Source organism: Polaribacter cellanae, from assembly GCF_017569185.1.
Classification (GTDB): Bacteria; Bacteroidota; Bacteroidia; order Flavobacteriales; family Flavobacteriaceae; genus Polaribacter; species Polaribacter cellanae.
In genome coordinates this window covers 1153428-1211098 of sequence record NZ_CP071869.1, presented here as the reverse complement: position 1 = coordinate 1211098, position 57671 = coordinate 1153428, and the positions used below count along the sequence as shown (strand labels likewise).

Here is a 57671-nt window from a genome sequence, read left to right as displayed (position 1 = left end):
AAAGGAGGTTTGCCAACAAAAGTTTTAGCAGACGGAAGAATATCTCAATTAACAATTGTTCCTTTTTATGATAGAACAGAATTAATTAAAGAAACAATAGGCACATTAAATGAAGCGTTAACCTTAGAGATTCTCATTACAATTTTGGTAATTGTTGTAATGGTTTTTAATCTTCGAGCTTCCATTTTAATCTCTGGTTTATTACCTGTTGCAGTATTAATGGTTTTTATTACGATGAAACTATTTAATGTAGATGCAAATATTGTAGCACTTTCAGGAATTGCAATTGCAATTGGAACCATGGTAGATGTTGGTGTAATTCTCGCCGAAAATATGATTCGTCATTTAAATGATAAAAAACTACAAAATCGTAAAGATGGAACAAAGTTTACTACAGACGAAATAATTTATAATGCAACTGCAGAAGTTTCTAGTGCAATTTTAACAGCAGTGTTAACTACAATTATTAGTTTTGTACCAGTATTTACAATGATTGGTGCAGAAGGAAAATTATTTAGACCTTTGGCTTTTACCAAAACAATGGCATTATCTGCATCTTTGGTAATTGCCTTGTTTTTAATTCCGCCTTTTGCAGCCTATTTATTTAGAAAAACAGCACTTAAAAACTCGTTTAAATATGTTATAAATATCGCCTTAATCGTTGCAGGAATTGTAACTATAATTAGTGGTTTTTGGTTAGGAAGTATTCTAATTGCTTTTGGAATTATTAATATTCAAAGATTTACTAATTTTCTTCCCTTTGGAAAAATGCCAAAGGCAGATGGTATAATTGCTTGTGCTGCTATAATATTCTTACTTGCAGAATATTGGCGACCATTAGGTTTTAACAGAGGTATTTTTATTAATTTAATTTTTGTAGCTATTATTTGCTTCGGAATTTTAGGAATATTCTCCGTTTTTAGAAGGTATTATGCACAAATTTTAAAGTGGGCTTTAGCCAATAAAATTTTATTTTTAATAATACCTACTGTTGTTCTTATTTCTGGAGGCTGGATTTTAAACAACACAGGTAAAGAATTTATGCCTTCTTTAAATGAAGGTTCTTTCTTATTAATGCCAACTTCATTGCCACATTCTGGTGTCGAAGAAAACAAACGTGTTTTACAACAATTAGACATGGCAGTTGCAACTATTCCAGAAATTGAAACCGTGGTTGGTAAAGCAGGTAGAACAGAATCGGCTTTAGACCCTGCACCTTTATCGATGTACGAAAATATAATTTTGTATAAACCTGAATATATGCGAAATTCAGAAGGAAAAAGACAGCGTTACAAAGTAAATAAAGAGGGTGCTTTTAAATTGAAAAACGGACAATTTATTAAAAACCCAAACAATTCAGAAAATGCAAGTTTTACAAAACTAGAACACAACCAACTTATCGAAGATAACAATGGCGAATTCTATAGAAACTGGCGACCAGAAATTAATTCTCCTAACGATATTTGGAATGAAATTGTAAAAGTTACCAAATTGCCAGGTGTTACATCTGCACCAAAATTGCAACCGATAGAAACAAGATTGGTAATGTTACAAACAGGAATGCGTGCACCAATGGGAATAAAAGTAAAAGGGCAAGATTTAAAACAAATTGAAGCTTTTGGGTTGCAATTAGAAAGTCTTTTAAAACAAGCAGAAGGTATTAAAGTTGAAGCCGTTTTTGCAGATAGAATTGTAGGAAAACCCTATTTATTAATCGATATCGATAGAGAAAAAATAGCTCGTTATGGAATTTCTATTGAAGATGTACAAAGTGTTTTAAAAGTAGCAGTTGGTGGAATGCAATTAACGCAAACTGTGGAAGGAAGAGAACGTTATGGAATTAGAGTACGTTATCCAAGAGAATTGCGTAGCAACCCAGAATCTATAAACGACATTTATATTCCTGTTGAAAAAGGAAATCCTGTTCCTTTGGGCGAATTAGCAACAATTAGATACGAGCAAGGCCCACAAGTTATAAAAAGTGAAGATACTTTTTTAGTAGGTTATGTTCTGTTCGATAAATTAGATGGTTTTGCAGAAGTCGATGTTATAGAAAATGCACAAAAATTATTTCAACAAAAAATAGATGCTGGAGAATTAACGGTTCCTAAAGGAGTTAGTTACAAATTTACAGGAACCTATGAAAATCAAATTAGAGCAGAAAAAACACTGTCTATCGTAGTTCCTTTAGCATTGGCAATTATTTTCTTGATTTTATATTTTCAATTCAAATCGGTTTCTACTTCGTTAATGGTGTTTACAGGAATTGCTGTAGCTTTTGCAGGTGGTTTTATTATGGTTTGGTTGTATGGACAAGATTGGTTTTTCAATTTTAGCTTTTTTGGAGAAAATATGAGAGGTTTATTCAACATGAAAACCATTAATTTAAGTGTAGCAGTTTGGGTAGGTTTTATAGCTTTATTTGGTATTGCAACAGACGATGGTGTTGTAATGGCAACCTATTTAACACAAACATTTAATCGCGAAAAACCTGCCGATAAAAAAAGTATAAGAATTTACGCTTTACAAGCTGCAGAAAAACGTATTCGCCCTTGTTTAATGACAACAGTAACTACAATTTTAGCATTATTACCAGTTTTAACTTCCACAGGAAAAGGAAGCGATATTATGATTCCGATGGCAATTCCAATTTTTGGAGGAATGGTTATAGACATTACTTCTTATTTTATTGTGCCAGTTCTATATAGTTGGAGAGAAGAGTTAAAATTGAAAAAAAAGAATAGAAAAGATAGAGAAGAACCAAGACAAATTATTAATTAATATGAAAAATTTAGATATAAAATTTCAGATAATCTTTACTTTTTGTTGTTTTTTCTTTGTGCTTAACCTTCAAAGTCAGCAATTGCAAAGCTATTTAGAGCAGGCAGTGGCGAACAATCCAACAATTAAAAAATTCGAATTGCAATACAAAAGAGCTTCCGAAAAAGTAAACGAAGTAAACACAATTCCAAACACCCAATTTGGTGCAGGATATTTTGTGAGTGAACCAGAAACTAGAACAGGAGCACAACGTTTTAAGATTTCAGTAAAACAAATGTTGCCTTGGTTTGGTACAATTACTTCGAGAGAAAATTATGTTTTATCTATGGCAGATGCCAAATATGAAGATATTGTAATTACAAAACGAAAATTAATTACCTCTGTTTCGCAATCTTATTATAATTTATATGAAAACAAAGCAAAACAGAAAGTATTAGAAGAAAATATAAAATTACTTAAAACTTATGAAACTTTAGCGTTAACTTCTGTAGAAGTTGGTAAAGCATCTGCTGTAGATGTTTTACGATTGCAAATGCGAGAAAATGAAATGGCGGAATTGTTAGATGTTTTAAATCAACAATTTTTAGCGGAACAAACGAAGTTTAACAAGCTTTTAAATCGAGATAAAACAATTACTGTTAATGTTTTAAATACATTGGATATTCCTTCAGCAAATTTCGAAATAAATGTAAAAAAAATAGCAGTGCATCCAGAATTGTTAAAGTACGATAAAATTTATAAATCTATCGAAAAATCAGAATTATTAAACCAAAAAGAAAATAATCCAATGCTTGGTTTCGGTTTAGATTATGTAAATGTTGCAAAACGTCCAAATATGAACTTTAGTGATAATGGTAAAGATATTTTAATGCCTATGGTTTCTATTTCTATACCTATTTTTAACAACAGTTACACATCGAAAACCAAACAAAATAAATTACAACAGCAAGAAATTTTAGAACAAAAACAAGATCGAAAAAACAAATTAGAAACACTTTTAGACCAAGCAATAAATAACCGTATTTCTGCAAGAATAAGTTACAAAACACAAACTAAAAACCTAAAACAAGCGAAAAATGCTGAAGATATTCTAATGAAAAGTTACGAAACAGGAACGATTGATTTTAATGATGTTTTAGATATTCAAGAATTGCAATTAAAGTTTCAAATGAATCAAATAGAGTCTATTAAATCTTATTTCATTCAAACCACAATTATTAATTATTTAACGAATTAAAATGATGCAAACATTAAATATAAAAAATATGGTTTGTAAGCGTTGTAAAACAGTTGTTAGTCAAATATTCAATAATGAAGGCTTTCAGATTTTATCAATAGAGCTAGGTAAAGTGGTAGTTGAAGAAAATATAAACAACAATTTTATCAAACTCGAAGAAGCCTTAAAAAAAGAAGGTTTTAGACTTGTAAAAGAGACTTCCATAAAACTGATTGAGAAAATTAAAATTGCACTTATTAAGCATATAGATAAAAATGAAACAGATTATATACTTTCTGAATTAGCAAATGAATTGGGGAAAACCTATTCTTTTTTAAGTAAATCTTTCAGTAAATCTGAAGGCATAACACTCGAAAAATACTTTATAAGTCTGAAGATTGAAAAAGTAAAAGAATACATACAATTGAATCAATTAAACTTCTCTGAAATAGCATACAGTTTAAACTATAAAAATAGTAGTCATTTGGCAAAACAATTTAAAAATAGTACAGGAATTACAATGACAGATTATAAAAAATTTCAAACTTGGAATAGAAAATCTTTAGACCAAATTGTATAAATATGAACCATAATTAGAATAAAATATCTTTTTGTTCTGTAGTAACTTTGATTACTTCTAAAATGAATAATAGAATGAAAACTAAAATAATTTTTATATTTCTTATTGCCTTAACTACCATAGTTTTTGCACAAGAGAAAAAAGTAACAGAAGGAAATATAAATAATCTTCCAGTAAAAGAATACACCATAACTTTGCGTAAAGCAACTGTAAATAAAGCAGGAAAAGACGTTATGGGAATGACCGTTAACGGAACAATTCCTGGGCCAACTTTAGAGTTTACAGAAGGTGAATATGCAGTTATCTATGTAAAAAATAAAATGAGTGTAGAAACCTCTGTACATTGGCACGGACTTTTATTACCAAATTTTTATGATGGTGTTCCCTACTTAAATACACCACCTATAAAACCTGGGCATACACAGAAATACGAATTTCCATTAAAACAATCTGGTACTTATTGGTATCATTCTCACACGATGTTGCAAGAACAAAGCGGTGTTTATGGTTCCATTGTTATTCAACCTAAAGAAAAAGTGTTAGAATATGATAAAGAATTGGTGCTAATGCTATCTGATTGGACAAACGAAAAACCAATGAGTGTTCTTAAAAATTTAAAAAGAGGTAACGAATGGTATGGCATTAAAAAAGGAACATCAACTCCGCTTAATAAAGTAATTGCTCGTGGCGCATTTGGAGCACAACTCAATTTTTGGAAACAGCGTATGGAAGGTGCAGATATTGCAGATGTTTATTATTCTGCATTTTTAATTAATGGAGAAGAAAGCATTGAGTATCCAGAATTTAAACCAGGAGAAAAAGTACGATTACGCATTATAGATGGAGGAGCTTCTACTTCTTTTTGGATGACTTTTGGTGGTAAAGACCCTCTATTGGTTTCTGCAGATGGATTAGATGTTGTACCTGTAAAAAAGAACAAAACATTTATAGCCATTGCAGAAACTTACGATTTTATTGTAACCATTCCAAAAGAAGGAAAAATAGAATTCAAAATTACTTCACAAGATGGTTCTGGAACAGCATCTGCATTTTTGGGAAATGGGAAAGTTTTAAAAGCACAAGAAATCCCGAAACCAGATAAAATTGGAATGATGATGAAAATGGCTAAGATGGATATGAAAATGGGTGCGCATGCATTAAAATATCGTCCAAGTAAAGACGAACGTTTTAAAATAAAAGATAAATATGGGATGCAGATGGATAAAATGAAAGGAATGAAAATGGATGGTGGTATGAAGAATAGTGATATGAAAACGGACAAAATGAATCATTCTAATATGGCAAGAACGGATATGAAGAAAAAGAATACTATGCCAGCAATGAAAATGCATAGAATGGATTTATTTGCTGAATATAATTACGATTACTTAAAGTCGCCAGAGAAAACCAACTATGATAAAAATGTTCCTGTAAAAGAAATCCTACTAAACCTTACAGGTAATATGAATCGTTATACTTGGAGTATGAATGGTGTGCCATTATCTGAAGCTGATAATATAAAAATAAATAATAAAGAGGTAACAAGAATTACATTTAATAACCTAACAATGATGCACCACCCAATGCATTTACATGGTCATTTCTTTAGAGTGTTGAATGAAAATGGAGACTATTCACCATTAAAGCATACAGTAAATGTGCCACCAATGCAAAAAGTAACTTTAGAGTTTTATGGAAACAATGGCGATGAAGCTGGCAACTGGTTTTTCCACTGCCATATTCTGTATCATATGATGGGTGGTATGGCAAGAGTAATGTCTTATAACACACCAAGAGACCCAAGAATGGATGAATTTTCAGCTTCAAAAATTATCGCAGAAACAGATAAATGGTATTCTTGGGGATTGGCAGACATTGCTTCAAATAACACAGCAATTAATTTAACAACTTCTAATTTAAGAAATCAATTTAATGCATCTTTCGAATACGGATGGAACAAAAATTTGGAGGGAGAATTTACTTATGAACGCTATTTACATGATTATTTAAGAGTATTTGGTGGAGTAAATGTAGAGAATGAAACACATGGTAGTTTAGATAAATTAAATACTACAGCAGTTGTTGGTCTTCGATATTTAACACCTTACTTATTCAATTTAGATGTTAGAGTCGATAATAAATTAAGACCAAGGATTGGATTAGGACGCAGTATAATGGTTTTTCCTAAACTGTTTGTTTTCGGTTATTACGAATACCAAATAGATTTAGGTTTTGTTAATACTTTACCAGTAAATAAAGATTTCATTTCAGAAACAGTTTGGAGCGCAGGAGCAGAATATATGCTATCAAGAAATTTCTCTTTAATGGCGAGTTACGACAATCGTTTTGGCAGTGGTGGTGGATTATCAGTAAGATTTTAAGAATAAATAGTAGTAAATCAAATATAAATTTAAAAACAATTAAAATGAAAAATTTAAAAATTAGTTTGGTAGCAATACTATTTTTAGTGATTTCTTCTACCAATGCACAGAAAAAAGAAAAAATAAACCACAGAAATTTAAAAAAAGATGCCAAAGTAGAAGCAATTCTTTCTGGTTATTTTATGTTAAAAGATGCATTGATTTCTAATGACGAAGCAAAAGCAAAAGAATTGGCTGCTTCATTAGAAAAAAGTTTAAAAAATTTAGATGTTTCTAAATATACTGATGGTCAAAAATTAGAACTAAAGGATATTATTGTTGATGCCAAAGAACACGCAGAGCATATATCCAAAAGCCCAATAGCATATCAAAGAGAACACTTTAAAGTTTTAAGTAAGAATATGATTGATATGGTTGCTATAACTGGTGCTTTTAATAAATTATATGAGCAATATTGCCCAATGTATAAAAAAGGAAGTGCTTGGTTAAGTATGAGTAAAGAAGTGCGTAACCCTTATTATGGTAGTAAAATGTTGAAGTGTGGTAAAGTGCAAAGAGAAATTAACTAAATGAAAACAGTTAAAATCATATTGTTGGTTTTATTGGTTGCTTTTGTGGGAATACAATTCATTTCCACAGAACTCAACCAAAATATTATTGTTCCAGTAACCGATTTTATGTTGGTAAATAATGCGACAAATAACGTAAAAAACAAGTTGCAAATATCTTGTTATGATTGTCATAGCAATAACGCACAATACCCATGGTACAATAAAATATAACCTGTTAGTTAGTAACATCAATATTGCAAAAAATACTCGAAAAATGGAAGATAATTCATTCTTACACCTTATTTAAAAAACTAAAAATCTAATTGATTATGAAAAACATTTTAGTTCCTACAGATTTTTCAGAAACTTGCGATAAAGCAGCTCATTTAGCAATTGAAATGGCCACACTTTTTAATGCTGAAATTCATTTTTTACATCAAATACATACACCAGTAGACTGGGTAAAGTTAAATAAAACAGACGAACATAAATATCCTGATACTCAAAAAGCGATTGGCATTGCCAAAAGCAAGTTAAAAAGCCTTGATAAAGAAGCTGAAGACAAAGGTTTAAAATCCAGAACTTTCTTGGAATATATTTCAGATGTAAAAGCAATTTCTGTACATTCACATAATTTTCATCACGACTTTTTGATAACAGGTAGTAAAGGCACACAAAAAGATTTTTCAAAACAATTTTTTGGTAGTAATATTCAAAAAATTATTAGAGATATACACGTTCCTATTTTAGTGGTTAAAGAAGATGCTATACGATTTCCTTTTAAAAATATTGTTTTTGTTTCTGATTTTAAGGAAGATATATCTAACGCTTTTAAACAAGTTATTAAAATAGCAGAGAAATGCAAATCAAAAATTCATTTATTAAATATCAATACAAATAAAGATTTTAATAATATTAAAAATGGCATAGAGCCAATTAGAGAATTTTTAACAAACTTTTCAGAATTAGAAAATTATGAAATGTACGTTTATAACGAACCTACCATCTTAAAAGGTATAGAAACGTTTCAAAAAGATAATGATGTAGATTTAGTAGCAATGTACACACATAATAGAAGTGGTTTATCTAACATTTTCTCTAAAAGTATTGCCGAAAACATTACAAATAACTCGAAAAAACCTGTGATGACAATTCATTTATAAATAAATTAAAGTAATGAAAAGCTACGACACTCTTTCTGAAGCAATAAGCACTTTACAAGCAAACGGATACACGTATAACTTAAACCTATGCCCAAAACATATAGAATGTAACTCCTTAAATCTAAAATTACATCCAGAAGATTTTGATGTAGATGAGATGCATCGTTTTGAAGGAATGAGCAGTACAGATGATAATAGCGTTCTTTACGCCATTTCATCAAAAAACGGAATTAAAGGATTATTGGTAGATGCTTATGGTGTTTATGCAGAAAATATTTCTGAAGCAATGCGTACAAAATTAAAATAAAATGAAAATGCTAAAAACAACCAACCAAAAACTCTCATTATTAGGCTCTGTTTCTTTGGGTACAGGTGTAATGATTGGTGCAGGTATTTTTGTACTAATGGGGCAAATTGCAGAGTTAGTAGGCGATTTGTTTCCAATTGTATTTATAGCAGGCGCAATTGTAGTTGGTTTTAGTTCGTATTCTTACGTTAAATTTTCAAATGCGTATCCTTCTTCTGGTGGTATAGTAAAATTTTTAACAAAAGCTTTCGGTCCTGGAACAGCAGCAGGATCTTTCTCTCTGCTAATGTACATCTCAATGGTAGTTGCAGAAAGTTTGGTTGCTGGTACTTTTGGAGCTTATACTTTACGCTTATTTCCAGAAGAATATTCAGGATATGCATCCATATTAGGTGTAGTTCTTATTGGAGTAGCCTATATTATAAATATTTCTGGTAATAAAATTATTGAAGCAACTGCTACCTTTACAGCAATTATTAAAGTAGCAGGTATTGCATTGTTGGCAATTTCTGGGTTAATAATTTCAGGTTTGCCAACTATAATAGGTAATTATGTAGCAACTAATAATAAAGCTTTACCTGAAGGATTTGGATTTGTAGCAGCTTTGGCATTGTCTATTCTTGCTTTTAAAGGGTTTACTACGATTACAAATCAAGGTGATGATATTAAAAATCCACATAAAAATGTAGGACGATCCATTATTATTTCAATTGCAGTTTGTACAATTATCTATGTTATTTTAGCATTGTCGGTTGCTGGTAGTTTAAGTGTTGAAGAAATTATAGTAGCAAAAGATTATGCTTTAGCAGCATCAGCAAAACCACTGTTTGGCAAATGGGGGGCAATTTTAACAATTTTACTGGCTATTGTAGCAACAGTTTCTGGTGTAATTGCCAGCGTATATTCTGCCTCAAGAATATTAAGAATGTTGAGTAATATAAAGCAAGTGCCTGATATAAACAAAATGAAGAAACTTAAAAATCCTTCGTTAATTTTTACTGTTTCTTTAGCAATACTATTAACTATTCTGTTCGATTTAACTCGTATAGCTTCCATTGGAGCCATTTTTTATTTGATTATGGATATTGCGATTCATTGGGGACTTTTCAGATACCTTAAAAAAGAAGTGAAATTTAATCCAGTTATTCCAATAATAGCAATAGTGATGGATATTGTTATTTTATCAGCATTTATTTATATAAAATATGTTAACGACCCTTTTGTACTTGTAGTAGCAGTTATAGGAATAGCTCTTGTTTTCCTGTTTCAATTTCTTTTCATGAAATCACACACAGATAAAGATGGAAATATGAAAATGGGAATGGAAATGGATGAAGAAGAAATGATGAAAATGTAAAACTTAAAAATTATGAAATACACATATAAAATAACAGGAATGACTAGCAATGGTTGTAGAAGTCACGTAGAAAAAAATCTTTCAAAAGTTAAAGGTGTTACAAAAGCATCTGTAGATTTAGAAAAAGCAGAAGCAACCATAGAAATGGAATCTCATATTAAATTAGAAGCTTTTCAAGAAGCTTTAGAAAATGATGGTCACAGATATAGTATTTTTATTCTAAATAATGATAAAATGAAACACACATATCATATTCACGGAATGACTTGTAATGGTTGTAGAGGTCACGTAGAAAAAATACTTTCACAAGTTACAGGTGTTTCGAAAGCAACAGTCGATTTAGAGAAAGCAGCAGCAACCATAGAAATGGAATCTCATATTAAATTAGAAGCTTTTCAAGAAGCTTTAAAAAAAGATGGTGGGCGATATAGTATTCACAAACATGGAGATCATCAACACATAAAAGAAGTAAAAAGAGCCCCCAAAAAAGGAACAGGAACAGGTACTTTTTATTGCCCAATGCATTGTGAAGGCGAAAAGACGTATAACAAGCCTGGAGATTGTCCAGTTTGTGGAATGGATTTAGTTGAAGAAGTTAATCTGTCAATTACAAATTCAGAGCAATGGACGTGCCCAATGCATCCAGAAGTTGTAAAAGATGAAGAAGGCTCTTGCCCTATTTGTGGTATGGATTTAGTACCACTGGAAGCAGATATTTCTGCAGAAGAAAAAACATATAAAAAACTCTCTAAAAAGTTTTGGATTGCTGTTGCTTTTACGCTCCCTATTTTCTTAATAGCAATGAGTGAAATGCTAAGTAATAATCCGTTATATGATATTTTAGAACAAAAAAACTGGAATTGGGTTCAATTTGTATTATCAATTCCTGTAGTATTTTATGCGACTTGGATGTTTTTCGAACGTGCCTATAAAAGTATAAAAACTTGGAATTTAAATATGTTTACACTTATAGGTATAGGTGCAGGGGTATCTTGGGTTTTTAGTGTTTTTGGAATGCTTTTTCCCGATGTTTTTCCAGATCAATTTAAAACAGAATTTGGTGCTGTACACGTTTATTTTGAAGCGGCAACTGTAATATTAACACTTGTTTTAATGGGGCAATTATTAGAAGCACGTGCACATAGTAAAACAAATTCCGCAGTAAAAGAACTCTTAAAATTAGCCCCTAATAAAGCAACAAAAATTGTTAACGGAGAAGAAGTTGAAGTATCTATAGATAAAATAGAATTAGATGATATCTTAAAAGTAAAACCAGGAGATAAAATTCCTGTTGATGGAAAAATAACAGAAGGTAGCACTACTGTTGATGAGTCTATGATTACTGGAGAACCAATTCCTGTAAACAAAGCAGAAGGAGATAAAGTAAGTAGTGGAACCATAAATGGGAATCAATCTTTTTTAATGAAAGCCCAAAAAGTAGGTAGCGATACCTTACTATCTCAAATTATTCACATGGTAAACGATGCAAGCAGAAGTCGTGCACCTATTCAGAAATTAGCAGATACTGTTTCTGGCTACTTTGTTCCAGTGGTGGTTTTAATTTCTCTAATTACCTTTATTATTTGGGCAGTTTGGGGGCCAGAACCAGCATACGTTTATGCTTTAGTAAATGCTATTGCAGTTTTAATTATTGCTTGTCCCTGTGCTTTAGGACTGGCAACACCAATGTCTGTAATGGTTGGTGTTGGTAAAGGCGCACAAAATGGAGTGCTCATTAAAAATGCGGAAGCCTTAGAGAAAATGAATAAAGTAAACACCTTAATTGTAGATAAAACAGGAACTATAACAGAAGGAAAACCAACAGTAGAAAAAATAGGTTCTTTTACCAGCAATTATACCGAAAAAGAAGTTTTAAATTACATTATTTCTTTAAATACAAATAGCGAACACCCTTTAGCAGAAGCTACTGTAAAGTATGGAAAAGAACAAAATGCTAATATTTTAAAATCGACCTCTTTTTCTGCTGTTACAGGTAAAGGTGTCGAGGCTATTATAAATGATAAAAAAATATCGTTAGGCAACCCAAAAATGATGGAATATGCAAAAGCTAAAATTTCATCAAAAATGGAAGAAAAAGCAGTTTCATTCCAAAAGCAAGGAAAAACAGTTTCTTATTTATCAATAGACAAAAATGTAGTTGGTTATGTTGTTATTGGAGATAAAATTAAAGAAACCAGTGCAAAATCAATTAAAGAATTACAGAAAATGGGAATTGCTGTAATTATGTTAACAGGAGATAACTACAATACAGCAAAAGCAGTTGCAACAGAATTAAATCTTGAAGATTTTAAAGCAAGTATGTTGCCAAAAGATAAACTCAAAGCCGTAGAAGAATTACAAGAAAAAGGACAGGTTGTTGCAATGGCAGGAGATGGAATTAACGATGCACCAGCCTTAGCAAAAAGTAATGTTGGTATTGCTATGGGAACTGGAACAGATGTTGCTATTGAAAGCGCAATGATTACTTTGGTAAAAGGCGATTTACACGGAATTGTAAAAGCACGAAACTTAAGTAATGGTGTTATGAAAAACATTAAACAGAATTTATTTTTTGCACTTATTTACAACACTTTAGGTGTGCCAATTGCAGCAGGGGTTTTATTTCCTTTTTTCGGAATATTATTATCACCAATGATTGCAGCATTAGCAATGAGTTTTAGTTCTGTGTCTGTAATCGCGAATGCATTAAGATTAAGAACTACTAAAATTTAACGATAAAACTAAAAATTATGAAAAATCCAAATCAATATTTAAAAACAGAAACGAAAGTAATGGTAAAACGATTAGAAAATGAAAAATAAAAATATAGTAATCTATTTAGGAATTCTTGCTTTTGGTTTATTATTAGGATATTTCTTCTTCGGAAGTTCTTCTAATAATTCGACAACAACTCACAATCATGAGAAATCCTCTAAAGCGGATCAAATGTGGACCTGCTCCATGCATCCACAAATTATGCAACCAGAACCTGGCGATTGCCCTATTTGTGGAATGGATTTAATTCCTGCAGAAAGTAGTGCAGACGGTTTAATGGCAGACCAATTTAAGCTCACAGAAAATGCGATGGCTTTAGCTAACATTAAAACGTCTATTGTTGGAGGAGGTAAAATAGAAAATAATGCTATTAAATTATCTGGTAAAATTGTAGAAAATGAAAACTTAAATACAGTTCAAGTGTCTCATTTTGCAGGTAGAATAGAAAAATTATTGGTTGCTTCAACTGGAGAGAAAATTAGAAAAGGGCAATTATTGGCAACTATTTATTCTCCAGAATTATTTGCTTCTCAACAAGAGTTAATTACAGCATCATCTATAAAAGAATCGCAACTAGAATTATATAAAGCAGTTCGAAGAAAGCTAAAAATTAAAAAACTAACAGATGCACAAATAAATTTAATAGAAAACTCTGGTAAACCAATTCAAAACTTTCCAATTTATGCAACACAAACAGGAACAGTTACAGAAAAAATGGTAGAAGAAGGAGACCATGTTGCATTAGGAGAAGCATTATTTAAAGTTTCGAATCTTTCTGTTCTTTGGGCAAATTTCGATGTTTATGAGAATCAAATTCATCTATTTAAAAAAGGACAAGAAATTTCTATAACCACAAATACCAATAAAAAAATTACGGCAAAAGTAGATTTTATAGATCCTGTTTTAGATACGAAAACAAGAACTGTAAAATTAAGAGTTGTGCTTAATAATAGAAATAACGAATTGAAGCCAGGAATGTTTGTCGAAGGAAAAACTAAAGGAATTAATTCTAATAACGAAGAAACAGTAACTGTTCCATCATCTGCAGTTTTGTGGACAGGAAAACGTTCTGTAGTTTATAAAAAAACAAGTGCGAATGAATCTGTTTTTGAAATGCAAGAAGTTACATTAGGCAATAGAATTGGAGAGTTTTACGAAGTTTTAGAAGGCCTAAAAAATGGTGATGAAATTGTAACAAATGGAACCTTTACTGTAGATGCAGCTGCTCAATTGCAAGGAAAAAAATCCATGATGAATAAAAAAGATGGAAAAGTTACGGCTGGTCACGAAAATCATAATGGAATGGCAAACAACTTCACTAAAAAAGAAAGAGTAAAAGTATCTAAAGAATTTCAAAATCAATTGAAAAATGTTTTTAATGAATATATAAAGCTAAAAGATGCTTTGGTTCAGGAAGATACTAATAAAGCTATATCTGCATCAAAAATAATATTGGAAAATATAGCTAAAGTTGATATGAAACAGCTTAAACAAAACAAAACTCATAATAATTGGATGTCTTTAGAAAAAGAAATAAAAGAAGCTACAACTTTAATTTCTAAAACCTCAAAAATTAAAGAACAAAGAAACCATTTTAAAGATCTTTCAATAAAATTAATTAATACTATTCAAATATTCGGCATCGACGAAAAAGTATATGTAGAATTTTGCCCTATGGCAAATAACAATAGAGGCGCTTATTGGTTAAGTAAAGAAGAAAAAATAATTAACCCTTATTATGGAGATAAAATGTTAACCTGTGGAGAAGTAAAACAAGTAATAGAATAATAAATAAATTAAATTTTAAACAAATGAAAAAAGTAATTTTAAGTTTAGTAATAGTTACAGCAATGGTATTTACAAGCTGTAAAAACGAAGGTAAAAAAGAAACAAATACTAATAAAACGGAAGTTTCTAAAGAATTGGCAACAACAAATATTTCTTTTGGTGTTAGAGGAAATTGTGGTATGTGTAAAAAAACGATTGAAAAAGCTGCAAAAAATGTTGAAGGTGTAGCAACAGCAAGTTGGAATGTGGATAGAAAGAAAATCGATATTTCTTTCGACAATAGCAAAACAAATGCAATGGAAATTCATAAAGCAATTGCTGCTTCTGGTTACGATACCGAAAAAGCAAAAGGCGACTTAGATGCTTATAATAATTTACCTGGTTGTTGTAAATATGACCATAGTATGAAAATGAATCAGTAATAATATGTATTTATAAAAAAGAAGCTGTCTTAAAAGTATTAGAATTTACCATTTCCAACTTTAATGGAAAAATCTTATTTCGTTGATTTTTAAAATCTTATATTTTTCGACTTTGCTCAAAATAACGGCTAAATTTACTTTTGAGATGGTCTCTTTTTGCTTTAGAATTAAGTTTTAGAATTAAAACCTAAACTTTAAAATATCATCATTTACAGAAATGTCGCTTTTACTTTGCCAAGTATTGGTATCTGGTTCTCCCACTTTAACTGTATAAATCGCATTCTTATCAAACACTTTTGGAGTAAATGAGGCTGTATTTAAACGCAAAGAATATTCAGTTTCTTTGTTTTTTTGATTGATAATTTTAACAACAGGTTTCTTTAAATTTTTTACTGTAATTTTTGGTAAGTAAGCAACCGCTTTTCTACCATAATTTTCTTGTTGATTAATTGTAATTGGCCATCCAGGATATTGTGTATTCTCTTCTGTAGGATCTACAAAACGTGGCCAACATGCTGTTTTAATATCCCTTGTTTTTTTATTAAAAGTAACCAAACCAAAACCTACAGCTCTTGTATGCAAAATTTTTGGTTTTTTGTTCGAGTTTTGCGGATTTGCAACGGCTTTTACAGTCATTTTATTTCCAAAACCATCTAAATGGTTGCCAACATAAGCAGGGTTTTCTATAGTATGATTTGCGCTATCTACATCTGGCCAAAAACGACGAGGCCATAAATTATTTAAAGCAGGACCAGCAAATGCGTGTCCAGAATCTCCATGTTCTTTTAAACCATATTGTATGTAAGATGCCAAATGTTGGTCGCCAGCAATATGAAATGCAAAACCTTTACGAATTATAGAAATTGCCAAATCTCTTTTTGCTGCTGGCCAGCCATTAGAATCCATATCTACAGTAGGTTTGTCGCCTTTAATATATTCTCCAGTACTAGGAATTTTTAAAGAGGGTATTACATCTCCGGTTTTAGAACCTTTTGGAAGCGTTGCAACAGTTGCGAAATTTGTTTGAGATAAAACAACTTTTAATTCAGAAGTATTAGACCAATCGTTTACCCATTCTTCTAAAAATGCTTCTTGTCTTTTCCCTAATAACTCGCCACCTAAATGTTTGTATTTCTTTATGTCGAAATTTTCATTTAAAATCCAACCATTGTAAATATTGGCTTCTTTTGGTAACACGTTTTTTGGTGCCGATTTAAATTTACGATCTTCCAAAATAGCAAAGCTAATTCCACCATAATTCCAATTCGAATAATACACAGCAATATTTTGTTTTAATGGAGTTGCATCATAAGGATCTGGTAGATGGCTGGTTTGTGTAAATTGTACCATATTTACCCAATCTGCAGTCATTTTATAGCCACCACTGTCTTGAGCATAAGCACCTAACCCACGAGAAGTGTCTGCCTTTTTACCAGATTCTCCCCAAACATTTCCATGATAAACGTCATGATCGTCTGGAATAATAGCACAAGGTATATGTCTAAAAATTTCGCGATAAGACCAGCCAAACATATACCATTTTCTTAGATAATCTAAACAAGTTTTATCGAAATCGCCTGTATATTGTGCTCCAAAACCACCTGTTCCTTCATAAAATTGGTCTCCTAAAAACAGCGCCAAGTCTGGTGTTAATTTAGAGACCGATTTATACACATCTGCATCAGGAAAACCATAATGTGCATTGCAACTAAAAACAGCAGCTTTAACATTATTTTTATATATGGGTTCTGCAGCAATTGTTCCTTTAAAATTGTAAGTCTCTACCATATTTTTTAAAGGAATTTTTAATAAAACTCTATAGGGAATTGCTGTTGTATGTTGCCAGTTTTCTATAGCAAAATTAACAGCTCTACCTGAGCTTTCTATTTTTTTTGTGGCAAGTGTTTCCCAATTTTTATTTATTTTAAATTGAAGCAATACTCTATGTCCCTTAATTTCTTCGACAGGAGAAAATTGTGCAGTTAATTTTAATTTGTTTTTGTTAAGTGTGTATTGGGCAAAATTTATAGGACCAAAAAAATGATTCTTTTCGAACTTTAATTCTTCTGAAGTAATAGACCAATTAGAAAATTTTGCAGATGGTTTAGCGGCTTTATCTTTACTTACTTTTCCAGGAACATCTGCAATTAAAGAGAAGTTTCCTATCAATTTTTTATCTTCTAAAGTAACTTTTTCTTCTTTTAAAATAAACTGATTGTTATTTGGGTTAATTGCAGAAATTTTTAAAAGATAATTGGTTTGTTGTGGAATGGCTTCAACAATTAAATGAAAAGAATTCGGGATCTCTGTTAATAAAGTTTCAATAACTTGTTTGCCTACTTTTAAATCTCCTTTTCCATTGAAACCGATATCTAAACCTTTGCCAAATACAGCTGCAGACCTGTAATCGTTATAAGGTCCTTTTGCACCTAAACGTAAACCAATACAAGCTTTCGGGTTTGTTTTAATGGCATCATTTAAAATTTCTACCTTAACATTTGTTGTAAAACCAATTAAGCCCTTTGGTTTTTGAAGCGGTAACAAATGTAAATTTCTGTTTTTTCCTGTAATATCACATACTACAGCCTTGTCTTGTAAGATCCAATCTTGTAGGCGATTTCCCCAATATTCTGGACCAACCCATTTCATATTGTTCCAATTATGCCAATTAGATTTAAAGTTTACTCCTTTTTTATAAGGCCAAATTGAAAAAGATTCTTTAGCTAAAATGGAAGGAGCCATAAAAGGAATAATGCTTCCTAATGTAATTGTTTTTAAATATTTTCTTCTATCCATTATGTATTAAAATTTATTATTTAACTAATAATCCTTTTTCAATTAAAGGAATTCTAAAATTATTTGAATGCGCATCTGTATGTTCTCTTTTAAAAATTTTTGCTGCCTTTTGCAAAATTTCAGGATTTTCATCAGCTACATTATTAGATTCAGTAGGGTCTTTTGCAAGATTATACAATTCTAATGTTGGTTCTTTTTTATCTTTTAAATGCTGTCTTACCACTTTCCAATCTCCCATTCTTATGGCAACTTGCCCACCATATTCTGGGAATTCCCAATATAAAAACTCGTGTTCTTTTTGTTTATTTTCTCCCAATAGAGTAGGTAAGAAGCTAATTCCATCGTTTTTTGGTGGTTCGAAACCAGTAATATCCGATAATGTTGCTAAAATATCGTACTGAGAAGATATAAGTTTTGTTTTTGTATTTGGTTTTATTTTATTTGGCCAGCTTACAATCATAGGTACTCGAATACCACCTTCGTAAACAAAACCTTTTCCTTTTCCGTATTTTTCGCCAAATTGCCCAGAACTATTAAAAAATTCTCCATCTGTTCCTCCAGAATAAGTTACTCCATTGTCTGAAGAAAACATAATTAAAGTATTTTCGTAAATTCCTTGATCTTTTAAATATTGAATTAATTTCCCAACATTCTCATCTAAATAGGAAATCATAGCAGCGTAACCAGCTCTTGGGTTTTGGTGAGGATAATAACCTCTTTGCCCTAAATAAGGTTTCTCTTTTCCAAACTTTTTAACATAATAATCGACCCATCTTTTTGGAGCTTGAATTGGATTATGAGGTATTGGAGTAGCCCAGTAAAAAAAGAAAGGGTTTTGTTTATTGTTAGAAATAAAATGTATCATTTTATCGTACATCAAATCTGGTGTGTACTCATTTAAAGTATAATCTTTATAACTTTCTGAATTGTTAATAGCTGCTCCTTTTGCTAATTTTTTACCTGGTGCTATTGTATCATTTTTTAAATGATATTTGTGTTCGTTTTCATATAAATGAACAGGGTAATAAGTATGTGCTTGTCTTTGGCAATTGTACCCAAAGAAATAATCGAACCCCATTTTTGTTGGAATTGCATCTGTTTGAGGAGCACCTAAACCCCACTTACCAATTATTCCTGTTTTATACCCTTGTTTTTTTAATAATTTAGGAAATAAAATTGTTGTGTTTGGTATGGGTCTTTGCCCTTCTAAAGTAGAGTCTTTTACTACTTTTTTATAGTTCCAAACATCTCCTCGTTCGTTCCACTCGTCATTTCCTCTTATGTAAGAATGCCCTGCATGTTGTCCTGTTAGCAACATATATCTAGCAGGAGCACAAACAGGTGCTCCAGAATAATGCTGGGTAAATAACATTCCGTTTTTTGCAAGTGCATCTATATTGGGAGTTTCAATTTTTTCTTGACCATAAATCCCTAACTCACCATACCCTAAATCATCTGCAAGAATGTATATAATATTAGGCTTTGTTTTACTATTATTTGAAGAATCGTTTGTAGTTGTTTTACAAGAAGATGTAATTATTAGAGTTGCTAGTATAAATATTTTTCTTAGTGATAAAAACATTTGGAAATGTATTAGGTTTTTAATTTTAAAAAGATTGTTTTACCTACAAAATACAAAGTACCTATTTTCATATATAAAATAATAGAATAGGTACTTTTTTAGTTTATAAAGGGTCGAAAATATAATTTTTAACCTTAAAACATACCTTTTTAATAGGTATCTTTAATCCATTTATAAGGTTTTCTTTTTACCCAATTACCTCTAGTAAAATCTGGGAAGTCTTGTGGTTCTCCATTATTTTCTATAGATAATTCAGATAAAGGTGTAATTGAACTCCAGGCAGCAGCATCATAAGCATCTAGTGGAGGAGCAATATTTTGTTTGGCAGATTCTACGAAAGAATTAATTACAAAAAAGTCCATTCCTCCATGACCAGCACCCATTGCTTTTTCTCCATATTTTTTCCATAATGGATGGTCGTATTTTTTTAACCAATCAGAAGCATCATCCCATCTGTGAGGTTTAGATTCTCCTTCGATATACATTCTATTTCCATCTACTTCCCACAAACCATTTGCACCTTGCACTCTAAAACCTAAAGAATAAGGTCTTGGCAAATTACAATCGTGTGTAACTATAATTGTTTCTCCCAAAGCAGTTTCTATGGTCGAAGTAATAACGTCTCCTTGTTTGAATTTTAGTTTTGCATTTGGGTGGTCTTTACCTCCATTTTTAACGATATAATTATGCAAACCGATTCCTTTTGATGCATTTGAAGAAATAGAGGTAAACCTGTTTCCTCTATTAATATCTATCATTGTAGCAATAGGACCAACTCCATGGGTAGGGTACACATCTGCATTTCTTAATAACGAATGTTGTGTTCTCCATGCAGATTCCGAGATTCCTTTTTCTCCAAATTCTACACCTTTTCCATAAGCCGATTTTCCATCATTTAGTTTTACGAAACGTAAATCGTGCTGGTAGCCACATCTAAAATGAACCATTTCTCCAAAAACGTTTTGTTTTACCATATTTAATACGGCTAAAACGTCTCTTCTATAGTTTACGTTTTCTAAAATCATTAAATGAGAACCAGTTTCTTCATGTACATTTACCAAGTCCCAACATTCTTCCATAGTATTTGCAGCAGAAACCTCTAAACCTGTATATTTACCAGCTTTCATACTATCTTTTGCCATGCGTGCGTGCCAAAGCCAAGGAGTTGCAATAATAACAGCGGAAACATCTTTAGAGTCTAAAAGGTTTTTATAATCGTATTCTCCTTTTCCAAAAACTTTTGGTTTTTTCTTACCAAATTTCTCAAATCTTTTAAGTGCGATAGAAATTCTATTTGGGTCGATATCGCAAATTGTTGTAACTTCTACATCGTTTCTATGTAATAGGTTGTTTAAGTGATTTGTACCTCTTAAACCAACTCCTATTAAACCTACTTTAAGTTTTTCTTGTTTATTTACATTGTTATTTCCAAAACTTAAGTTTGGAACCATTGCTATCCCTGCACCAGCAACAACAGATTTTTTAATAAAGTTTCTTCTTGAACTCATATTTTGTGTTTTTTAATTTGTAATGATTATAGTTTGCCTTTATAAATTTAATAATGGTTAGTACTAATTTGAGAGTTTCTTGCTAAGTTAAGTTATATTTTTTCAATTTTAAAATGATTTTTTTTTCGTCTATAAGATGCGATTAGTTTTAGTAGTTTTTTTAAAATAATAAATAAAAAAAATTTTAAAAAGGTGCCTAATATAATAATAGACACCTTAATTTGCTACAAATTAAATTAATTCAAATAATTATTGTTGCTAATGGTTTAATTTATTTTTTAATTTTGGTATAAGGTATTTTCATTTTAATTTCCCAAGTACCAGAGTCATTAATTTTAATTCCCCATCTAATATATGCTCTGTTTCTTATTTCTCCAGTATTAGCATCTATATATTTTGTCCAATCTTTTGCACCATTGTCTGCTTCGAAAGCTTCTTTTTCTACTGTAAAAGCCGTCGGCTTTGTTAAATAGTACATTAAATAAGAGTTGTTTCCAGAATAAGTTCTTGCATATTGAGGGAATGGTGGAGCAGGTAAAGAAAATATTGTGTTGGTAGCGTTTGTTGTTGTCTCCGTTGAATTATCGTGGTAATTTTGTAAAAAAGTGGATCCAGTAGGATAAAAAATTATTTTATCTGTATCTAATGGAGTATCATAACTATCGGCAATCGTCATTTTTACATTTATGCCAATTGCGGGTTCATCACTTGTTTTTATAACTGATATATATGGGTGTGTGCCATCTAAAACTTTTTTTGACTCTGGGTCATCTCCATTTTTTATTGAAGATGTATAACCAATATCGTAACTTCCATCATCTTTACCTAATTGAAGTCTAGATCGCATTTCTGTTGGAAATTCTACAGCGGCGAATGGTAGTAGTTTAACAACTACAAAATTATCTAATTGTCTTTCACCTTTTACATTTTTAACCTTTACGTTAATCTTAAAGATATCTTCTTTTACAAATTTTGTAGCTCCAGTAAAAGCAATTTCTCCACTTACAGGACTTATTAAAATAGAAGGTTCTTCAGTTTGTTGAATTTTGGCCTTAGCAAGTTCTAAAGTAGTATCTGTTTCTGGGTTATAAGCAGCTTTCCAAGTTGTTATTGTATGTTTCTCGAACAATTCGTCAGTCGGGTTTCCATCTGCATCTGTTATTCCTGTAATTTCCCATTCTAAAGGATATGTAGAGCCTTCAACAGCAGGAACTGCGGAAAGTAGAAACGTTCCTCTTGGTACAAAAATAGTATCTTGTAGGGCGTGTATATTATCGTCTATGTAGCCAACCTCTGGAGGTGTACAAGAGGCTACAGCTACAATAAATAATAAAATTGTTATTAAATTTTTCATACGTTTAAATTTTAATTATTTTTATAGTTGAATAAAACATGTGTACCCTGCAATACGTGAACAACACCATTTATGGTTGTTATATTAGATGTTCTAACCAAAACACTTTCGTCGTCTGAATTCTCATCATCCCAATCATTCCACTCATTACCTACTTTATAAGTATAATAAACATATTCTGGAAAGCTTTCTAAATAACTAGTATAATTTTCAACAGGTTCTAAAGAAATTCTTCTTTCATCTCCATTAAAGGCGGTTAATATACTCCCTTCTTTTGTCATATTTTCTCGTTTTATTTTTCCATTAAAAATATAACTTCCCATATATTTTTTTAAAGTATCTATATGAATATCGTTTACGGTAAATGTCGCTTCTGGATCTGTTTGTCTCATTTTTGCTAATACAGCGTTTACATATCTTTTAATGGATGCATTGTTGGCGGCAAAAAGAGTTGTTTGCTCATTTACTTTATTTTTCATTCCTGCTTTTTCTATTAAAATTGCAAGCGTATCTAATTGTTTGTGAGACTTTAGAAAATCGAAAGTGCTTAGATTTACATTTCCATTACTTAAACCACCATCAATCATTTGTTCTTCACTATTACAAGCGTATAGCGAAACAAGTATAATTACTATTAACCATGTATTTTTCATTGTTTTATTTTTTATTGTTGACTGTTTCATCATCATTTTTATAAAGATCCTCTCCAAAATTCTGTTTGAACAATAGAAGGATTGTTGGAAATTATTGATGGAGAAATTGGCCAAAAATATCCTTTTTTGGCAATTCTAGTTTGAGTCATCCAAGGAACACCTTCGAAATAATTCATTCGAATACGATCGTAAGCCGATTTTCCTTCTATAACAAATTCGATAGAACGTTCTTCAAAAATGGCTTTAATCAAGCTTTCTTTGTCCATATTTCCTGTATAGTTAGGTACATTTGCTTTACTTCTTGTTAAATTTAAATCTGCTACTGCGTTTGCAGCTTGGTTAGATTTTGCAAAGGCTTCTGCTCTAATCAGGTGTACATCTGCCATTCTGTAAAGTAGAATATTTGACTCTGTAAATAGTGCATACGCATCTTTAGAATCTGTGTCTTGCGAGGTGTGTGAATATTTTAATGGAAAAGAATTTTCATCACTCTCGTAATCATAGAAAAATAATTTTTTTCGTATATCATTTGTTCTGTCAGGATCATTAGCCATCATTTTTTTTCCATAAAAATCTGGATCTATTATTGGAGATGTACTTGTATTTTTATTTTTCCAAATAGGAAAATTTAAAGTTAAACCAGTGTAATGATTTCCGCCGCTAGAAATACGAAAAGATTCGTTCATGCTAGAATTCATATTAATTTCAAACAAAGCTGTTTTAGACCCTCCAATACACATATTATCAAAACCTTCTTTGCCTTCCGCTACATAATCTATAAGTACTGCACCACTATTATTAATAACGTTTGTTGCTGCATTAATAGCTGTTTTTAACATTTCTGGGTTATCATTATCTCTAGCAGCATACCAAAGTGTAAGGTCTGCTTTCAATGCTTCTGCACTTGCTTTATTTGCTTTTATAGCCCAGTTTGTAGAACCTGGTGACGAATAATCTAAATAATTTATTGCTTTATTAGTTGCTTCTAAAGCAAAGTCTAATACTTCTAATTCGTTAGATCTTGGAATTCTTAGTACAAATCCGTCGCTATTTATTAATTGATTTGAAGATTCTATAGATTCATTTACAATAGGAGCATCTCCCCAGACACGTGCAATCCAAAAATAAGAAAGTCCTCTAATAAAAGCGGCTTCTCCGATAATTCTATCTTTTTCTTTTTTAGAAGTAAATAAGTTATTTGGCATTTCAGAAACGTATTTTTCTATAGTTAATGCCCAGTTTGCAGCTCTATATAAATTTTTCCAATTTCTAGTATCTCCTCTGTAAGGCAATACATAATTTCCACTGTTTTCTATGTAATTGCTAATCCAATCTCTACTGTTTATAAAAGTCATCGCAGGAAGGTCTCCCCAATAGATAAAATTTGCGTTTTTAGTAATTGCATTTTTAAACGTTGCATAGGCGCCTGCTAATGCTTGCTCTGCGTTTGGTTGACTGTCCCAGAATACATCTGGATGTGTAATATTTACGGGTTCTTGATCTAATATACTTGTGCAACTAAAAGTAGCAAACAAACCTACGATCATTATAAGAACTGTATATTTTTTAATGTTTTTCATCTTTGTTTTTTTTAGTTTAAAATTTTGCATCAATACCAATAGAAAAAGTTCTTGCTTGTGGGTATCCATTTCCAAAAGTATACCCTTTAGCATTTACCAAAGAAGCATCTACAACAGCTTTGGAACGTTGCCACATATATGGGTTTAATACAGATCCATAAATACGTAAACGGTTTAAACCAATGTTTTTCATCCAACTTTCTCCAGAAAACGTATACCCAATAGAGGCATTTGTTATTTTCCAATAATCTCCACTTTCAATCCATAGAGATTGGTTTGGTCTAAATCTATAAAAAGCACCTAAACTTCCAACAGCAGGATACAATGCAGGGAAACGAACTCCAGCAGCACCATCTCCTGGTTTGTCCCAGAAAGTATGTGCGCTTAAATCTGCCAAACCTTTTTCTGCCCATCTATTTCCTCCTCTATCATAACTATTCATATAACTATTTAAAGTGGAGTTAAAAATATCTGCCCCAAAAGAGAATTGGCTGTACATTTGTAAGTACCAAGCTTTGTATTTTAAATTGATGTTAAAAGAACCTTGAATATCTGGAATTGGAGAGAATTCTCTTGATAATTGATAATCGTGAGTTTCATTTAAAATATAATCTCCGTTTAAATCTTTCCAAATAGGAAATCCTGGCTGTATCTTTGCCCAAGCAGATTTTCCTGCAAGTGGTTCTCCTGTGTAAGGGTTTACCGGTAGTTGATTTAAATCATCTAAAATATAATCGTTTGTAAAAAACTTGTATAAATTAAGCGGTCTACCCACAACATAACCATAATCTCCAGACTCTCCAATGTAATCTCTATTTCCATTTGGTAAGTTCGTAACATAATTTTCGTTTCTACTTAAACCAATATCAAAGGAAAGGCGTAGATCGTTTGTTCTTGGAAAAATATGATAAGTAAGAAAAGCTTCCCAACCATAATTTAATACCCCTGCAATATTTGATTTTGCTCTATTGTAACCAGAATATCCAGGAAGGGATACGTCAAACAATAACTTATCTGTTTGTTTGTGATAGGCATCGAAACTAAAGTTTAGTCGCCTGTTAAACATGTCTAATTCTAATCCAATATCCCATTGTTCGGAATTTTCCCAGGATAGTTTTTTATTTCCAATTTGATTATAGTTTGGAACTACTCCTGTTGTACCTGCATAAGAAGAAACATTCATTTGATTGGTCCAATAAGCTGCACCCCCATATCCTAAATTATAGGCGCCAAATCGTAAGAAATTTTCTCTAAATTGTTTTCCGTTAATCCCCCAAGTAACTTTTAATTTTGCAAAATCTACAAAGTCAGATAAAATTGGTTTTAAAAAAGGCTCGTCTGAAAAAATCCAAGCTAAAGAAGCAGAAGGGAATTTTGCCCAACGAACATCTGTACCAAATCTAGAAGAACCATCGATACTAAAGTTTCCACTAAAAATGTATCTCTCTTTATATTTATAAGTAGCTCTTGCAAAATAAGATAATAAAGCGTTGGAATTAATATCTGAATATCCAGAAATTTCGTCTTTTGTGTATCTACTATTAATCACTTTTATAGCATCACTACCAAAGCCTACTGCAAACGTTCCTAAATCTTCGTACTGGTTATAATCTATTTTATTCCCTAAAATTGCTGAAACTTCATGGTTGCCTCCAAAGTTTTTAAAATAACTTAAATACAAATCAGAAGATAAATTTTGACGGTTGTATAGTGTGTAGCTTGCAAAACCATCTTTATTTGTTCTAATGGTTGAAGGTTCATAAAAGTTCTTTTTAATACTACTATAAACGTAGGTTAATTGCGAGTTTAAAGTTAAACCATCAAAAAGATCTAAAGTAGCAAAGTTAGAAAAGGTAGATTTAAATTCCTTGTCCGTATTTAATTTATCTGTTAACTCTCCTGTTAAAGACTTTCTTTTTTTATCACTAATGGCGAATAAGGAGGAATTTAAATTCGTTGGACTAACAGGCAAGGTAGCATTTAAGTTAAATGAACCTCCATAAGGGTTTCCTTGCCCTGTTTGGTTATCTGTAATAGATGCCAATATTCTAAATTGATTTCTAAACTTAGAACCTACTTTAAAATTTGTATTTGCGGATAAATTGTAACGTTTAAAGCCTGTTCCTTTTAGAACCCCTTCAGAGTTTAAGTAACCCAAAGAAAACCTGTAGTTAGATTTTTCACTACCTCCACGAACACTTAAATTATACTGCTTATTGGTACCAGGTTGGTAAAACATTTTTTGATAGTCCACATTATTGTTAAACGCTGGGTTTAAACTGTCTGAAAGAACCATTGGAACCTCATTACCCTGTACTTCTCTAGTTAACCACCATCTATCAATCATTTTCCATTTAGCATTTCTTTCTGCAGCACCCAAAAGCATAGGTACTAAATTCGGTTTTGGAGATACACCTGTAACTGCAGAAAAAGAAAACTCTGGCTTGTCTAACGCTTTACCTCCTTTTGTAGTTATAATAATAACCCCATTTGCTCCACGTGAACCATAAATTGCTGCTGCAGAAGCATCTTTTAATATATCTATACTTTCTATATCATTTGGGTTTAAAGAAGCTAAAAAATCTACATTAGAAACATTATACCCTGCCAAATCCTCTAGAGAAGTCTGGACACCATCAATAACATATAGTGGGTTGCTAAATGCTGTGTTTGCATCTAACTGACCAGAAAGACTTGTATTTCCACGAATAACTAAAGATTGTCTTGCTCCAGGAGCACCACTCATAGTAATATTTTGTACGCCTGTAGATTGGGTTGCTATTAAAGAAGAAACTGTTACTACTGGTATATCTTCAATTTGTTTGGCGCTAATGCTCGTTACAGCACCTGTAACATCTTTTTTTCGAACTTTTTGATAACCAATAAGTACAATTTCATCCAAAGCCTCTGCACTAGGTTTTAAGATAATGGTAAGGCTATCTTTCCCAGAAATAAGAACCTCTTTTTTATCGTAGCCAATGTAGGTAACTATAAGAATATCTGTTGCTTTTGCATTGATTTTAAAATTTCCGTCAAAATCGGAAGAAGTACCTTTCTTGGATTTTTTGATTAGAATAGAGGCTCCCAGCAATGGTTCTCCATTTTCATCTATAATTTTTCCTGATATTGTTTTAGTTTGACCACTTACTGTATAAGTGATTAATAATAAAACAAATAGCAAGTTTTTAAGAAAATGTTGTTTCATAAATTAATTGTTTTGAGTTTAGTTGATTTGTGCCTAAAAAAATACTAACTCTACAAAGTTGTTAAGATTTAACATAATTTTAAGTAGGTTTATTTTGCTAATCCAGTATGTATTTTCTTCAAATTAAACAAAAAACAATTTTACCTACGTAAAATGATTAAATTGTAACAGTCTTCTGGTTTTTTCAAAAAAAAACAATCGAAAGAATCTATTAATTATTTATATTAGAGTTATCGTTTAATTTATGTTGCTCTATGAAGTTTTTTTTAAAAAAAATATTAGTTACTTTTTTTTTGTTTTTTGCGAGTCTTACATACTCCCAAGAACCAGTTAATTTTAAAAAGTTAGATAAAATTTTTCAAGGAAATTCTAAAATTGAAGAAGATTATTTAGGGTATTTATGGATTACTTCTAACGAGGGGATTTACAAGTTTAATGGTTACGAATATCTATTTAATTCATACGATTCGATTTTTACTAATTTCAAAAAATCGAATCAGAAATTATTAATTAAAAAAGACGATAAAAAAAATATGTGGCTCTCTTCTTTAAATGGAGAGTTAATTAAAATAGATACTTTAAATCAAATAAAAAAAAATAATAACGATGTAGCATTTAGTAAAAGAAAAATAGAAATTACTACTATTGCTCCTTATAATAATGAAGTTTGGTTTGGTTCGGAAGAAGGCTCTCTTTTTAAATATAGTTATAATTTAGAAAAGATAGACAGTATTACGAGTTTACCAACAAGTAATAAACTGGCATTTAAACTTACAAATATCGAATTTGTCGATAATAATAATTTTTGGGTTTCGACAAACACAGGGAAAGTTTACAAGTATACTATCGATAAAAATAAGCTAGAACAATTAAAATTGCCTACAACTCTCGAGGCTTCATATTTAAGAATAGCAATAGATGGTAATAAAGATTTATGGATAAGTTCCGATAATGGAAGTGTTTATAAATATAACAGTAAAGAAAAAAAATATAAAGAATTTCTTCTAAGTTATAAGAGTAATCCTGTTAAGAGTATTTCAAATGAAAACTTTAATATGATTATTTCTTTTTTTTATGATGTAAATGGATTTATTTGGATAGGTACAGATGGAGATGGTTTATATAAAATTAATGTAGAAACTGGTAAATTAACACTCTTTAAGCATCAAAAAAACAATAGATTTTCTATTAGTAATAACTCTATAACATCTATTTCTCAAGATAGAAATGGAAATTTGTATTTTCTTGACAAGACTGGTCTGATAAATATTTTAACGAAACCAAATAATAATATAAAATACTACCATGGTTTAAAAAATAATACACCAACCTCTGTTCTTTCTATTTTTAAATCTTCGGATAAATCTATATGGTTAGGTACAGATGGAGAAGGTTTGAATAGAATTTTAAAAAATAATGAGAATATCCATTACAGTATTAATGAAAAAGGGAAAAGGTTCTTTAAAGCAAGATATATTCAAAGTATAGAAGAAAATCCAAAAGGGCAAATATGGTTGGCATCTTATTTAAACGGGCTCTGGGTTTTTAAAGACGGGGGTTTTTCTAAAGTAAGCACACCAAATGAATCTGGGAAAAATAATGAAGAGATAAGATTCTTATTTAAGGATTCTAAAAATAGAATTTGGAGTACTTCTGAAACTTCATTTAATATATTTTCAGAAGAAAAAGAATTGCTGGCCACTTTCGATTATAATAGTCATGGTCTAAAAGGAATGTATTCTCATGGAATAGTTGAAGATAAAAATGGAGATATTTTTGTTGTAGTAAACAGTGGTGGTTTATTTAAATTTAATGAAACTAAAATATTTAAAGATTCTTATTTTAAGCAAATTCTGTTTAATAATAAGATACAAGAAAATTTAAAAAAGATTAACATTAAATCTTTAACTTTAGGAAACGATAATTCTTTGTGGTTGGTGTTGTACCCAGGAGGTCTTTTTAATTATAATATCGAAACAAATACTTTTGCCTCTTACGAAAATGTAGAAAACTTAAAAGATTTGGTAATATTTTCTGCAATTCCAGATGGAGAAAATAAACTATGGTTAGGAACTAAAAAAGGAATTCACAAATATAATTTTAAAGAAGATATTATCGAATCTTTTTATCAATCTGATGGATTACATGGAGATAGTTACAATAAAAGAAGTGTTTTTAAAGACAGTGAAGGTTATATTTATTTTGGAGGAGAACATGGAGTAAATGCTTTTTTACCTGAAAAGCTAAATAAAGGTATTTCAAAAGCCAAACTTTTTATTAATTATCTAGAGATCTTAAATAAACCAGCCAATGAGATTATAAATAACCAATTAAAAAACGGATTAGAAAATCTAGAAAGCTTAGATTTAACAGCCAATCAATCTTCTTTCTCTTTTCAATTTTCTGCGATAGAAAACATTACAAACCCCAATTATTATTACGCTTATAAGTTAGAAGGTTTTGATAAAGATTGGATTTTATCAAAAAAAGATAGAATTGCGACCTATACAAATATTCCTTCTGGAAATTATACTTTTAAAGTAAAAGCAGGTTCTAAAAAAGGAATTTGGGATATCGAAACAAAAGAAATAAATCTAATAATAAGACCATATTGGTGGAAATCGACATTGGCGTATTTTATATATGCCTTTCTTCTTCTCTTTGTTATATATGGTATTTTTTTGTGGTTTCGATTAAAAAAAAGATTAATCGAAGAAACATTACATAACAATCAAGAAAAAGAAATTTACGCCGTTAAAATGAATTTTTTTGCAAAAATGTCTCATGAAATTCAAACTCCTTTAACCTTAATCTTGGGACCAATTGCAGACATGTTAAAAAGAGCCGATTCTAATGGAAATACCCTCTTAAAACAACGATTGCAAATAATTAGTAACAATGCAAACAGGCTTTCTAGAATAGCCACAGAATTAATGGCTATCAGAAATAAAGAACTGGGTAGGTTAAGGGTGTATGCATCAGAAAATGATTTGATAGCACATTTAAAAAAAATATCGTTATCTTTTTCTGAACAAGCAAGGTTTAAAAACATCGATTTTATTCAAGATTATCCCAATAAAAAAATATTTGTTTGGTACGATTTAGATAAAATAGAGCATGTCTTGTATAACTTATTATCCAATGCTTTTAAATTTACACCACCAGAAGGAACAATAAAGGTCTTTGTAGAAGAACATAAGAAAACAATTAAAATTTCGATATCAGATTCTGGACCAGGTATTCCAGAAAAAGATTTAAAAGATATTTTTAAATTATTCTATCAATCAGATTTAGGTAAAAGTAGAAAAGGAACAGGAATTGGATTGGCATTAACCAAAGAGTTAATTAATATTCATCATGGAAAAATAAAGGTAAAATCATCTTCAAAAGAAGGAACAAAATTTAGTATTTCTCTTTCTATGGACGAAAATGTTTTTACTCCAGAAGAAAAAGTAAATTTAGATAAGAACAACTTATTATCAGAATCTTCCGATAATGATTTCGATTTGTTAAATAAAGATTTAATTAAAAAAAACATAAAGGAAGGAGATAAAAAATTTACCTTATTAATTGTGGAAGATAATGTAGAAATGCAAATTTTTCTAAAAGATATCCTTACAGAAAGCTATAACTTATTTATTGCAGAAAACGGAAAACAAGGAGTTGAACTTGCAGAGAAAAAGAAGCCAGATTTAATAATTAGCGATATAATGATGCCAATTATGGATGGAGTAGAAATGTGTTCGATTTTAAAGAAAAAGAAATCGACATCTCATATTCCTATAATTTTCTTAACCGCAAAAAACTCAACCTCTATAAAAATCGAAGGCTTAGAATCTGGAGCCATTGAGTTTTTAAGAAAACCCTTTAATTTCTACGAACTAACTCTTAAAATTCACAATATTTTAGAATCTCAACAACAAGTAATCTCTAGATACAAATTAGATGTAATTAGTACTCAAGAAAAAAATGAAATACCTTCTAAAGATGCCCAGTTTTTACAGAGTTTAGTAAAAGAGTTAGATAAGAATATAGAAAACCCTGACTTTAAATTAGACGAGTTATCTAGAACATTAAATATGAGTTATTCTGTAATTTATAGAAAATGTATAGATATTACAGGAAAAACATTGGTCGAATTTGTAAGATCTAGACGTTTAAAAAAAGGAGCCTTATTAATCGTAGAAAGTGGTTATAATGTTTCTGAAGCCGCCTATATGGTTGGTTATAAAGATTCTAGATATTTTACAAAATGCTTTAAAGAAAATTTCGGTAAAACACCCAAAGCATTTAAAACAGAATCTAAAAATACCGATTTACAAGCGTTTTTAAAGAAATATAAACTCCATTAATTTAAGAATTGTAATTTTTTCGATAATTAGAAGGACTCATTTTTTTGATACTTTTAAAATGCCGATTAAAATTAGAAATATTTTTAAAACCAGAATTATAGGCAATTTCTGCCAACGTAAAATCGGTATTTGAAACAATTAATTTACTTGCATTTTCAATTCTTAATTCATTTAAAAAACGAAAATAGCTTTTATTTGTCCTTTTTTTAAAATATTTACAAAAAGCATTTTTTGTCATCGAAGCAACACTTGCAATTCCGTCTAAAGTAATTTCTTCCGTAAAATTATTCATGGTAAACTCGAAAACAGCTCGCATTCTTTTTCCTTCTACAGCTGTATATTTTTTTTCGTAAACAAAAGAAGACAAGCTCTCGTATTTTAAAGAAATCGTTTGTTTAAGAAGTTGTAATAATGTAATAAATCGCTCTAATTTAGAAGCAGTTTTCAGCATTAAAAAAAGTGTTGAAATATTTTTATCAGAAATTATTTTAAAACCATGTTTTGCTTGTTCAAAAAAACGATTTATTTCATTCAGTTCTTGCAAATCGAAAAAATCATTTCCAAAAGAATCTTCCGTAAAAAAGAGCGTAATCATATGAGACTTCTCTTTTAAATTTTCCGAGCTTTTAAAAACATGAGGTAAATTACTGCCTAAAACCAAAACATTTCCAGCTTCATAATTATTAATCCTATCACCAACAATTAAAGTTCCTTCACCTTTTACGATAAAACTTATCTGAATTTCTTTATGTTGATGCAGTTTGTTATAAAAAGAAAACTCAATATCCTCTTGAAAAACAAGCGCATCATTTTCGGGTTTTGGTATTTGAAAAGGAAGTACTTTCATTTTTTGATAGGTTTCGAAAAAAAATAATTTAATAGCTATAGGTTTTAATCCAATGAAAATTGTTTAGATAAGGTAGAGTCTTTAGTTAATCTTTTTTCAGAGCGACTAATTTGGGCTAAAGCCATTTGTGTCTATATTATTCTTACCAGCTAAAGCTGGATGCAATTGAAGTGATTTGATTCGTTAAAAAATAAAACAATCAATAACTAAATTCATCTCACAAATATATGCAAATAATAACCTAAATAGTGGTTTTTATTAATTTTATGGATAATATTGTATTTAATTTGGATAAAAGGAAATTAACTTTCAGCTTTAATTCTACTGTAAATTTGTAAAAAGAATTTATAAATACACAAACTATAATAATTTATGAGTATACAATGGAATGGAGTAATGCCAGCCGTGTTTACATGGCTGAAAGAGTCAAAATCTGGCGCTCTTGAAATAGACCATGATATAACACAAAAACAGGCCGCAAGTATTTTAAAAATTCAAGGAAAAGGAGGAAGCAACATGAGTGGACTTGTAGGTTCTGGTACTTTAGGTGAGAATAGCTACCTGAGCACCAAACAGCGTCTTTCTTTACTTAAATCACTTTCTGAGGTTGCTAAAGACTACAAAGTTCCATTAATTAGTGGAGCTGCAGCAGAAACTAAAGAAGAACTGGCTAAAATCGTTGAAGGACTTGCAACAGTTGGAGTAGATACAGTTATGGTTATGCCACCAAAAACAAAAGCGATTCCTTCAGAAAAAGAAATGTATGAGTATTATGCACTTTCTGAAGCAACTGCAAAAGATGTAGGTGTAACAATTATGCCTTATAACAATCCTGATGCAGCTGGTTATCATGCGCTCTCAACCGAGCTTCTCTTAAAACTTTCTGTTCTTCCTAAAGTAACTGCTCTTAAAATATCCACTATAGATGTTTCAATTATTGAAACATTGATGTTAGAAAACAAAGATTTAAAAGTTTTGGCAGGAGTAGATACAGTTACTGTATATGCAGGACTCGCTGGAGCAAGTGGTGGTATTACAGGTGTAGGTACGATCTTTCCAAAAGCAAGTGTTACTATGCAGGAATATGTTGTAAATGGAGAATGGGCTGAGGCAAATAAAATTTCTCAGGCTTTAAATTCCTTATCGTATCTAGATGCGCAGCCACTACTTATGGAATATCTTAAGCTTGCTATGGGAATACATCACAATGATATTGCTGGAGGGTTGCGTACCTTTGGTAAGAAATTAACTCAACAGCAAATTGATGATGTGAATGCAAGATATATTTTAGCAAAAGAAAGACTTGAAGTTTTAGATTTAATAAGTTGATCCTTTCAAATATTTAATAATTTGTAGGCTTCGTTTTACAGATTGTATAATGTAGACTTTATAACACGTTTATCATAACTCTAAAAATGGTTATGAGAAAAGGTTTTTCTTTTCAATATAGTATTGCAAAAATATCTACGATCAAAAAAAAGTAGCTTACAAATGAGTAAATTTTAAAAAAAAAACATTTAAAAAATAAATAAAGATGATTACAGGAAAAAACTATATAGGAAATACAACCACAGCAAGCGGAAATAAAACATTTAAAACATTTAATCCGCAAAAAAATACAGAAAACGAGTGGACATTTACAGAAGCAACTTCTGCAGAAGTAAATAAAGCTTGTGAATTGGCAGCAAATGCTTTTAAAACCTATTCTAAAGTTTCTGGTGCAAAAAAAGCCGAGTTTTTAAGAGCAATTGCAACAGAAATAGAAAACTTAGGAGAAGAACTACTAAATGTTTATTGTTTAGAAAGTGGTTTGCCAGCAGGAAGAGCAGGAGGAGAAAGAGGAAGAACTTTAGGTCAATTACGCGCTTTTGCAAATCATGTGGAAGAAGGTAGCTGGGTAGAAGCAACCATAGATACAGCACAACCAGATAGAGAACCAATACCAAGAGTAGATTTAAGAAAAATGAATGTTTCTTTAGGACCAGTTGTGGTTTTTGGAGCCTCTAATTTTCCGTTAGCATTTTCTACAGCTGGTGGAGATACTGCAGCAGCATTCGCAGCAGGTTGTCCTGTAATTGTAAAATCGCATCCAATGCATGCAGGAACTGGAGAATTAGTTTCATCTGCAATTATAAAAGCAGCAGAAAAAACGGGCATGCCAAATGGTGTTTTTTCAAACTTAAATAGTAGTGGAATCGAAGTAGGACAAGAATTAGTGCAAAACCCTAATATAAAAGCAGTTGCCTTTACAGGAAGTTTAAAAGGTGGAAGAGCCTTATACGATTTGGCAGGAAAAAGAGACGAACCAATTCCAGTTTTTGCGGAAATGGGAAGTATAAATCCAGTTGTTATTTTTCCAAAAGCGTTGGAAAATAGAGCGTTAGCTATTGCAAAAACGTACGCAGGTTCTATCACTTTAGGAACTGGACAATTTTGTACAAATCCAGGTTTAATTTTAGGGATAAAATCAGCAGGATTAACCAATTTTGTAAATACGTTGGCAGAAGAAATTGTAAATATAGAACCTTCTTGTATGTTGCATCCAAATATCGCAGGTGCTTATGAGAAAAATAAAGAAAAAGCCTTGTCTCAAAACGGAATTGAGGTTTTAGGAGCACATTCAGAAAATGTGCAACCAAATTTTGTAAAACAGGTAGTTACCACTGTAGAAGGGAAAACATTTTTAGAAAATTCAACATTACATCACGAAGTTTTCGGTCCTTATTCTTTGGTGGTTCAGTGTAAAGAAGAAGTCGAATTAAGAGAAATTACATCAAAATTAGAAGGACAATTAACAGGAACTGTAATTTCCGATGATAATGAAATTAGCAATTATATAAATATAATTCACGAATTGGAAAACAGAGTAGGACGAATTATTTTCAACGGAGTTCCAACAGGAGTAGAGGTTTGCGCTTCTATGTTGCATGGTGGTCCATATCCAGCATCTACAGATAGTAGATTTACAGCAGTTGGTGTAGATGCTATAAAACGTTTTGTAAGACCTTTTAGTTTTCAAGATTGGCCAAATAATTTGCTTCCAGCAGAACTTAAAAACGAAAATCCTTTAGGAATTTTAAGAACTGTAAATGGAAAGAAAACAACAGATGAAATTTAATAATTAGGAAGTTTATTAAAGTTGTTTTCTGAAAAATAAATTTCTTTATTATTGGAAAACCGAGTAAACAAATACATAAAGCATACTTTAAATGAGTAAAAAAACTTTTTTTTGTGTAGATGCACATACGTGTGGAAACCCTGTAAGAGTTGTTGTTGGTGGAGGTCCGAATTTGGTGGGCGAGAATATGAGTGAAAAGCGTCAGCATTTTTTAAAAGAATACGATTGGATTCGTAAAGGATTAATGTTCGAGCCAAGAGGCCATGATATGATGAGTGGTTCGATTTTATTTCCACCTCACAATCCAGAAAACGATTTTGCCATTTTATTTATAGAAACTTCAGGTTGTTTGCCAATGTGTGGTCATGGAACCATTGGTTCTATAACAATTGCGATTGAAGAAGGTATAATTACCCCAAAAATTCCAGGTAAAATTAAAATGGAAGCTCCAGCTGGTTTGGTAGAAATCGAATATCAACAAACGGATGGAAAAGTAGATTGGGTAAAATTAGTAAATGTAAAGAGTTATGTAGCAGCAGAAAATTTAACGGTAGATTGTCCTGAGTTAGGTGAAATTACTTTTGATGTTGCTTATGGAGGAAATTTCTACGCAATTGTAGATTCTCAGAAAAATTTCTCTGGAGTTCATAATTTTATTGCTGGAAAAATTGTACAATATTCGCAAATTGTAAGAGCAAAAATCAATCAGAAATATCCAAATATGTTTATTCATCCAGAAAATGAAACAATAAGAGATGTTTCGCACATGTTGTGGACTGGAAATCCTTTAGACCCAACTTCTTCTGGAAGAAATGCCGTTTTTTATGGAGACAAAGCAATCGATAGAAGTCCTTGTGGAACAGGAACTTCAGCAAGATTGGCGCAATTACATGCGAAAGGAAAATTAAAAATTGGCGAGGAATTTATTCACGAGAGTTTTATTGGTTCTAAATTTATTGGAAGAGTAGAACAGGATACTACTTTAGATGGAAAACCAGCAATTATACCAAGTATACAAGGTTGGGCAAAAGTGTATGGTTACAATACCATTATTATTGATGACGAAAACGACCCATATGCACATGGTTTTCAGGTGATTTAGTTTGAAATAATAAATTATTCTGAACTTGCTTGTGCTGAATTAAGTTCAGTGTTTCAGAATCTTATTAAAAAAAAAACGAAAGTGAAAATCTTATTGCGAGAGTTTTAAAAGAAACATTCATAGAAAATTACGAAAAAGAAGGAAAGAGTTTCTATGCAACAAGTAAGAAATTTAATATAAAAATTACAATTAGTTCAAATACCTTTAGAATTATAACTGTAGATAAAGTGATAAAATGAGTAAAAAAGTAGTAATTATTGGAGGTGGAATTATTGGACTTTGTTCTGCGTACTATTTATTAAAAGATGGTCATGAAATTACAGTAATAGACCAATCTAATATGAATTCTGGAGCCTCTTATGTAAACGCAGGTTACATTACTCCAAGTCATTTTATTTCTTTGGCAACACCTGGTATTATTACAAAAGGCATCAAATGGATGTTCGATGCTAAGAGTCCGTTTTATGTAAAACCAAGATTAGATATCGATTTTTTGAAATGGAGTTGGGCATTTAAAAAATCTGCCACAAAAGAAAAAGTAGAGCGTTCCATTAAAGCGATAAAAGACATTAATTTATTTGCAAGAGATTTATATGAAGATTTAAAAGCATCTAAAGATTTCGATTTTCATTACGAAAGAAAAGGTTTGTTAATGTGCTACAAAACCGACAAAGTCGGAGAAGAAGAATGGGCAATTGGAAAAAGAGGAGTAGAAGAAGGTTTAGGAGTTAGAAATTTAACAGCAACACAAGTAAAAGAACTAGAACCTAATGCAAATTTGAATGTAAAAGGCGCTGTTTACTATGATTCTGATGCACATATGACACCAAATCATTTTATGAAAGAAATGGTTGTTTATTTAAAAGAAAATGGCGTTACTTTTTTTAAAAATGAAAAAGTGGTAGATATAGATTTGTCAGCAAATAAAATATCAAAAATAATTACTGATAAGCAAAGTATTGTTGCAGATGAGGTTGTTTTGGCAGCAGGAAGTTGGAGTTCTTTTTTGGCAAAAAAAACAGGATTAAATATTCCTGTTCAAGCAGGAAAAGGATATCGAATTAATGTAGCAAGAGAAACAAATATTACCATTCCAGCCATTTTATGTGAAGCAAAAGTAGCAGTAACACCTATGGATGGCTTTACACGTTTTGCAGGAACTATGGAAATTGCAGGTATTAATCATACAATTAATCCTACAAGAGTTGAAGCAATTGCAACAGCCGCACAAAATTATTATAACAATTTACAAATTACAAAAACCGAAAAGGAAAAGGCAGCATGTGGTTTAAGACCATGTTCTCCTGATGGATTGCCATATATTGGAAAATCATCGAAATGCGAAAATTTAACCATTGCAACAGGACATGCAATGATGGGTTGGAGTTTAGGAACTGCTACAGGAAAATTAATTTCCGAAGTTATTTCTAACCAAAAAACATCTTTAAATTTAAGTCCTTTTCATCCTGATAGAAAATTTTAAACTATGAAAACATTTGGCATTGGAGGTTCAACTATAGAAGCAGAATTGGCAGCAATTCAACCTTTAAAAACAACAGTTAAACCTATTCAAAAAGAAGAATACAAAAAGAGAATTCAGAAATTAGCTGGTTTAATGAAAACAAATAACGTGCAAGCAGTGTATGTAAATGCGGGTACAAATTTGTTGTATTTTACTGGAACACATTGGCATGCAAGCGAACGAATGGTGGGCGCGATTATCTTACAAAATGAAGAAGTACATTATATTGCTCCGAATTTTGAAAAAGGAACCATCGAAGATTTTTTAGAAATAGAAGGAACAATTCATTGTTGGGAAGAACACGAATGCCCATATAAATTATTTTTACAGGTTTTAGATGAAAATGAAATTGACGAAGGAGAAATTCAGTTAGATGAAACCACACCATTTTCAATTGTTGATGGTCTGTATAAAGAAATTCATCCTTTTTATATCGAAAAAGCAACCGATTTAATTTCTGAATGTAGAATGATAAAATCTGACGCAGAAATTGCAATTATGCAACATGTAATGGATATTACTTTGGAGGTTCAAAAAGCAGCAGCAAGAATTTTAAGAGAGGGAATTACCACAAAAGAAGTAGAGAATTTTATTCATGAAGCACATAAAAAATACGGAGTTTCTTCGGGTTCTTATTTTTGTATCGTACTTTTTGGGGTAGATTCTTCTTTTCCTCATGGCGTTAAAAATCCTAAGAAATTAGAAAAGAACGACATGGTTTTGGTAGATACAGGTTGTCAATTATATGATTATATTTCAGACATAACAAGAACCTATGTTTTTGGGAAAGCAAACGACTTGCAACGAAACATATGGAATATTGAAAAAGAAACACAATTAGCGGCTTTTAATGCTTCAATTTTAGGTAATACTTGTGGTTCTGTAGACGATGTTTCAAGAGAAACTTTAGAGAAAAATGGTTTAGGTCCAGATTATAATTTACCTGGTTTGCCTCACAGAACAGGTCATGGAATTGGTTTAGATATTCACGAATATCCATATATTGTAAGAGGAAATAAAACAAAATTAGTCTCAGGAATGACCCTTAGTAACGAGCCTATGATTTGTGTGCCAAATGAATTTGGTGTGCGTTTAGAAGATCATATTTATATGACAGGCGAAGGTGCAAAATGGTTTACAGAACCTGCACATTCTATTGAAAATCCTTTTGGAGTTTAGGTGTTTTTTTCGCCACGAATACACGAATTATTTAGTATTACGTGAAAAAACACGAATTTATTAAATCAGAGATTTTTATTTGTATTTTTTTTTTGAACTTTTAAATCCTAAAGATTAGGAATTCGTGCATTCGTGGCGAATTGTCTTTAACTTTTTTCAAGGATAATTTTTGTTTTGGCTAAAGTCATTTGCGAGGAATTTCTTTTATCATCCAGTTAAAGCAGGATGCAATTGATAGGATTCGTTTTTTAAGAACTTTACTACCTAACATTCATTTTAAATTTCTTTCAGAATTAAAGATAAATTGTATTTTTATAAAATGGATTTATTCTCTTCAGAAAAAATAAAAAACATTTTACCTTTCGATGGCGTTACCAATTATCATGGTATTGTTTTAGATAAAAGTCAGTGTGATTTTTATTACCAAAAACTTTTCGAAACAATTGAATGGAAAAACGACGAGGCCATTATTTTTGGAAAGAAAATAATCACTAAAAGAAAAGTAGCTTGGTATGGCGAATCGGAATTTTCTTACAAATATTCAGGAGTTACAAAGAATGCAAATCTCTTTACAAAAGAGCTCTTGAAATTAAAAGAAATTGTAGAAAAAGAAAGTGGAGAAACGTATAATTCTTGCTTGTTAAATTTATATCATTCAGGTGAAGAGGGAATGGCATATCATTCAGATGGAGAAAAAATGCTGAAAAAAAACGGAGCAATTGCTTCACTTTCTTTAGGTGCAGAACGTAAATTTTCTTTCAAACACAAAGAAAACAAACAGAGAATCGATATTATTTTAGAAAGAGGAAGTTTGTTAGTGATGAGAGAATTTACACAAACCAATTGGTTGCATAGATTGCCACCAACAAAAAAGGTTTTTACACCAAGAATTAATTTAACGTTTAGAACCATAGAATTACAACAACAGTTTTAAGCCCCTTGCTATTTGTGAAATTTGTGTCATTTTTTTAAATCATCTTTTAATTCGTGAATTCGTCGCAAAAGTTTCCATATTTTTGCATAAAATTTTACAATTTTGGATTCTAATTCACAAAATACCATCAATCTTAATAAATACATCAGTTCTTCAGGGATTTGTTCTCGAAGAGAAGCCGAAAAATTTATTAAAGAAGGCAGAGTTACCATCAATGGAAAACCTACGCAGTTAGGTAATAGAGTTGCTAAAAAAGATGTTGTAAAATTAGATGGACGCATAGTAACGCCCAAAAACGTTACCATTTATATTGCATTAAATAAACCTGTAGGAATCGTTTCTACCACAGACGATAGAGAACCAAATAACATCGTAAAACACATAAATTATCCAGAAAGATTGTTTCCAATTGGGCGATTAGACAAACCTTCTGAAGGGTTAATTTTTCTAACAAACGATGGTGATATCGTAAACAAAATTTTACGAGCAGGAAACAATCACGAGAAAGAATATTTTGTGTCTGTAAACAAATCAATCACGCCAAATTTTATCGAAAAAATGGGAAATGGAATTCCTATTTTAGGAACGGTTACCCAGAAATGTTTCGTGGAAAAAGTAAGTGATAAAATTTTCAAAATAATTTTAACACAAGGCTTAAATCGTCAAATTCGTAGAATGTGCGAGTATTTAGGTTACGAAGTAACTAAGTTAAAACGAACCAGAATTATGAATGTTGAGTTAGGGTATTTACAATCTGGAGATTGGCGCGAATTAACGGAAGAGGAGATGAAAGAAATTAATAAAATGATTTCCACATCCTCTAAAACCGAAGAAGCCTCCAAAGTTAAAAATACTCCGAAAGTAGCAAAACCAAAGCGAAAATTGGCACCCTCTAAAAACGATTTTAATAGAAAAAGTGCTTCTTTTAGAAAATCTTCATCGAAAAACAAGAGAAATAATTCGAGTTCTTCTAAAAAGAAACGTTGGTAATTTTTTTTTTGGCGTTCCCTTTCAGGTCAGGCTTTTCGTTGCAATCTTTTTTATTTTTAAAATAAAAAAGGATTTCCACTACAATCCTTAACGCGCATATTTGTCAGCAAAATCAATAATTTAACTTTTGGTTTTATATAACAGTTCATTTTATTTATCAATTCTTAAATAATAGTATCTTTGCCACCAATGAAATTTGACTTAAAAATTACCGACCCAAAAAGCAAAGCAAGAGCAGGAACAATTACTACAGATCATGGAGAAATTGAAACTCCAATTTTTATGCCTGTGGGAACTGTTGGAACCGTAAAAGGAGTGCATCAAACAGAATTGAAGAACGAGGTAAATCCTGATATTATTTTAGGAAATACCTATCATCTTTTTTTAAGACCAGGGATGGATATTTTAGAAAAAGCGGGTGGTTTGCACAAGTTTATGAATTGGGATAGAAATATTCTTACAGATTCTGGAGGTTACCAAGTATATTCACTTTCTGGGAGAAGAAAAATTAACGAAGAAGGCGTAAAATTTAAGAGTCATATAGATGGTTCTACGCACTTTTTTACTCCAGAAAACGTTATGGAAACTCAACGTACAATTGGTGCAGATATTATTATGGCTTTTGACGAATGTACACCTTATCCTTGTGATTATAATTACGCAAAACGTTCTATGCACATGACACATAGATGGTTGGATAGATGTATAAAACATCTAGAAAAACTGCCTTTTAAATATGGTTACGAACAAACATTTATGCCAATTGTACAAGGAAGTACGTATAAAGATTTAAGAAAGCAATCTGCAGAATATATCGCAAATTCAAGCCAGCAAGCAAATGCAATTGGCGGACTTTCAGTTGGAGAACCAGCAGAAGAATTATATGCAATGACGGAAGTTGTTTGTGAAGTATTGCCAGAAGACAAACCACGTTATTTAATGGGTGTTGGAACGCCAATTAATATTTTAGAAAATATTGCTTTGGGAATTGATATGTTCGATTGTGTGATGCCAACAAGAAACGCCAGAAACGGAATGTTGTTTACGGCTCATGGTTCTATCAACATAAAAAATAAAAAGTGGGAAGACGACTTTTCGCCAATAGACGAAATGGGAATTACTTGGGTAGATACCTTATACTCTAAGGCCTATTTACGTCATCTTTTTGCTTCCAAAGAAATGTTAGGAAAACAAATTGCGTCGATTCATAACCTTGGTTTTTATGTTTGGTTAACAAGAGAAGCAAGAAAACATATTTTAGCAGGAGATTTTAGAGAGTGGAAAGACAAAATGGTAAAACAAATGGATAAACGATTATAGTTAATAGTTTATGGTTGTTGGTTTTTAGCATAAACCATAAACCATTAACTATAAGTCACTAACCAACAACAATAATTTTGAAAATAATAGATTGGTACATATTAAGGCGTTATTTGGTAACATTTTTGTTTACCTTATTAATCTTAATACCCATTGCAATTGCAATTGATGTTTCAGAAAAAATAGATAATTTTTTGGAGCATACAAACTTGGGCTTAGAAGAAATTTTAAACGATTATTATAAAAACTTTATAATATATTACGCAAATACCTTTATGCCTTTGGCATTGTTTATAGCTGTAATTTTATTTACTTCTAAACTGTCAAATAATACAGAAATTATTGCCATTACGAATGCGAAAGTTTCCTTTACAAGGTTTTTGTACCCTTATTTTATTGGAGCAAGCTTAGTAACCATTATCTCTTTGGGAATGAATCATTTTGTAGTACCTAACAGTAGCAAAGTAAGAAAAGGGTTTGAAAAAAAATATTTAAGTAATACACGCGAAAAAAACGATTTAAAATTCATATCCGATTTTAGTTTACAGCTTACAGATAGTACATATATTTATTTGAAAAACTATAATACAGAAACAAATTCAGGTTATAATTTTACATCAGAAACTTACGATGGTTTAAAGTTAAAATCAAAATTATCTGCAGATAATTTACGCTACAATACTAAAGATTCTACTTTTTCTCTAACGAATTGGAGAAAAAGACTAATTTATAAAGATAGAGATAGTATTTTTAAAGGAAATAAAATAGATACTGTTTTTAATTTTACACCAAGAGATTTAATTTATAAATCTGCTTTATCACAAGAAATGCCTTCAAATGAATTAATTAAATTTATAAATTTGTCTAAAAAAAGAGGTGTAAAAAACTTAAATGCCTATTTGGTAGAACTCCACAAAAGAACCAGTTTGCCAATAGCTTCTTATATACTTACTATTATTGCAGTTGCACTGGCTTTTCGAAAAAGAAGAGGTGGTACAGGGGTTAACTTAGCTATTGGAATTGGAATTATGTTTTTATACATTTTCTTCATGAAAATTGGCGAAGTTTTAGGTTCTGTAGCTGGTGTAAATTCCTTTATATACGTTTGGATCCCAAATATAATGTTTGGTTTACTAGCAATTTATCTTTATTGGAATGCCAGAAAATAGATATAAAGACTACTTACTTTTACATCTCATTGTTTTTATTTGGGGGTTTACAGCCATCTTAGGTACATTAATTACGATAGATGCAATTCCTTTAGTTTGGTATCGAATGTTACTGGCAGTTTTTTTTATTTTTCTTTATTTTTTGTTGAAGAAAAAAAAGTTTAAAATTGATAAAAAAAACCATTGCTAAGTTTTTCTTAACAGGAGTTCTTATTGCACTTCATTGGATTTTCTTTTTTAAAGCAATTAAAGTTTCCAATGTTTCTGTAGCTTTAGTAACGATGAGTACAGGTGCTTTTTTTACATCATTAATTGAGCCCGTTTTTTTCAAGAGAAAAATTAAATTTGTTGAAATAATTTTAGGATTGTTAGTAATCGCTGGTTTATATGTAATTTTTAATTTTGAAAGTGCGTATAAACTTGGAATTATCTATGCACTAATTGCTTCTTTTTTGGGAGCTTTATTTGCAGTTTTAAATGGTTTGTTTATCAAAAAACATAGTGCAAGTACGATTTCTTTTTATCAACTTTTATTTGGAGTTGTTTTTATTACAGTTTATCTACTTTTTAGTAACGGATTCTCTGCTGAGTTTTTCCAAATTCCAACGATGGATTGGCTGTACTTATTGTTATTAAGCAGTGTTTGTACTGCTTATGCTTTTATAGCTTCCGTAAAAGTAATGAAGCACTTATCTCCATATACAGTAATGCTTACCATTAATTTAGAACCAATTTACGCGATAATTTTGGCATTACTTATTTTTGGAGATAAAGAACAAATGAGTCCTACTTTTTATTTAGGAGCTTTTATTGTTTTATTTGTAGTATTGTTAAACGGAATTATAAAAAACAGCGTGAGTTTAAAAGACAAGTTCAAACAAAAAGTAAGTAGAAAAAAATAGGCTATTTTGCCTAAAAAAGTAAATTTTATAGTATGTTTGTCTTTACAAATAACTAAAATCAGATAACTACAAAATGGAATATTTAGATTTTGAAATGCCAATAAAAGAGCTAGAAGATCAACTTCAAAAATGCCAAATTATTGGAGAAGAAAGTGAGGTAGATGTAACAGCTACTTGTAAAAAAATAGAGAAAAAGCTAGCAACAGCTAGAAAAGATATATATAAGAATTTAACACCTTGGCAAAGGGTTCAATTATCTAGACATCCAAATAGACCTTACACATTAGATTATATAGAAGCGATTTGTGGAGATACTTTTATGGAATTACATGGAGACAGAAGTGTAAAAGACGACAAAGCGATGATTGGTGGTTTGGGTAAAATTGGAGACCAATCTTACATGTTTATTGGTCAGCAAAAAGGATACAATACCAAAACTCGCCAATATAGAAATTTTGGAATGGCAAATCCAGAAGGCTATAGAAAAGCCTTGCGTTTAATGAAAATGGCGGAAAAATTTGGAATTCCTGTAGTAACTTTATTAGATACACCAGGTGCTTATCCAGGTTTAGAAGCAGAAGAACGTGGGCAAGGAGAAGCAATTGCGAGAAATATTTTTGAAATGACTCGTTTAAAAACTCCTATTATTACTATTGTTATTGGTGAAGGAGCTTCTGGTGGAGCATTAGGAATTGGAGTAGGAGATAGAGTTTATATGATGGAGAATACTTGGTACACTGTTATTTCTCCTGAATCTTGTTCTTCTATTTTATGGAGAAGCTGGGAGTTTAAAGAACAGGCTGCAGAGGCTCTAAAATTAACTGGAAACGATATGAAAAAGTTAAAGTTAATTGATGGAATTATAAAAGAACCAGTTGGAGGCGCACATTCTAATAGAGAAGGAGCTTTTAAGGCGGTACAAGATCAAATTGTAAGTGCTTTTGAAGAATTAAAAGATTTATCTGAAGTAGATTTAGTTTCTAAAAGAATGGATAAATACGCAAATATGGGAGTTTATAAAGAGTAGTTAAATTTATATTTAGTATTTCTTTAATCAACTTTAAATATTAAAGAATAGAATTTTATAAGTAAAGAGGCTGTCTTAAAAGTAGATTTAGCTGTTATTTTACTGAACTCGAAAAATCTAAAATATTGAAATTCAATAAAAAAAGATTTTTCCATTACAGTCGAAGTAACAAATTATAATGCTTTTAAGACAGCCTCTTTTTTCTTTTTAAAAGGTTTTTAACAGGCGCTTTCATAAAACAACGAATCCCTTGTTTTTACGAGGGATTTGTTGTATTTTGTAGCTATAATAAACCCCGAAAATGGCCAATATAGGCAAAAAACGGGGTTTTAATTTCGACAATTATGAAAGTACGAAGAATTTCTGAAATGCAACACCGCATTTCAATTTTTTCCCCTCAGCGAGAATTATGATGCTCATTATGCGCGATTTTTAGAGGGAGATTTAGGTAAAATCTACTCTGCAATTCCTTGGAATGATTTAGTTAGCTCTTTTGGTATTTCTGAACAATCAAAAGGGAGAAACTATCTTTTTAGTCCTAAAGGAAGACTAGGTTTAATGTTTTTAAAACATTATGCTAATTGTTCAGATAGAAAATTGATTGAGCAACTAAACTCGAATTTAGACTATCAATTTTTCTGTGATATAGAACTAGGTTTTGAACGCTTAACAAACTATAAAATAGTGAGCCAAATACGTTGTGAATTAGCAGAGAAACTCGATATTAATTCCATAGAAAAAATTCTATTCAACTCTTGGAAAAACGAAATTGAAAACCCCAATCAAATTGTAATGGATGCTACTTGTTATGAAAGTGAAGTTCGTTACCCTAGCATCCAAAAATTACTTTGGGAGTCGGTTCATTGGTTGTACAATCAATTACGTAAAACCTGCTCTATATTAGGGGTTAAAATGATTAGAAGTAAATATATCAAGTGGAAAAAACGTTATCAAGGATTTAGTAAAATGCGAAGAAAAACCAAGTCGAAACGTATTTCATTAACCCGAGGTTTACTCAATCTGTTAAGTAAATTTATCAACTTTGAAAAAGAGTTGTCAGAAAATCACAATATTGAGTTTATAGCTTTGTATTATAAGCGAATAAATACAATTCAAAGGATTTACAAACAACAAAAAGATCATTTTGATACAGGAGAAAAAATCAAAGATAGAATTGTAAGCATTCAAAAGGATTATATTCGTCCTATTGTTCGAGGAAAGGAAGTAAAACCTGTTGAATTTGGAGCAAAAGTTAACAAAGTTCAAATTGATGGAATTAGCTTTATCGAACATATTAACTTTAATGCATTTCATGAAGGAAATCGTTTTATTCAAACAGTCCAAAAAGCACAAGGATTAACTCGAAAAAAAGTAAAAATAGCTGGAGCAGATAAAATTTATGCCACCAATAAAAATAGAAAACACTGTAGTTCTAAGAACATAGAAACAGACTTTATCCCCAAGGGAAAAAAGCCGAAAAATCATAAAGAAAAAAAGCAACTTAGAGCTATTATCGCAAAAGAAAGAGCTACAAGATTAGAAGGTTCTTTTGGAAAGGATAAAGAATATTATCACTTACGAAAAATAAAAGCCAAAACTAAAAAGAATGAAATTCTATGGATATTCTTTGGAATACACACAGGGAATGCTCTTGAAATTGGCCGAAGAAAAATAGCTAAAACAGCACAACAAGTAGTCTAAATTTGAAGCATTGAATATAGTTTTATGGGAGAGGTATGTCTTGTTGGGAAGTTTTTAAGAAACTGAACACTTAAAACAGCTTTAAAACAAAAATTGAGGGTAGAATTTAAATAATTCTGCCCGCAATTTTAGCTGCATTTTTAAAAATAACCTATTTTCTGAATGTGCCTTAACACATTTCAAATTCAAGAATAAAATAATTAGTTTAACGTGAGTTCGATTTAAGAAATAATATATGACTTCATTTTAATGCACTTATAAACAATGTCTTACGTTTGTTCTAATTTCGAATGATAGGAGAAGTCTTATAATTTAGAACTACAATTTGTAAGATTCCTCTTCCTGCGTCATCGAAATAACATTTATTTTTTAAAGAAAAACACTTAAGGTTTTGATAGTTAATTGGTTAAACATCGAAATCTCTTTAATTTAGGAAATAGCTCCAAAGACATGTTTTGCCTTTTTTAGCGATGTATACATTAAAAATGTAGATGATAATTAATGAGAAATAGCATCTTTTATGTTGTAGTTATTTCTTAGAAATAGCAACAATACTATCAATTTTAGCTTGCATTTTTTCAACTAATTTTTTGTTGTCTTTGGCAATATTTACTTCTTCACCCATATCTTTAGACAAGTCGTATAATTGAGGTTCGTTAGCGGCACCACTTTCAATTTTTTTACCATAAACCCATTTCCTGGCTTTTCTATTTTTTAAAGGAGCAATGTATTTATAATCTCCTTTTCTTAAAGACAATGTAAAGGATTCTTCTAATAATAATTCTCTTCCTTCAGTATTTGCATTTAATAGTGTTTTTTCTAAGTTTTTACTGTCAATAGCTTCTTGGGCTGTTGTTTTATAATTTACAATGTTTGCTAAAGAAGTATAATAATCTGTCTGAGATATTAAAGCTTTGCTTTCTCCTGGCTTAATAGTTCCTGGCCAGTAAGTAATCATTGGAACTCTTGTGCCAGCTTCAAAAGCACTGTATTTACCACCTCTAAAAGGTCCAGATGGTTTATGGTTTCCTAATAACTCTTCAGCTTTATCGCTATAACCATCATTTAAAACAGGCCCATTATCACTAGTAAAAATTACAAGAGTATTTTTATCAATATTTAATTCTTCTAATTTTTTTATAATTTGCCCTGTCATCCAATCCATTTGCACAATTGCATCTCCTCTTAAACCCATTGTAGATTTTCCTTGAAACTGTTTATTGGGTAACCTTGGAACATGAATATCATGAAAAGAGAAAAATAGAAAGAAGGGATTCTCTTTATTTTTTTCTATAAATTGATTCGCTTTTTCTGTAAATATATAAGGGAAATCTTCGTCTGTCCATAATGCAGATTTACCTCCAATTTGGTTTCCAATTCGACTAATTCCATTTACAATTGCTTCACTATGTTGGTTATCTGCTGGGTATCTTAATAATTCTGGGTTAGTTCTACCTGTTGGAACGCCATCGAAAGATTTTTTATAATTAATTTGAATGGGGTCGTTTTTTTCTAAATTAATGGCTCTGTGGTTTTCCACGAAAATAGTTGGCACTCTGTCTCCAGTTGCAGGTAATAAAAAGCTGTAGTCGAAACCAATTTCTAATGGTCCTGGTTTTATTTCTTCATTCCAATTCGTTTCTCCATTTCCAAGGCCTAAGTGCCATTTACCAACAACAGCTGTATTGTAACCTGCTTTTTTTAACATTTTTGATAATGTTGCTTCTTTTGTGTCGATTAATAATGGAGCATCACCAGGTAAAATATGTGCATTATTTCTAAAAGCATACTGCCCAGTTAACAAAGAATAGCGAGAAGGAGTACAGGTTGCTGCAGAACTATGGGCATCTGTATATTTAATTCCATTTTTTGCTAACTTGTCTACATTTGGCGTAGAAACACCAACTGCACCATAACTACTCAAATCGCCATAACCTAAATCATCTACATAAAAAATGATAATATTTGGTTTTTGTTGAATTATGTTTTCTTCGTTTGAAGTTTTTTCTTTTGATTTTTGATTGCAAGAAATCAATAAAAGAGAAAAACTAAAGATAAGTAGTAAATATTTTTTCATTATTTTTTAGAAGTTTTTAAATTATTTGAAGGTTTTTTATAAAGTACTTTTTTATTCTACATTAATTTTTGGTGGTTATATCTATCCAGTTTTTTTTTTGCTCCTAAAGAGGTTTTATCAATTCAGATTCCCGATTTTTAACTTTACTGTTTGGTAAATTAAAATGGTATCTTTTTTTTTTGACAGATTGTTTGTTTCTTTAATATTGTAAGATAAATTATAAAGTATATGTCTAAAATCTTTCCATTTTATCAACTTAAAATTGTTAAAACAAGCACCAAATTCTTCTAATTTTCTCCATAAAAACGTTTTATGAGGATTTATTTTAGTTATAGTGTTTCAAAGATAATTTTTTTTATAAATTGTGTGTTTCTGGACTTTTAAAGTTCCATTTTAAGGCAGATAACCCACCACCTATTAAAGCTAAAATAACAAAGAAATAAAACAAATTATTCCAACCATAAGCTTCGTTAACGGCAACCACAATAAACCCCGAAAACATTTGCCCTACAGACCCAACACCATTAATAATTCCTGCAGCCATTCCTGCACCTTTTTTACCACCAACATCCATAGCGCCTGCTGTGCAAATTAATGAATCTGGACCATAGGTTGCTATACCAATTAAGGCAATACTTATAATTACACCAATTTTACCAAATGTTGCCATGTATGGATGAATTAAGCAAACCAACGCTAAACCAACCATCATAATGGTAACAGTGCTAAACCGTTTCGAATTAAAAAATTTATCTGAAGCATAACCCGCAAGTATAACTCCGAAAAAGCCAATTAATTCATAAACAGATGAAATGTACCCTGCATCGTTTACGTCGTAATTTAAAGATTTTTCGAGATAAATGGGAAGCCAAAATAAAAAGGCATAACGTGTCATTTTAAGAATCATATAACAACTTGAATAAATCCAAAGTGCTTTGTTTTTTAAAATGATTTTTAGTATTTTAATATTTTCAGATTTTTTGGTTGCTTCGGATTGGAATTGATATTTATCTTCTATAATAGGAGGAATATTAACATCCTCAGGATTATTTCTGGTAAAAAGTAAATAAAGAAATGCCAAGATTAAAAGTATGATAGATGGGAAAAAAAATCCTCTTTTCCATCCTATTTCTGACATAAAATCCATATCAAAGGCAACATAAGTTGCAAAAACAGTAGCCAAAAACCCTCCAGTTACATAGCATGTAGACCACCATGACATAACAATACCTCTTTCGTTAGTTTTATACCATGGAGTCATATTTTTAACCAAGCCGCTCCATCCAGTCGATTGTCCATATCCGTTTACAGCAATTAGAAAAATTAAGATTCCTGCAGAAAAAGACATTCCTAAAAAAAAGTTTGCAATAGCTGCAAGAAATAAACCTATACTAACAATTTTACGTGGGCCAAAAGTATCGGATAAATAACCATTTAAAAATTGGCCTATAGTATATACTAAACTGTAAATAAATATAATGGTTGCATAATCTGTGTTGTTTAAGCCTAAATCGGCTTCCATTGAACTCCAAGTAACCGATAGGTTTTTACGTCCAAAATAAAAGCCTGCATAGGCAAGCCATGTTAGGGCAAAAATTCGCTTTCTCCAGTAATTTTGAACTTTTGAAAATTCTTTCATTGTTTTTTAATCAAATACATTTTAAGTAGGGTGGCATTGGTAGCATATTTTGTATTCCAGCCTAATGGAAATATGCCATCATAAAATAAAATATCACCCTCATTTAAAGTTATAATTTCTTTATCAAGTATATAATCTAATTTACCTTGAAGTACATAAGCAATTTCATAAGTATCGCCAGCAACGGGTTTTCTGTAAATACCTTCTTTTATTTTAATGATATAAGTTCTTAGATTACTCGTGGGGATAGCGTGGGAAAATAGAAAAGTATATTCTAAACCTTTCGAATCATCCCGTTCTTCAATTTCACCTTCACCTTTTTTAATAAGAATGTACTTGTCTACTTTTGAAGTAGATAAGTTTAACTCTGATAAATTTATATCTAAAGATTGCATTATTTTTAAAAGAACAGGAAGAGAAGGAGTTGTTCTAAAATTTTCAATTTTAGAGATAAGTCCTATACTAACATCACTCATTTTAGCAACTTCTTTAAGGTTTAACCCCTTACTTAACCTAATTCTTTTTAATTCTTTTCCTAAGTTTATAAGTACATCTTCCATTTAATACATAATTTATTTGACCAAGATACGTTTTTAAAGCATTTAAGAAAAATTGTGTGTCTTTGTAATCTGCTATGTTAAAGTTAGAAATTCTAAAAGTGTCGTAATTATTTACTTTTAATTTCTGCAATACAAAATTTTACAATATAAACAGATTCTTTTTCTCTTGGGCAAATATTTTTTGCTACTTATACCAATTTTATAGAATTTATAAAGGTAGCTGGGGCCTGAGGTTTAATAATATGTTTCTCGTAACTTCCATTATATTTTTTTGATTAAGCAATATCCCAAGGTAGAGAGTATGTTTTTACATACGTGTAGCCTTTCATTGCTTCTATAACACCTTCTTTATATCCAAGTCCGGAGTCTTTAACACCTCCAAAAGGTGTCCATTCCAACCTATAACTAGGAGCTTCATTTACGTTTACAGTACCTGTATCTAACTCTGTAATTACACGTTGTATAGATGGCCAGTGATTACTAACCACACCACCAGACAATCCGTAAGGAGTATCGTTGGCTATATCAATTGCTTCATCTAAAGTTTCGAATCTAATAATTGGAGCCACAGGACCAAAAGTTTCTTTAGCCACAACTTCATGACTGTTTTTAATATGATCTAAAACGGTTGGAGCAAATAAAGCTCCTTCGCGCTTATTTCCTGCAAGGCAAATTGCACCGTTTTCAATTGCTTTTTTTACACGACGTTCCATTTCTGCAGCTGCTTCTTCTGTAATTACAGTGCCCATATCGTTATTTGCATCATATGGGTTGCCATATTTTATAGCTCTTACTTTATCGGCAAGTTTAGTAGCATACTCGTCTGCAATACTATTATGAACCAAAATTCTTCTAACGGCAGTACAACGTTGTGCTGAGTTTTTAAAAGTACCATTCATAGTAACTTCTACAGCTTCATCTATATCTGCATCTTTCAAAATTAAAAGAGCAGAACTACCACCTAATTCTAAAATTATCTTTTTATAACCTATTTTTGATGCGATAATTTTACCAATTTCACTTCCGCCTGTAAAAGAAACCATACTAATGTCTGGGTGCACAGTCATCATTTCTGAAGTTGCCTGAATGTCTTTACCATTGATGCAATTTAACATATTTGGGGGCAAACCACAGTCTAAAGCCAATTGTGTAAAATAATAAGCGGAAAGTGGTGTTCTTTCTGATGGTTTTAAAACAACTGTATTATTAGTAGCAATTGCTGGTGCAATTTTATGTACTACTTGATTCATGGGATGATTAAAAGGAGTAATTGCACTAATTAACCCTAAGGGAACACGTGTTGTATAAATACGTCTTGGTTTTCCGTTTTTGGAAACATCACACGGAAAAACTTGAGAATCATCATCTAACGCTTTCATAGCAGAGAAGCGCAATACATCAGAAACGCGACTTGCTTCATAGCGAGTATCTTTTAAACAAAGCCCTGTTTCGTCTGTAATCATTTGGCTTACTTCGTCTACACGATTTTCTAACTCGTCTGCTATTTTGTTTAAAATTTCGTAACGTTCGTAACGTGTAAGTGTAATTTTAGTGTTTTTTGTTTCTCTTAAAACTTCGTCTAAGCGTTCTGTAGATATTGAAGAAACACGTCCTACTTTTTTCTTAGTAAACGGGTTAAAAACTTCTATCCACTCATTACTTTTTTCTTGTTTTCCGTTGATTATACTTCCAAATTCAATCATATTATTTAAAATTTATCTATTAAAATCCATTACTTAAGAAATGGAACAAATCGAAATTTCTACTTTTACCAGAAGCTAATTTTTTAGCATACTCTGCATTTAGTTTTTTATTAAAAATCATAGGAACTTCTTGGCAATGCTCACCTCCGTGCGAACGCAACCCTTCTTTTACCTTATCTAGGTCGTGCCAATCTGGAGTTCTTCCAATAGTTGTAGATGCATCTGAGAGAACTACTAAATCTCCAATTCTGTCGGCAGGTAATTCGTAAGCTACAACAGCTTCAGCATTTGTTAATACTTTTTCAATACCATCTAAACCTAGTAAATAAGTTTTAGCGGCTTCTAATTGAGTTTTGTCTTCTAAATACAAGGTTCCATACCCACCAAGAGCTCCATGATGCACTACGTAAGGGTCTGTAATAGGTAAAATTACACGTGTAGGAATATTTTGTTCGTTTAATAACTTTTCGATGAACTGTACTTTTGGAGTGCCATCTGCATTGGTTTTTGCTTCCATTCCATGATCTGCAGTAATACCAATAATAGCACCTAATTTGTCTAATTCTCCAAACCAATAGTCTATCTTAGATAAAAAATCGTTTGCTTCTGGGTCTCCAGGAGCATATTTATGCTGAACAAAATCTGTAGTTGTTAAATACATAACATCATAATGGTCGCGTTTTAATAATTTTGCACCAGCTTCAATACAATATACCGAAATATAAGGGTCGTAAATACCAGGTCTTTCTTTGCCCATTAAGTCAGCTTCTACATTTTCAATGCCATTACCTTCTAAAGTAGCTTCGTTAGCAAATTCTGCAGAGAAGCAAATACCTTCTAAATTATGAGAAAGCATACGTCTTAATTTTTCTTTGGCGGTAACTACAGCAACTTTGTTTCCGTTTTTGCTTTTTTCAGATAAAATAGTGGGAACTTTTAAATATTTTGGATCGCTCATCATTACTTCTTTTTGAAGCTCTGTATCCCAGTAAAAGTTACCACAAATACCATTTATAGCTGGCGGAACACCAGTAGTAATTGCCATGTTATTTGGGTTTGTAAATGACGGAATAACACTTTTTACCATACCAAAAGAACCTTCTTTTATAAAGCGTTGTAAATTAGGCATTACATCTTTAGCGGCTTCATAATATGGGTAGGAGGTTCCGTCCATACATATTCCAATGATTGTTTTATTCTGATTAGGATAATTTCTGTTATTGATTTTCATACTAATATATTGATTATTTATTTGATTAAAGTTTTCACAAATGTAAAATAATTTTACTTATAATATAATTATTTTTGTATTTGTATGCTATTTTTTTAAGTATTAGGTACCTTAAACCCCACAAATTTAACTATAAAAATAAAATCAAATAAGCCAGTAATTATATTTTAATCGCAGATGCTAACTAAAAAAGAAATATTTTCAATAATCTGTAATATTTCCTTACAATACAAGCTTAACACAAGCTATTTTAAAAAATATAGAAAGTCTATTGAAAAAAAAACTTAGGTTGTAAATTACTTTAGGGTTAAAACCTATAGCCTTTATTTGTGAAATGTTAGTTTAAATTTCAACTAACTATTTAACATTTTTTTTTGATTTAATTTTTGGATAATAATAAAATTATTTTACAAATAGTAGAATTATTCAATTATTTTTTTACATTTGCTATAATTATTGTACTATAAGTAAAATTTTAAATAAATACTATTTTAAATTTAAAATCATAAAATCAGATATTTTAAAGGTTAATCAATAAAGCTTTAAAAAAAAAATAACTTAATTAACTACGAACCTAACTTAAAAAACTTATGAAGTGATAAACTGTAAAATTCCATAAAGCTTTTTAAACAAAGCAAATTTTAAACTATTTTTTTAGTGAAATATTTAGAACTAACCTTAAACAAACTTATTATACAATTTGAGAGTATGAAAAAAAATAAAAAAATTAAGTATCAATTTAATGATTCCTTTGGAATAAAGGTGAATTTGACGGCGTTTGTGCTTTTAGGTCTTTTAACCTTTGCACAAACAAACTTATATGGTTTAGATAATTTACCTTCTTTAGATTTTGAAAAAATAACAACCCAACAAAAAGAAATTAAGGGAATTGTTAAAGATACTCAAGGCAACCCATTACTTGGAGTAAATATACTAGTTAAAGGTACTAGTAAAGGTACACAAACAGATTTTGATGGAAAATATACCATTAGTGTAAATAATGGTGATAAATTGGTGTTTTCTTACCTTGGTATGAGAGAGAAAACAATTACTGTAACAAACCAAACAACAATTAATGTAGTATTAGAGGAAGATACAAATAGTCTAGAAGAGATTGTGGTAACAGCCTTAGGTATTAAAAAAGAGAAAAAACGTGTTGGTTATGCAGTTCAAGAGGTAAAAGGTGCTGCTATACAAAAAGCAGTTACCCCCAACATTGTAGAATCTTTAACAGGAAAAGTTGCAGGGCTTATTGTTACAAATAACTCGAGTGATTTCTTTTCAGACCCAAAATTTTATCTTAGAGGTAGTAGACCTTTAATGGTTGTAGATGGAGTGCCACAAACAAATTCTGATATTTGGAATTTATCGTCCGACGATGTGGAAAGTATTACCGTTTTAAAATCTGGTGCAGCCTCTGCATTGTATGGTTCTCCAGGAAGAAATGGAGCTATTCAATTGACCTTAAAATCTGGAAAAAATGCAAAAAAAGGTGTGGTAATTTCTTATAACTCTTCCACTTTATTTCAAGGGAGCTTTATAAGGGTTCCAGGCATTCAAACTCAATATGGTCCAGGGAATAATGGAGTGTATAGATTTGGTGGTGGTTTTGCAGGTGGTGATGGGCTAACCAAGGGTGGTGGAATAAACGATTTCGATTATTCTATATGGGGCCCTAAATTTGATGGTAGATTAATCGTTCAATACGATTCTCCTATAGACCCTAATACAGGCTTTCGTAAACCAACTCCATGGGTTTCTAGAGGACCTAATAATTTAAAAAACTTTATGGAAGTTGGTTTGGTAACTTCACATAACGTTACTGTACAAGCAAATTCAGATGTTGGTTCGTTTGTAGTTTCCAATACCTTTAAGCACTCAAAAGCATCTACACCAGGACAACGCTTGGATATTAATACAACAAGATTAAGAGGTAGTTTAAATTTATCCGATAAATTTACTGTAGATGGCTCAATTCAATACAACTACCAGTTTTCCGACAATAGAATTAGAGGAGGTTATGCACCTCAATCGCCTATTTATAATTTAGCTATTTGGGGTGGAGCTCATTTCGATATTCGAAACTTTAAACAATATTGGGAAAAAGGAAAAGAGGGAATTCGTCAAAATTATGTAGAACACTGGCGTTTTAACAATCCTTATGCATTGGCTTATGCTTATAAAAGACCTTGGACTAAAAACGATTTAATTTCGTATTTAAAGTTTACCTATAAGTTTAGCGATCATTTAAGTGCTTATGTAAGATCTACATTAAATGCATATACTCAAACAGATAACG

The 57671-nt window shown here is 30.9% G+C and carries 38 protein-coding genes and 2 pseudogenes (2 of these 40 cut by a window edge); 27 read left to right on the top strand and 13 right to left on the bottom strand.

The features are described 5' to 3' along the window. The 12 genes and pseudogenes from J3359_RS05470 to J3359_RS05415 form a co-directional block, all read left to right on the top strand. Nucleotides 1–2781 carry the 3' portion of an efflux RND transporter permease subunit gene (locus J3359_RS05470; protein WP_208079726.1) on the top strand. It extends 981 nt beyond the left edge of the window, so only the last 2781 of its 3762 coding nucleotides appear in the window; the start codon falls outside the window, past its left edge; it ends in the stop codon at nucleotides 2779–2781. A 1-nt stretch (nucleotide 2782) separates the two neighbouring features. Continuing rightward, on the top strand, nucleotides 2783–4018 hold the full coding sequence (locus tag J3359_RS05465; protein ID WP_208079725.1) for a TolC family protein: 1236 nt from the start codon (nucleotides 2783–2785) through the stop codon (nucleotides 4016–4018). Between the two features lies 1 nt (nucleotide 4019). Further along, nucleotides 4020–4577 (top strand): helix-turn-helix domain-containing protein, encoded by a 558-nt coding sequence (locus tag J3359_RS05460; protein ID WP_208079724.1) that lies wholly within the window; start codon nucleotides 4020–4022, stop codon nucleotides 4575–4577. 74 nt (nucleotides 4578–4651) lie between these two features. Further along, nucleotides 4652–6958 (top strand): multicopper oxidase domain-containing protein, encoded by a 2307-nt coding sequence (locus tag J3359_RS05455; protein WP_208079723.1) that lies wholly within the window; start codon nucleotides 4652–4654, stop codon nucleotides 6956–6958. Between the two features lie 44 nt (nucleotides 6959–7002). Then, nucleotides 7003–7527 carry a DUF3347 domain-containing protein gene (locus J3359_RS05450; RefSeq protein ID WP_208079722.1) on the top strand — a complete coding sequence of 175 codons (525 nt, stop codon included), beginning with the start codon at nucleotides 7003–7005 and terminating at the stop codon, nucleotides 7525–7527. Next, nucleotides 7528–7737: pseudogene (locus J3359_RS05445) on the top strand (heme-binding domain-containing protein); the annotation flags it as partial. A gap of 101 nt (nucleotides 7738–7838) precedes the next feature. Then, on the top strand, nucleotides 7839–8672 hold the full coding sequence (locus tag J3359_RS05440; RefSeq protein ID WP_208079721.1) for a universal stress protein: 834 nt from the start codon (nucleotides 7839–7841) through the stop codon (nucleotides 8670–8672). A gap of 13 nt (nucleotides 8673–8685) precedes the next feature. Next, nucleotides 8686–8979, top strand: a complete 294-nt coding sequence (locus J3359_RS05435) for a phosphoribosylpyrophosphate synthetase (protein ID WP_208079720.1) — start codon at nucleotides 8686–8688, stop codon at nucleotides 8977–8979. A gap of 1 nt (nucleotide 8980) precedes the next feature. Further along, a complete protein-coding gene (locus J3359_RS05430; RefSeq protein ID WP_208079719.1) occupies nucleotides 8981–10336 on the top strand; it encodes an APC family permease in 1356 nt (451 codons plus the stop codon). Between the two features lie 12 nt (nucleotides 10337–10348). Further along, nucleotides 10349–13069 (top strand): heavy metal translocating P-type ATPase, encoded by a 2721-nt coding sequence (locus J3359_RS05425; protein WP_208079718.1) that lies wholly within the window; start codon nucleotides 10349–10351, stop codon nucleotides 13067–13069. A 78-nt stretch (nucleotides 13070–13147) separates the two neighbouring features. Further along, on the top strand, nucleotides 13148–14899 hold the full coding sequence (locus J3359_RS05420) for an efflux RND transporter periplasmic adaptor subunit (protein ID WP_208079717.1): 1752 nt from the start codon (nucleotides 13148–13150) through the stop codon (nucleotides 14897–14899). Between the two features lie 23 nt (nucleotides 14900–14922). Next, the gene (locus tag J3359_RS05415) at nucleotides 14923–15321 is read left to right on the top strand and encodes a heavy-metal-associated domain-containing protein (protein ID WP_208079716.1); all 399 of its coding nucleotides are present in this window, start codon (nucleotides 14923–14925) and stop codon (nucleotides 15319–15321) included. Nucleotides 15322–15501: 180 nt separating this feature from the next. Here the strand turns inward: J3359_RS05415 and J3359_RS05410 are convergent, their stop codons facing one another. The 7 genes from J3359_RS05410 to J3359_RS05380 form a co-directional block, all read right to left on the bottom strand. Beyond that, on the bottom strand, nucleotides 15502–18117 hold the full coding sequence (locus J3359_RS05410) for an alkaline phosphatase D family protein (RefSeq protein ID WP_208079715.1): 2616 nt from the start codon (nucleotides 18115–18117) through the stop codon (nucleotides 15502–15504). A gap of 16 nt (nucleotides 18118–18133) precedes the next feature. Further along, nucleotides 18134–19699: an arylsulfatase gene (locus J3359_RS05405; protein WP_208079714.1), complete on the bottom strand. Its 1566-nt coding sequence runs from the start codon at nucleotides 19697–19699 to the stop codon at nucleotides 18134–18136. A 149-nt stretch (nucleotides 19700–19848) separates the two neighbouring features. Next, nucleotides 19849–21207 (bottom strand): Gfo/Idh/MocA family protein, encoded by a 1359-nt coding sequence (locus J3359_RS05400; protein WP_208079713.1) that lies wholly within the window; start codon nucleotides 21205–21207, stop codon nucleotides 19849–19851. Between the two features lie 271 nt (nucleotides 21208–21478). Continuing rightward, nucleotides 21479–22561 carry a DUF5007 domain-containing protein gene (locus J3359_RS05395; protein ID WP_208079712.1) on the bottom strand — a complete coding sequence of 361 codons (1083 nt, stop codon included), beginning with the start codon at nucleotides 22559–22561 and terminating at the stop codon, nucleotides 21479–21481. Between the two features lie 11 nt (nucleotides 22562–22572). Beyond that, nucleotides 22573–23214 carry a hypothetical protein gene (locus J3359_RS05390; RefSeq protein ID WP_208079711.1) on the bottom strand — a complete coding sequence of 214 codons (642 nt, stop codon included), beginning with the start codon at nucleotides 23212–23214 and terminating at the stop codon, nucleotides 22573–22575. 38 nt (nucleotides 23215–23252) lie between these two features. Beyond that, nucleotides 23253–24794, bottom strand: coding sequence for a RagB/SusD family nutrient uptake outer membrane protein (locus J3359_RS05385; protein WP_208079710.1), 1542 nt, complete (start codon nucleotides 24792–24794; stop codon nucleotides 23253–23255). 16 nt (nucleotides 24795–24810) lie between these two features. Next, nucleotides 24811–27999: a SusC/RagA family TonB-linked outer membrane protein gene (locus J3359_RS05380; RefSeq protein ID WP_208079709.1), complete on the bottom strand. Its 3189-nt coding sequence runs from the start codon at nucleotides 27997–27999 to the stop codon at nucleotides 24811–24813. Between the two features lie 254 nt (nucleotides 28000–28253). Between J3359_RS05380 and J3359_RS05375 the strand changes: the two genes are divergently transcribed. Next, the gene (locus tag J3359_RS05375) at nucleotides 28254–32351 is read left to right on the top strand and encodes an ATP-binding protein (protein WP_208079708.1); all 4098 of its coding nucleotides are present in this window, start codon (nucleotides 28254–28256) and stop codon (nucleotides 32349–32351) included. 1 nt (nucleotide 32352) lies between these two features. Here the strand turns inward: J3359_RS05375 and J3359_RS05370 are convergent, their stop codons facing one another. Further along, nucleotides 32353–33198: an AraC family transcriptional regulator gene (locus J3359_RS05370; RefSeq protein WP_208079707.1), complete on the bottom strand. Its 846-nt coding sequence runs from the start codon at nucleotides 33196–33198 to the stop codon at nucleotides 32353–32355. Between the two features lie 372 nt (nucleotides 33199–33570). Between J3359_RS05370 and J3359_RS05365 the strand changes: the two genes are divergently transcribed. From J3359_RS05365 to J3359_RS05305, 13 genes and pseudogenes are all read left to right on the top strand, one after another. Beyond that, entirely contained in the window at nucleotides 33571–34527 is a 957-nt protein-coding gene (locus J3359_RS05365; protein ID WP_208079706.1) for a dihydrodipicolinate synthase family protein, read from the top strand. Between the two features lie 205 nt (nucleotides 34528–34732). After that, a complete protein-coding gene (locus tag J3359_RS05360; RefSeq protein ID WP_208079705.1) occupies nucleotides 34733–36316 on the top strand; it encodes an aldehyde dehydrogenase (NADP(+)) in 1584 nt (527 codons plus the stop codon). 91 nt (nucleotides 36317–36407) lie between these two features. Continuing rightward, nucleotides 36408–37418 carry a 4-hydroxyproline epimerase gene (locus J3359_RS05355; RefSeq protein WP_208079704.1) on the top strand — a complete coding sequence of 337 codons (1011 nt, stop codon included), beginning with the start codon at nucleotides 36408–36410 and terminating at the stop codon, nucleotides 37416–37418. Nucleotides 37419–37501: 83 nt separating this feature from the next. Beyond that, nucleotides 37502–37657 (top strand): annotated as a pseudogene (locus J3359_RS18510) (DUF3781 domain-containing protein); the annotation flags it as partial. Beyond that, complete coding sequence (locus J3359_RS05345) at nucleotides 37654–38901, top strand: NAD(P)/FAD-dependent oxidoreductase (protein WP_208079703.1); 1248 nt, start codon at nucleotides 37654–37656, stop codon at nucleotides 38899–38901. The pseudogene J3359_RS18510 and the gene J3359_RS05345, both read left to right, overlap by 4 nt. A gap of 3 nt (nucleotides 38902–38904) precedes the next feature. After that, a complete protein-coding gene (locus tag J3359_RS05340; RefSeq protein ID WP_208079702.1) occupies nucleotides 38905–40119 on the top strand; it encodes a M24 family metallopeptidase in 1215 nt (404 codons plus the stop codon). Between the two features lie 319 nt (nucleotides 40120–40438). Continuing rightward, nucleotides 40439–41053 (top strand): alpha-ketoglutarate-dependent dioxygenase AlkB family protein, encoded by a 615-nt coding sequence (locus J3359_RS05335; RefSeq protein WP_208079701.1) that lies wholly within the window; start codon nucleotides 40439–40441, stop codon nucleotides 41051–41053. Nucleotides 41054–41155: 102 nt separating this feature from the next. After that, nucleotides 41156–42043 carry a 23S rRNA pseudouridine(2604) synthase RluF gene (gene rluF, locus J3359_RS05330; protein ID WP_208079700.1) on the top strand — a complete coding sequence of 296 codons (888 nt, stop codon included), beginning with the start codon at nucleotides 41156–41158 and terminating at the stop codon, nucleotides 42041–42043. A 189-nt stretch (nucleotides 42044–42232) separates the two neighbouring features. Then, nucleotides 42233–43363 carry a tRNA guanosine(34) transglycosylase Tgt gene (tgt, locus tag J3359_RS05325; protein WP_208079699.1) on the top strand — a complete coding sequence of 377 codons (1131 nt, stop codon included), beginning with the start codon at nucleotides 42233–42235 and terminating at the stop codon, nucleotides 43361–43363. 77 nt (nucleotides 43364–43440) lie between these two features. Beyond that, nucleotides 43441–44532: an LptF/LptG family permease gene (locus J3359_RS05320; RefSeq protein WP_208079698.1), complete on the top strand. Its 1092-nt coding sequence runs from the start codon at nucleotides 43441–43443 to the stop codon at nucleotides 44530–44532. A gap of 167 nt (nucleotides 44533–44699) precedes the next feature. Then, nucleotides 44700–45434 (top strand): DMT family transporter, encoded by a 735-nt coding sequence (locus tag J3359_RS05315; RefSeq protein WP_367890385.1) that lies wholly within the window; start codon nucleotides 44700–44702, stop codon nucleotides 45432–45434. Between the two features lie 73 nt (nucleotides 45435–45507). Next, nucleotides 45508–46461, top strand: a complete 954-nt coding sequence (locus J3359_RS05310) for an acetyl-CoA carboxylase carboxyltransferase subunit alpha (RefSeq protein ID WP_208079697.1) — start codon at nucleotides 45508–45510, stop codon at nucleotides 46459–46461. Nucleotides 46462–46824: 363 nt separating this feature from the next. Beyond that, a complete protein-coding gene (locus J3359_RS05305) occupies nucleotides 46825–48162 on the top strand; it encodes a transposase (RefSeq protein WP_367890395.1) in 1338 nt (445 codons plus the stop codon). Nucleotides 48163–48691: 529 nt separating this feature from the next. Here the strand turns inward: J3359_RS05305 and J3359_RS05300 are convergent. The 5 genes from J3359_RS05300 to phnA form a co-directional block, all read right to left on the bottom strand. Then, nucleotides 48692–50239, bottom strand: coding sequence for a sulfatase family protein (locus J3359_RS05300; RefSeq protein WP_208079696.1), 1548 nt, complete (start codon nucleotides 50237–50239; stop codon nucleotides 48692–48694). A gap of 355 nt (nucleotides 50240–50594) precedes the next feature. After that, the gene (locus tag J3359_RS05295) at nucleotides 50595–51878 is read right to left on the bottom strand and encodes an MFS transporter (RefSeq protein WP_208079695.1); all 1284 of its coding nucleotides are present in this window, start codon (nucleotides 51876–51878) and stop codon (nucleotides 50595–50597) included. After that, nucleotides 51875–52438, bottom strand: coding sequence for a helix-turn-helix domain-containing protein (locus J3359_RS05290; protein ID WP_208079694.1), 564 nt, complete (start codon nucleotides 52436–52438; stop codon nucleotides 51875–51877). The genes J3359_RS05295 and J3359_RS05290 overlap by 4 nt, the downstream gene beginning before the upstream one ends. A 275-nt stretch (nucleotides 52439–52713) precedes the next feature. Beyond that, the gene (locus tag J3359_RS05285; RefSeq protein WP_208079693.1) at nucleotides 52714–54141 is read right to left on the bottom strand and encodes an aldehyde dehydrogenase family protein; all 1428 of its coding nucleotides are present in this window, start codon (nucleotides 54139–54141) and stop codon (nucleotides 52714–52716) included. Between the two features lie 19 nt (nucleotides 54142–54160). After that, complete coding sequence (gene phnA / locus J3359_RS05280) at nucleotides 54161–55372, bottom strand: phosphonoacetate hydrolase (protein WP_208079692.1); 1212 nt, start codon at nucleotides 55370–55372, stop codon at nucleotides 54161–54163. Nucleotides 55373–56080: 708 nt separating this feature from the next. Here phnA and J3359_RS05275 point away from each other — a divergent pair. Beyond that, nucleotides 56081–57671, top strand: the 5' end (the start) of a protein-coding gene (locus J3359_RS05275) for a SusC/RagA family TonB-linked outer membrane protein (RefSeq protein WP_208079691.1). It continues 1658 nt past the right edge of the window; 1591 of the gene's 3249 nt are visible here — the first part of the coding sequence; it begins with the start codon at nucleotides 56081–56083; its stop codon lies off the right edge, out of view.

Coding starts and splice junctions, on each gene's coding strand:
- J3359_RS05465 (WP_208079725.1), top strand. CDS start 2,783: ATGAAAAATTTAGATATAAAATTTCAGATAATCTTTACTTTTTGTTGT.
- J3359_RS05460 (WP_208079724.1), top strand. CDS start 4,020: ATGATGCAAACATTAAATATAAAAAATATGGTTTGTAAGCGTTGTAAA.
- J3359_RS05455 (WP_208079723.1), top strand. CDS start 4,652: ATGAAAACTAAAATAATTTTTATATTTCTTATTGCCTTAACTACCATA.
- J3359_RS05450 (WP_208079722.1), top strand. CDS start 7,003: ATGAAAAATTTAAAAATTAGTTTGGTAGCAATACTATTTTTAGTGATT.
- J3359_RS05440 (WP_208079721.1), top strand. CDS start 7,839: ATGAAAAACATTTTAGTTCCTACAGATTTTTCAGAAACTTGCGATAAA.
- J3359_RS05435 (WP_208079720.1), top strand. CDS start 8,686: ATGAAAAGCTACGACACTCTTTCTGAAGCAATAAGCACTTTACAAGCA.
- J3359_RS05430 (WP_208079719.1), top strand. CDS start 8,981: ATGAAAATGCTAAAAACAACCAACCAAAAACTCTCATTATTAGGCTCT.
- J3359_RS05425 (WP_208079718.1), top strand. CDS start 10,349: ATGAAATACACATATAAAATAACAGGAATGACTAGCAATGGTTGTAGA.
- J3359_RS05420 (WP_208079717.1), top strand. CDS start 13,148: ATGAAAAATAAAAATATAGTAATCTATTTAGGAATTCTTGCTTTTGGT.
- J3359_RS05415 (WP_208079716.1), top strand. CDS start 14,923: ATGAAAAAAGTAATTTTAAGTTTAGTAATAGTTACAGCAATGGTATTT.
- J3359_RS05410 (WP_208079715.1), bottom strand. CDS start 18,117: ATGGATAGAAGAAAATATTTAAAAACAATTACATTAGGAAGCATTATT.
- J3359_RS05405 (WP_208079714.1), bottom strand. CDS start 19,699: ATGTTTTTATCACTAAGAAAAATATTTATACTAGCAACTCTAATAATT.
- J3359_RS05400 (WP_208079713.1), bottom strand. CDS start 21,207: ATGAGTTCAAGAAGAAACTTTATTAAAAAATCTGTTGTTGCTGGTGCA.
- J3359_RS05395 (WP_208079712.1), bottom strand. CDS start 22,561: ATGAAAAATTTAATAACAATTTTATTATTTATTGTAGCTGTAGCCTCT.
- J3359_RS05390 (WP_208079711.1), bottom strand. CDS start 23,214: ATGAAAAATACATGGTTAATAGTAATTATACTTGTTTCGCTATACGCT.
- J3359_RS05385 (WP_208079710.1), bottom strand. CDS start 24,794: ATGAAAAACATTAAAAAATATACAGTTCTTATAATGATCGTAGGTTTG.
- J3359_RS05380 (WP_208079709.1), bottom strand. CDS start 27,999: ATGAAACAACATTTTCTTAAAAACTTGCTATTTGTTTTATTATTAATC.
- J3359_RS05375 (WP_208079708.1), top strand. CDS start 28,254: ATGAAGTTTTTTTTAAAAAAAATATTAGTTACTTTTTTTTTGTTTTTT.
- J3359_RS05370 (WP_208079707.1), bottom strand. CDS start 33,198: ATGAAAGTACTTCCTTTTCAAATACCAAAACCCGAAAATGATGCGCTT.
- J3359_RS05365 (WP_208079706.1), top strand. CDS start 33,571: ATGAGTATACAATGGAATGGAGTAATGCCAGCCGTGTTTACATGGCTG.
- J3359_RS05360 (WP_208079705.1), top strand. CDS start 34,733: ATGATTACAGGAAAAAACTATATAGGAAATACAACCACAGCAAGCGGA.
- J3359_RS05355 (WP_208079704.1), top strand. CDS start 36,408: ATGAGTAAAAAAACTTTTTTTTGTGTAGATGCACATACGTGTGGAAAC.
- J3359_RS05345 (WP_208079703.1), top strand. CDS start 37,654: ATGAGTAAAAAAGTAGTAATTATTGGAGGTGGAATTATTGGACTTTGT.
- J3359_RS05340 (WP_208079702.1), top strand. CDS start 38,905: ATGAAAACATTTGGCATTGGAGGTTCAACTATAGAAGCAGAATTGGCA.
- J3359_RS05335 (WP_208079701.1), top strand. CDS start 40,439: ATGGATTTATTCTCTTCAGAAAAAATAAAAAACATTTTACCTTTCGAT.
- tgt (WP_208079699.1), top strand. CDS start 42,233: ATGAAATTTGACTTAAAAATTACCGACCCAAAAAGCAAAGCAAGAGCA.
- J3359_RS05310 (WP_208079697.1), top strand. CDS start 45,508: ATGGAATATTTAGATTTTGAAATGCCAATAAAAGAGCTAGAAGATCAA.
- J3359_RS05300 (WP_208079696.1), bottom strand. CDS start 50,239: ATGAAAAAATATTTACTACTTATCTTTAGTTTTTCTCTTTTATTGATT.
- J3359_RS05295 (WP_208079695.1), bottom strand. CDS start 51,878: ATGAAAGAATTTTCAAAAGTTCAAAATTACTGGAGAAAGCGAATTTTT.
- J3359_RS05290 (WP_208079694.1), bottom strand. CDS start 52,438: ATGGAAGATGTACTTATAAACTTAGGAAAAGAATTAAAAAGAATTAGG.
- J3359_RS05285 (WP_208079693.1), bottom strand. CDS start 54,141: ATGATTGAATTTGGAAGTATAATCAACGGAAAACAAGAAAAAAGTAAT.
- phnA (WP_208079692.1), bottom strand. CDS start 55,372: ATGAAAATCAATAACAGAAATTATCCTAATCAGAATAAAACAATCATT.